The sequence below is a fragment of the Paraburkholderia aspalathi genome, from assembly GCF_905220735.1.
In the GTDB taxonomy this organism is placed as follows: domain Bacteria; phylum Pseudomonadota; class Gammaproteobacteria; order Burkholderiales; family Burkholderiaceae; genus Paraburkholderia; species Paraburkholderia aspalathi.
The window spans coordinates 568,399-625,057 of record NZ_CAJNBA010000003.1 but is presented as its reverse complement, the minus strand read 5'-3'; the positions used below and the strand labels follow the sequence as shown (position 1 = coordinate 625,057).

The 56,659-nt window shown below is 62.7% G+C and carries 55 protein-coding genes, 2 tRNA genes and 1 pseudogene (2 of these 58 running past the window's edge); 24 read left to right on the top strand and 34 right to left on the bottom strand.

Features of this window, described 5'->3' with window-relative positions; genetic code table 11:
- A protein-coding gene (gene uvrC, locus KHO30_RS21750) for an excinuclease ABC subunit UvrC (protein WP_093640433.1) crosses the window boundary here: on the bottom strand, positions 1–513 show its beginning. The gene continues 1,680 nt to the left of window position 1, outside the view; only the first 513 of its 2,193 coding nucleotides appear in the window; the start codon lies at positions 511–513; the stop codon falls past the left edge of the window.
- Between the two features lie 257 nt (positions 514–770).
- Between uvrC and earP the strand changes: the two genes are divergently transcribed.
- The 4 genes from earP (at position 771) to KHO30_RS21730 (ending at position 4,990) form a co-directional block, all read left to right on the top strand.
- On the top strand, positions 771–1,973 hold the full coding sequence (earP, locus tag KHO30_RS21745) for an elongation factor P maturation arginine rhamnosyltransferase EarP (RefSeq protein ID WP_211702251.1): 1,203 nt from the start codon (positions 771–773) through the stop codon (positions 1,971–1,973).
- Between the two features lie 278 nt (positions 1,974–2,251).
- Entirely contained in the window at positions 2,252–2,809 is a 558-nt protein-coding gene (gene efp / locus KHO30_RS21740) for an elongation factor P (protein WP_093640439.1), read from the top strand.
- A 284-nt stretch (positions 2,810–3,093) separates the two neighbouring features.
- Positions 3,094–3,300: a CsbD family protein gene (locus KHO30_RS21735; RefSeq protein ID WP_200618380.1), complete on the top strand. Its 207-nt coding sequence runs from the start codon at positions 3,094–3,096 to the stop codon at positions 3,298–3,300.
- A 307-nt stretch (positions 3,301–3,607) separates the two neighbouring features.
- Positions 3,608–4,990, top strand: a complete 1,383-nt coding sequence (locus KHO30_RS21730; protein ID WP_093640444.1) for a sigma-54-dependent transcriptional regulator — start codon at positions 3,608–3,610, stop codon at positions 4,988–4,990.
- 118 nt (positions 4,991–5,108) lie between these two features.
- Here KHO30_RS21730 and nagZ read toward each other — a convergent pair whose 3' ends face one another.
- The 22 genes from nagZ to KHO30_RS21620 all read right to left on the bottom strand — a co-directional run bounded on the left by nagZ (position 5,109) and on the right by KHO30_RS21620 (position 25,369).
- Entirely contained in the window at positions 5,109–6,137 is a 1,029-nt protein-coding gene (nagZ, locus tag KHO30_RS21725; protein ID WP_093640447.1) for a beta-N-acetylhexosaminidase, read from the bottom strand.
- 68 nt (positions 6,138–6,205) lie between these two features.
- On the bottom strand, positions 6,206–6,649 hold the full coding sequence (gene acpS / locus KHO30_RS21720; RefSeq protein ID WP_200618379.1) for a holo-ACP synthase: 444 nt from the start codon (positions 6,647–6,649) through the stop codon (positions 6,206–6,208).
- A gap of 16 nt (positions 6,650–6,665) precedes the next feature.
- Complete coding sequence (gene pdxJ / locus KHO30_RS21715) at positions 6,666–7,430, bottom strand: pyridoxine 5'-phosphate synthase (RefSeq protein ID WP_200652973.1); 765 nt, start codon at positions 7,428–7,430, stop codon at positions 6,666–6,668.
- A complete protein-coding gene (gene recO, locus KHO30_RS21710) occupies positions 7,427–8,359 on the bottom strand; it encodes a DNA repair protein RecO (RefSeq protein ID WP_200564617.1) in 933 nt (310 codons plus the stop codon). The genes pdxJ and recO overlap by 4 nt, the downstream gene beginning before the upstream one ends.
- Positions 8,346–9,245, bottom strand: coding sequence for a GTPase Era (gene era / locus KHO30_RS21705; protein ID WP_200652972.1), 900 nt, complete (start codon positions 9,243–9,245; stop codon positions 8,346–8,348). Before era ends, recO begins: the two co-directional genes overlap by 14 nt.
- A 55-nt stretch (positions 9,246–9,300) precedes the next feature.
- A complete protein-coding gene (gene rnc, locus KHO30_RS21700) occupies positions 9,301–10,518 on the bottom strand; it encodes a ribonuclease III (RefSeq protein WP_211702249.1) in 1,218 nt (405 codons plus the stop codon).
- 175 nt (positions 10,519–10,693) lie between these two features.
- Positions 10,694–11,587 (bottom strand): signal peptidase I, encoded by an 894-nt coding sequence (gene lepB, locus KHO30_RS21695; protein WP_054036224.1) that lies wholly within the window; start codon positions 11,585–11,587, stop codon positions 10,694–10,696.
- Positions 11,588–11,605: 18 nt separating this feature from the next.
- Positions 11,606–13,399, bottom strand: coding sequence for a translation elongation factor 4 (gene lepA, locus KHO30_RS21690; RefSeq protein WP_093640463.1), 1,794 nt, complete (start codon positions 13,397–13,399; stop codon positions 11,606–11,608).
- A gap of 193 nt (positions 13,400–13,592) precedes the next feature.
- Positions 13,593–13,868, bottom strand: a complete 276-nt coding sequence (locus KHO30_RS21685) for a glutaredoxin family protein (RefSeq protein ID WP_211702247.1) — start codon at positions 13,866–13,868, stop codon at positions 13,593–13,595.
- Positions 13,865–15,376, bottom strand: a complete 1,512-nt coding sequence (locus tag KHO30_RS21680; RefSeq protein WP_211702245.1) for a DegQ family serine endoprotease — start codon at positions 15,374–15,376, stop codon at positions 13,865–13,867. The genes KHO30_RS21685 and KHO30_RS21680 overlap by 4 nt, the downstream gene beginning before the upstream one ends.
- 37 nt (positions 15,377–15,413) lie before the next feature.
- Positions 15,414–16,457 (bottom strand): MucB/RseB C-terminal domain-containing protein, encoded by a 1,044-nt coding sequence (locus KHO30_RS21675; protein ID WP_093640668.1) that lies wholly within the window; start codon positions 16,455–16,457, stop codon positions 15,414–15,416.
- Between the two features lie 4 nt (positions 16,458–16,461).
- Positions 16,462–17,088, bottom strand: a complete 627-nt coding sequence (locus tag KHO30_RS21670) for a sigma-E factor negative regulatory protein (protein WP_054036216.1) — start codon at positions 17,086–17,088, stop codon at positions 16,462–16,464.
- A gap of 82 nt (positions 17,089–17,170) precedes the next feature.
- Entirely contained in the window at positions 17,171–17,770 is a 600-nt protein-coding gene (gene rpoE, locus KHO30_RS21665) for an RNA polymerase sigma factor RpoE (RefSeq protein WP_006051939.1), read from the bottom strand.
- A 101-nt stretch (positions 17,771–17,871) separates the two neighbouring features.
- Positions 17,872–18,357 (bottom strand): protein YgfX, encoded by a 486-nt coding sequence (locus KHO30_RS21660; RefSeq protein WP_342345970.1) that lies wholly within the window; start codon positions 18,355–18,357, stop codon positions 17,872–17,874.
- A gap of 4 nt (positions 18,358–18,361) precedes the next feature.
- Positions 18,362–19,600: a beta-ketoacyl-ACP synthase II gene (gene fabF / locus KHO30_RS21655; protein ID WP_211702243.1), complete on the bottom strand. Its 1,239-nt coding sequence runs from the start codon at positions 19,598–19,600 to the stop codon at positions 18,362–18,364.
- Positions 19,601–19,903: 303 nt separating this feature from the next.
- A complete protein-coding gene (gene acpP / locus KHO30_RS21650) occupies positions 19,904–20,143 on the bottom strand; it encodes an acyl carrier protein (protein WP_004197638.1) in 240 nt (79 codons plus the stop codon).
- Positions 20,144–20,294: 151 nt separating this feature from the next.
- The gene (gene fabG, locus KHO30_RS21645; RefSeq protein WP_093640475.1) at positions 20,295–21,044 is read right to left on the bottom strand and encodes a 3-oxoacyl-ACP reductase FabG; all 750 of its coding nucleotides are present in this window, start codon (positions 21,042–21,044) and stop codon (positions 20,295–20,297) included.
- An 84-nt stretch (positions 21,045–21,128) separates the two neighbouring features.
- Positions 21,129–22,064, bottom strand: a complete 936-nt coding sequence (fabD, locus tag KHO30_RS21640) for an ACP S-malonyltransferase (protein WP_093640479.1) — start codon at positions 22,062–22,064, stop codon at positions 21,129–21,131.
- A gap of 111 nt (positions 22,065–22,175) precedes the next feature.
- Positions 22,176–23,165, bottom strand: a complete 990-nt coding sequence (locus KHO30_RS21635; protein ID WP_093640482.1) for a beta-ketoacyl-ACP synthase III — start codon at positions 23,163–23,165, stop codon at positions 22,176–22,178.
- Positions 23,165–24,271 carry a phosphate acyltransferase PlsX gene (plsX, locus tag KHO30_RS21630; protein WP_200618371.1) on the bottom strand — a complete coding sequence of 369 codons (1,107 nt, stop codon included), beginning with the start codon at positions 24,269–24,271 and terminating at the stop codon, positions 23,165–23,167. The genes KHO30_RS21635 and plsX overlap by 1 nt, the downstream gene beginning before the upstream one ends.
- Before the next feature lie 172 nt (positions 24,272–24,443).
- Positions 24,444–24,623, bottom strand: coding sequence for a 50S ribosomal protein L32 (rpmF, locus tag KHO30_RS21625; RefSeq protein ID WP_006051932.1), 180 nt, complete (start codon positions 24,621–24,623; stop codon positions 24,444–24,446).
- Between the two features lie 101 nt (positions 24,624–24,724).
- Positions 24,725–25,369: a DUF177 domain-containing protein gene (locus tag KHO30_RS21620; RefSeq protein ID WP_154560644.1), complete on the bottom strand. Its 645-nt coding sequence runs from the start codon at positions 25,367–25,369 to the stop codon at positions 24,725–24,727.
- A gap of 269 nt (positions 25,370–25,638) precedes the next feature.
- On the opposite strand from KHO30_RS21620, the gene KHO30_RS21615 reads away from it, so the two are divergent.
- Together KHO30_RS21615 and KHO30_RS21610 are read left to right on the top strand one after the other, a co-directional pair.
- Entirely contained in the window at positions 25,639–26,256 is a 618-nt protein-coding gene (locus KHO30_RS21615) for a Maf-like protein (RefSeq protein WP_211702241.1), read from the top strand.
- On the top strand, positions 26,253–26,972 hold the full coding sequence (locus tag KHO30_RS21610) for an SAM-dependent methyltransferase (protein ID WP_200618368.1): 720 nt from the start codon (positions 26,253–26,255) through the stop codon (positions 26,970–26,972). The genes KHO30_RS21615 and KHO30_RS21610 overlap by 4 nt, the downstream gene beginning before the upstream one ends.
- A gap of 117 nt (positions 26,973–27,089) precedes the next feature.
- On the opposite strand, the gene KHO30_RS21605 is transcribed toward KHO30_RS21610, so the two are convergent.
- The 4 genes from KHO30_RS21605 to KHO30_RS21590 are packed head-to-tail and all read right to left on the bottom strand — an operon-like array spanning position 27,090 to position 30,215.
- Positions 27,090–28,094: a S49 family peptidase gene (locus tag KHO30_RS21605; protein WP_200652966.1), complete on the bottom strand. Its 1,005-nt coding sequence runs from the start codon at positions 28,092–28,094 to the stop codon at positions 27,090–27,092.
- A gap of 33 nt (positions 28,095–28,127) precedes the next feature.
- Positions 28,128–28,520, bottom strand: a complete 393-nt coding sequence (locus KHO30_RS21600; protein ID WP_211702415.1) for a Rieske (2Fe-2S) protein — start codon at positions 28,518–28,520, stop codon at positions 28,128–28,130.
- An 8-nt stretch (positions 28,521–28,528) separates the two neighbouring features.
- The gene (locus KHO30_RS21595) at positions 28,529–29,188 is read right to left on the bottom strand and encodes an HAD-IIIA family hydrolase (protein WP_093640503.1); all 660 of its coding nucleotides are present in this window, start codon (positions 29,186–29,188) and stop codon (positions 28,529–28,531) included.
- Entirely contained in the window at positions 29,181–30,215 is a 1,035-nt protein-coding gene (locus KHO30_RS21590) for an RluA family pseudouridine synthase (protein WP_093640506.1), read from the bottom strand. The genes KHO30_RS21595 and KHO30_RS21590 overlap by 8 nt, the downstream gene beginning before the upstream one ends.
- A 732-nt stretch (positions 30,216–30,947) precedes the next feature.
- Between KHO30_RS21590 and KHO30_RS21585 the strand changes: the two genes are divergently transcribed.
- From KHO30_RS21585 to KHO30_RS21560, 6 genes are all read left to right on the top strand, one after another.
- The gene (locus KHO30_RS21585; RefSeq protein ID WP_211702239.1) at positions 30,948–34,244 is read left to right on the top strand and encodes an Rne/Rng family ribonuclease; all 3,297 of its coding nucleotides are present in this window, start codon (positions 30,948–30,950) and stop codon (positions 34,242–34,244) included.
- Positions 34,245–34,474: 230 nt separating this feature from the next.
- On the top strand, positions 34,475–35,584 hold the full coding sequence (moaA, locus tag KHO30_RS21580) for a GTP 3',8-cyclase MoaA (RefSeq protein ID WP_211702236.1): 1,110 nt from the start codon (positions 34,475–34,477) through the stop codon (positions 35,582–35,584).
- A gap of 13 nt (positions 35,585–35,597) precedes the next feature.
- Positions 35,598–36,212 carry a molybdenum cofactor guanylyltransferase MobA gene (gene mobA / locus KHO30_RS21575; RefSeq protein WP_211702233.1) on the top strand — a complete coding sequence of 205 codons (615 nt, stop codon included), beginning with the start codon at positions 35,598–35,600 and terminating at the stop codon, positions 36,210–36,212.
- 74 nt (positions 36,213–36,286) lie between these two features.
- Complete coding sequence (gene moeA / locus KHO30_RS21570; protein ID WP_211702230.1) at positions 36,287–37,588, top strand: molybdopterin molybdotransferase MoeA; 1,302 nt, start codon at positions 36,287–36,289, stop codon at positions 37,586–37,588.
- 100 nt (positions 37,589–37,688) lie between these two features.
- Positions 37,689–37,964, top strand: a complete 276-nt coding sequence (locus KHO30_RS21565; protein WP_054036190.1) for a hypothetical protein — start codon at positions 37,689–37,691, stop codon at positions 37,962–37,964.
- Positions 37,964–38,452, top strand: a complete 489-nt coding sequence (locus tag KHO30_RS21560; protein ID WP_175051062.1) for a GNAT family N-acetyltransferase — start codon at positions 37,964–37,966, stop codon at positions 38,450–38,452. Before KHO30_RS21565 ends, KHO30_RS21560 begins: the two co-directional genes overlap by 1 nt.
- A 27-nt stretch (positions 38,453–38,479) precedes the next feature.
- On the opposite strand, the gene KHO30_RS21555 is transcribed toward KHO30_RS21560, so the two are convergent.
- The 5 genes from KHO30_RS21555 to pncB all read right to left on the bottom strand — a co-directional run bounded on the left by KHO30_RS21555 (position 38,480) and on the right by pncB (position 44,512).
- Entirely contained in the window at positions 38,480–39,925 is a 1,446-nt protein-coding gene (locus KHO30_RS21555; RefSeq protein ID WP_093640521.1) for a DNA recombination protein RmuC, read from the bottom strand.
- Positions 39,922–40,911: a 2-hydroxyacid dehydrogenase gene (locus KHO30_RS21550; RefSeq protein ID WP_093640524.1), complete on the bottom strand. Its 990-nt coding sequence runs from the start codon at positions 40,909–40,911 to the stop codon at positions 39,922–39,924. The genes KHO30_RS21555 and KHO30_RS21550 overlap by 4 nt, the downstream gene beginning before the upstream one ends.
- A gap of 66 nt (positions 40,912–40,977) precedes the next feature.
- A complete protein-coding gene (locus KHO30_RS21545; protein ID WP_211702228.1) occupies positions 40,978–42,405 on the bottom strand; it encodes a sodium:proton antiporter in 1,428 nt (475 codons plus the stop codon).
- 64 nt (positions 42,406–42,469) lie between these two features.
- Complete coding sequence (locus KHO30_RS21540) at positions 42,470–43,132, bottom strand: LutC/YkgG family protein (RefSeq protein ID WP_093640530.1); 663 nt, start codon at positions 43,130–43,132, stop codon at positions 42,470–42,472.
- A 183-nt stretch (positions 43,133–43,315) separates the two neighbouring features.
- Complete coding sequence (gene pncB / locus KHO30_RS21535; protein ID WP_093640533.1) at positions 43,316–44,512, bottom strand: nicotinate phosphoribosyltransferase; 1,197 nt, start codon at positions 44,510–44,512, stop codon at positions 43,316–43,318.
- Positions 44,513–44,792: 280 nt separating this feature from the next.
- Here pncB and fdxA point away from each other — a divergent pair, with 280 nt between their 5' ends.
- The 8 genes and pseudogenes from fdxA (at position 44,793) to KHO30_RS21495 (ending at position 49,476) form a co-directional block, all read left to right on the top strand.
- Positions 44,793–45,116, top strand: a complete 324-nt coding sequence (gene fdxA / locus KHO30_RS21530; protein WP_054036179.1) for a ferredoxin FdxA — start codon at positions 44,793–44,795, stop codon at positions 45,114–45,116.
- Positions 45,117–45,232: 116 nt separating this feature from the next.
- Positions 45,233–45,308, top strand: a tRNA-Asn gene (locus KHO30_RS21525).
- A gap of 62 nt (positions 45,309–45,370) precedes the next feature.
- Positions 45,371–45,446: transfer RNA gene (locus KHO30_RS21520), tRNA-Asn, on the top strand.
- 242 nt (positions 45,447–45,688) lie between these two features.
- Complete coding sequence (locus tag KHO30_RS21515) at positions 45,689–46,165, top strand: CreA family protein (RefSeq protein ID WP_093640536.1); 477 nt, start codon at positions 45,689–45,691, stop codon at positions 46,163–46,165.
- A 117-nt stretch (positions 46,166–46,282) separates the two neighbouring features.
- A complete protein-coding gene (locus KHO30_RS21510; protein ID WP_093640538.1) occupies positions 46,283–47,110 on the top strand; it encodes an AraC family transcriptional regulator in 828 nt (275 codons plus the stop codon).
- A 96-nt stretch (positions 47,111–47,206) separates the two neighbouring features.
- Positions 47,207–47,962: pseudogene (locus KHO30_RS21505) on the top strand (AzlC family ABC transporter permease); the annotation flags it as partial.
- An 80-nt stretch (positions 47,963–48,042) separates the two neighbouring features.
- Entirely contained in the window at positions 48,043–48,366 is a 324-nt protein-coding gene (locus KHO30_RS21500; protein WP_200618359.1) for an AzlD domain-containing protein, read from the top strand.
- A 342-nt stretch (positions 48,367–48,708) separates the two neighbouring features.
- The gene (locus KHO30_RS21495; protein ID WP_093640544.1) at positions 48,709–49,476 is read left to right on the top strand and encodes a DUF4088 family protein; all 768 of its coding nucleotides are present in this window, start codon (positions 48,709–48,711) and stop codon (positions 49,474–49,476) included.
- 8 nt (positions 49,477–49,484) lie between these two features.
- Here KHO30_RS21495 and KHO30_RS21490 read toward each other — a convergent pair whose 3' ends face one another.
- Positions 49,485–51,695 (bottom strand): ATP-dependent helicase, encoded by a 2,211-nt coding sequence (locus KHO30_RS21490; RefSeq protein WP_211702226.1) that lies wholly within the window; start codon positions 51,693–51,695, stop codon positions 49,485–49,487.
- A gap of 190 nt (positions 51,696–51,885) precedes the next feature.
- Complete coding sequence (locus tag KHO30_RS21485) at positions 51,886–52,341, bottom strand: hypothetical protein (protein WP_175051051.1); 456 nt, start codon at positions 52,339–52,341, stop codon at positions 51,886–51,888.
- A 323-nt stretch (positions 52,342–52,664) separates the two neighbouring features.
- Here KHO30_RS21485 and KHO30_RS21480 point away from each other — a divergent pair, with 323 nt between their 5' ends.
- The 4 genes from KHO30_RS21480 to KHO30_RS21465 all read left to right on the top strand — a co-directional run.
- Positions 52,665–52,883, top strand: coding sequence for an RNA-binding S4 domain-containing protein (locus tag KHO30_RS21480; RefSeq protein WP_011489423.1), 219 nt, complete (start codon positions 52,665–52,667; stop codon positions 52,881–52,883).
- 245 nt (positions 52,884–53,128) lie between these two features.
- Positions 53,129–54,541, top strand: a complete 1,413-nt coding sequence (locus tag KHO30_RS21475) for an MATE family efflux transporter (protein WP_200653482.1) — start codon at positions 53,129–53,131, stop codon at positions 54,539–54,541.
- A gap of 324 nt (positions 54,542–54,865) precedes the next feature.
- Entirely contained in the window at positions 54,866–55,825 is a 960-nt protein-coding gene (gene panS, locus KHO30_RS21470; RefSeq protein WP_211702223.1) for a ketopantoate/pantoate/pantothenate transporter PanS, read from the top strand.
- 143 nt (positions 55,826–55,968) lie between these two features.
- A protein-coding gene (locus KHO30_RS21465; RefSeq protein ID WP_211702222.1) for a phospholipase D family protein crosses the window boundary here: on the top strand, positions 55,969–56,659 show its start. The gene runs 986 nt beyond the window's last position; the window shows 691 of its 1,677 coding nt (coding positions 1–691); its start codon is at positions 55,969–55,971; the stop codon falls past the right edge of the window.

The following is a 56,659-nucleotide window of genomic DNA, read 5'->3' as shown; positions in this document are numbered from 1 at the left end:
ACACGGCCGCGTGCGGTTGTTGAACACGGAGTCCTCGCACGTGCGCAACTGAAAAACGCGCTGCAGGATCTGGATGCTTTCGCGCACCGCCCACGCACTCGGGAACGGCCCGAAGTACTGGTTCTTGCGATCCACCGAGCCGCGGTAGTACGCCATGCGCGGAAACTTGTGACCGGTCAGCTTGAGATAGGGATACGACTTGTCGTCGCGAAACAGGATGTTGTAACGCGGCGCCAGCGCCTTGATCAGGTTGTTTTCGAGCAGCAGCGCTTCGGCCTCGGAGCGCGTGACGGTCGTCTCGATGCGCGCAATGCGCGTCACCATCATCGCGATGCGCGGCGACAGTTGCGTCTTCGTGAAGTAGCTCGAGACGCGCTTCTTGAGATCGCGCGCCTTGCCCACGTAAAGGACCGTGCCCTGCGTATCGTAATAGCGATAGACGCCGGGCAGATGCGGCAATTGGGCGAGCACTTTTTTCGGCTCGAAAACGTCAGTTGCTTCGGGTTCGGTCATGCAGGATCGGTTGGCTGGGACAGTGTCGCAAAGCCTCTGCTCACGCGCTGCGCGCTGAGTGGTCACTGAGGCGCGGAACCGCGGGCGAGTGCTTTAGAATCGCCAGTTTAGAGCATTCCGCGCGCGTTCGAACCCTGCTGCATCGAATGGTGTGATGCTCCCGTAGAAGCCGGCGGCTGAAGCCGCTTGCGTCGCCCGCCGGCAAGACCCTGCAGAACCCGACCGCGCCACCTGTTCCACTCTGCGACCACGCCACCATGTCCTCCGCTTCCTCCGTTAGGCCCGTTTCCGAACAACCCGCGGCCGCGCCCACAGGGATTGCCTGCGATATCTTCTGCGCGGTCATCGACAATTTCGGCGACATCGGCGTGTGCTGGCGTCTCGCGCGCCAGTTGGCGAGTGAGCACGGCTGGCAGGTGCGTGTGTTTGTCGACGATCTGCATGCGTTCCAGAAACTGTGCCCGTCGCTGGCGCTTGATCGCGCGCGCCAGGCAGTCGGCGGCATCATCGTCGAGCATTGGCACGAGCCGGCCCACGCGGGCGATACGCTCGAAGTGGCTGACGTCGTGATCGAGGCATTCGGCTGCGAGTTGCCGCCGATCTACGTCGCCGCAATGGCGCGGCGCGAGCGAGCGCCGGTCTGGTTCAACCTCGAATACCTGAGCGCCGAAGACTGGGTCGCGGATTTCCATCTGCGGCCGTCGCCGCATCCACGCTACCCGCTGACCAAGACCTTCTTTTTCCCGGGACTCGGCCTTGGCACCGGCGGCGTACTCAAGGAGCGGCATCTAGACGCCGCACGCGCGGCCTTCGAGGCCTCGCAACCGGAGCGCGAAGCGTGGTGGCTGAAGACCACCGGCCGTGCGCCGCCCCCGCCCGCGGCCACAGTCGTCTCGCTGTTCGCCTACGAAAACCCCGCCATCGACAGCCTGCTCGAACAATGGCGCGACAGCGCCGAACCGGTCGTTCTGCTGGTGCCGGAAGGGCGCATTTCGGGCGCAGTCGCGCGCTTTTTCGGGTTGCCGACATTCGCTGCCGGTTCGCACGCCGAGCGCGGCAGCCTCAGCGTTCACGCGCTCGCTTTCACCGAGCAACCGGGTTACGACACGCTCCTGTGGGCCAGCGACGTCAATTTCGTGCGCGGCGAAGATTCGTTCGTGCGCGCCCAATGGGCCGCCAAACCCTTTGTCTGGCACATCTACCCCCAGGCCGACGACGCCCATTTGCCGAAGCTCGATGCCGCGCTCGCCCACTACGCCCGCACCCTGCCCACCGAGGCGCGGGACGCCCTCGCGCGCTTCTGGCACGCATGGAACGGCGCGGGCCAGCCGGACTGGGCGGAATTCCAGCGCCACCGCGCGGCGCTGAAGCAGCGCGCGGCCGAATGGGCCGGCGAACTGGCCCAGGTGGGCGACCTCGCCGGAAATCTGGCCTTGTTCGCAAAAACTCAGTTAAAATAAGCGGTTATCCAACGGCCGACGACGCAAGCGCGGCCCGACCGTGGCGAGGTTTGGCAAACTCGTTTGACCAATTCATCCGGCAGACTCGTCTTGCAAATTCGTCTGGCAAATTCGCCCGGATAATGGAGCAAGACTCATGGGCCAGACTCAGGGACCAAACTCAGGGGCTAGACCCACGGGCCAGACCAATTCGCAAGGCAAACCCGGCAGGCCGATCCGCTTGCGCCGTATGCCGTTGAGCAAAAGTTGAAGCTACTTATTTCGTACAGGACAGTTTTATGAAGACCGCACAGGAACTCCGCACCGGCAACGTAGTCATGATCGGCGCAGACGCGATGGTCGTGCAAAAGGCCGAATACAACAAATCGGGCCGCAACTCCGCCGTCGTCAAGATGAAGTTCAAGAACCTGCTGAGTGGCGCAGGCATGGAAAGCGTGTACAAGGCTGACGACAAGTTCGACGTCGTCGTGCTGGAACGCAAGGAAGTCACGTACTCGTACTTCGCTGACCCGATGTACGTGTTCATGGACGCCGACTACAACCAGTTCGAAGTCGAAGGTGAAATGATGGGCGACGCCCTCCATTACCTCGAAGACGGCATGGCTTGCGAAGTCGTGTTCTACAACGAGAAAGCCATTTCCGTCGAACTGCCGACCACGCTGGTCCGTGAAATCATCTACACGGAACCGGCTGTCAAGGGCGATACGTCGTCGGGCAAGGTGTTGAAGAACGCCAAGCTGACCACCGGTTTCGAACTGCAAGTGCCGCTCTTCTGCAACATCGGCGACAAGATCGAAATCGACACGCGTACGCACGAGTACCGCAGCCGCGCCTAAGCGCCTGCAGCCTGAATCCCGCGGCGGAGCAAGTCCGGCGCGGCGAAAAATAATTGGCAAGAAAAAAGCGCCCACTTTGGGCGCTTTTTCTTTTTTGCGCCGCCGTGTATGGTTGTGGAAATCTTTACCGGCCCTTTCTCAAAAATGCCTGTCCGTTGTGCTTTCCTTCCTATCTTGCGTCAAATAAACCATTGATAAGCTTAAGTAATTGTCTGTGGCACAGTCCATGCTTCTCTCCGATAGAGGCCAGTAAGGCTTGATTCCCTCAACTCCGGAGATGCGACATGAATCACGACATCGCTGAAGGCAAGTGGAAGCAAATGGTCGGCAAGGCCAAGACAGCATGGGGTGAATTGACGGACGATGAATTGACCAAGGCAGAAGGCCGGGTCGACAAATTGGCCGGCCTGATCCAGGAACGCTACGGTAAGACTCGCCAGCAAGCGGAACTCGAGGTACGGCGTTTCTTCGACAGCCATCGGGATTTCTGACCGGTCGAATGAAGAAAATACAGGTGCCCCTCCACGCGTCACAACGCGTCAGGGCGGGCATCCACTGAAAAGCAAAGGACCAGAACTACGTGAGTCGAATCGCCCCAGATCCGCTTGCAGGCCGTGTTCCGCGGCTTGCGCTGCGCCCATGCCAATCGGGCCGCGGCTATCCCGCCGTCCCGGCAGGCGCTGCCCATGCGGTCCGGCATTCGACCGACAGTACCGGCCAGCCATCGCGCCCGTGTCGCGCGCCAGAGCACCGGCGCGGCGTATCGGGTATTCCGTCCATCCAAAAATAGCGCTCGCCATGCCACACGCCCTGATTGTTGAAGACGATCCCAATAGCCTGTCAGGCCTGTCCGCCATCCTCGCCGCCGACGGCTTCTCTGTCGACACCGCGACCACCATCGCCGAGGCCCGGGCCGCATTGACGCGCTTCATCCCCGACGTCGTGCTGGTCGACCTGAATCTGCCGGACGGCAGCGGGCTCGACGTGTTGCAGCACCTGCCCGCGCATCCACCCGGCGGCGCCCTGCCCGTGATCGTGATGACCGGCAACGCGACGGTCGAGAGCGCGATCGAGGGTCTGCGGCACGGCATCTGGGACTATCTGCTTAAACCGGTCAATATCCCGCGCCTGCGCAGCCTGCTCGCCCGGATTCCGCGTCCGTACGAGCTGACCGAAGAAGTCCAGACGCTACGCGCGTCGCTGCGCCGACTCGGTCGTTTCGGCTCGCTGCTCGGCCGCAGCGGTGCGATCCAGCATGTCTACGACACGATCGAACATATCGCGCCGACCGAAGCCGCTGTGCTGATTTCCGGCGAAGCCGGCACGGGCAAGCAGCTTGCCGCGCGCACGCTGCACGACATGAGCCGGCGCCGCAAAGGACCGTTCATCACGTTCGACTGCCGGACGGCGGCCAGCGTCGCGGCGCACCGCTCGCTCGACAGCGTGCTGTTCGGCCACGAACGCGGCGCGTTCAGCGGTGCCGAACAGCGCGAGCCGGGCCTGTTCGAGCAGGCCAGTGGCGGTACGCTGTTCATCGACGAAATCGCCGAACTGCCGCGCGCCCAGCAGGAAGCGCTGCTGCGTGCACTCGATTCGCAGACCTTCATGCGAGTCGGCGGCACGAATCAGGTGGCGACCGACTTCCGGCTGATCGCCTCGACGCGCAAAAACCCGCGCGCGGCGGTCGCCGACGGCAGCCTGCACGAAGACTTGGCGTTACGTCTCGAAGCGGCCGCGATATCGCTGCCGCCGTTGCGCGAGCGCGGCGACGATCCGACGCTGATCGCGCAAGCCGTTGTCGACGAGTTGAATCACGAAGCGATCACGCGCGGCACCTCGGAAACGGCCAAGCAGGTCGGACCCAACTTCCTGCGCGAGTGCCTCTCGTACGAGTGGCCGGGCAATGTGCGCGAGTTGCAGGATCGCGTGCGCCGCGCGTATCACGCATCGGGCGACGTCCTGGAATCGTTGCGCGCCGATGAAGCGGGCTCGGTAAACGGGCGCGATCTGAACGGCAGCCGCGTGCAGGTTACCGTCGGCACGCCTCTCGCGGACGTCGAGGAAATGCTGATTCGCGCAACACTCGATGCGGTTGGCGGCACACGCCATCGCGCGGCATCGCTGCTGGGGATCAGTCCGAAGACGCTGTACAACAAGCTGCAACGGATGCGTCTGAACTGACGGGATGAGGCCGGCTTCGCGGCAGGCTTGGCTTGAATTGAAAACGGCGCCTGAAAGAGGCGCCGTTTTTTTGTTCGATGCAAACGCTTGAGTTGTGGATTCGCTCTTTACCGGTTGCTCAAGCAAACGCACTGCGCAACAAAGTTTGCGCTTGCAGATACTGCGGCTCGGCGACCAGCTTGCTCCACTTGAGCGCCTTGCCGCGCGGCCGCATGCGCTTGAGCCGCTGCTGCGACTCCTTCGACGGCGTGAAGCGCAGCGCGTCCAGCACCTTCTCCGCTTCGTCCGGCTGATTGCAGATCAGCACCATGTCGCAGCCGGCCTGCAGTGCGGCGGTCGCGCCTTCCGTCAGCGTGCCGCCCTGGCGCGCGGCTTCCATCGAAAGGTCGTCGCTGAAGACCGCGCCTTCGAAACGCAATTTCTTGCGCAGGATGTCCTGCAGCCATACACGCGAAAAACCCGCCGGCTTCGAGTCGACCTGCGGATAAACAACATGGGCGGGCAGCACCGCCCCGAGCGACACATCGAGCCAGTCGTACGGCGCCGCGTCCTCGCGCAGGATTTCATCGAGCGAACGGTCGTCGACCGGCATCGCGACGTGGGAGTCCGCGTGCGCGAAGCCGTGTCCTGGGAAATGTTTGCCGCAATTGCTCATGCCGGCCAACGCAAGGCCGTGACTGAGGCTCTTCGCCAGCAAGGTCACGACGCGCGGGTCGCGATGAAACGAGCGATCGCCGATCACCTGCGACTGGCCGTAATTCAGATCGAGCACCGGCGTGAAACTCATATCGATGCCGCATGCGCGCAACTCAGACGCGAGAATGTAGCCCACTGCAGTCGTCACCTTCGTGGCGTGCAGCACGTCGCTGTCCCACAGCGTGCCAAGCTTGCCCATGGCCGGCAACACCGTGAAGCCGTCGGTGCGAAAGCGCTGCACGCGGCCACCTTCGTGGTCGACGGCAATCAGCAGATCGTCGCGAATCGCGCGAATCGAATCGGTCAGCGCGATCAATTGTGCGCGGCTCTCGTAATGCCGGGTGAACAGGATCACGCCACCGGTCATAGGATGGGCAAGGCGGCGTTTGTCGTCGTGGTTCAGCCTTGTGCCGACCACGTCGAGCATTACCGGTCCGGGAGTGAGTTTCATCGAATTCCGCTAGAAAAAGCTTGAAGCTAAGAGAGACACGGCCGACGTGCGCCGCGTTCAGAATATTTTTATTCGTCGCTGGCGGGTGCGTGGGGGGCCTCCGGCCCTCGCGCCGCATCCCCGGTTTCCGCAATCACAAACGACACCGCGTAATCGCGTTCGTCGCTGATCGTCACGCGCGCCGTGATGCCGCGCGCGTCGAGCCATTCGGCCAGTTCGCCCGATGCCACCACCATCGGCTCGCCGCTCGGTTTGTTGAGCGTTTGCAGCGCGCGCCAGGTCATCGGCCAACGCATGCCGAGGCCGATCGCTTTTGAGAAGGCTTCTTTGGCCGAGAACCGCGTGGCGAGAAATGCGAGTCCGCGCGCCGCCGACCGCGCGTGACGCGCGTGATACACGCGCAGTTCCTCCGGGCCGAGCACCTTTTCGGCGAAGCGGCCGTTGGTGCGTGTCATCACCGCGGCCACGCGGCTGACTTGAACGATATCCGTACCGATGCCGTAGATCGTCATGTTCGGCGCCGCGGCGTTACGCGCTTGCGCCGAGACGGGCGGCGACCATGATCGCCTTCATCTCGCGCACGGCGTTGTCCCACCCGGCGAAGATCGCATGCGCGACGATCGCGTGACCGATATTCAATTCGACGATGCCTTCGATCGCGGCGATCTGCTGAACGTTGGTGTAGTGCAGGCCATGACCCGCATTGACCTTGATGCCGAGCGTCGCGCCGAATTCGACGGCACGCACCACGCGCTCATATTCGCGCTGCTGTTCGGCGGGATCGTGCGCTTCGGCATAGCGGCCCGTGTGCAGCTCGATCACCGGCGCGCCCGCTTCGTGCGCGGCGCGGATTTGCGTTTCGTCCGGATCGATGAAGAGCGACACGCGCGAGCTCGCTTCGGCGAGTTGCCTGCATGCGGCGCGCACGGCTTCGAACTGGCCGACGACGTCGAGGCCGCCTTCAGTCGTCAGTTCCTGGCGCTTTTCCGGCACGAGGCAAGTGTCGTGCGGCTGCACTTCGCACGCGATGTCGAGCATTTCCTGCGTGACCGCGCATTCCAGATTCATGCGCGTTTTCAACAGCGGCCGCAGCTTGCGCACGTCGGCGTCGACGATATGGCGGCGGTCTTCACGCAGATGCAGCGTGATCACATCAGCGCCGGCCTCTTCGGCCATCAACGCGGCGCGGATCGGATCGGGGTAAGACGTGCCGCGCGCGTTGCGCAGCGTGGCGACGTGATCGATGTTCACGCCCAGGTCAATCACGTTCGGCGACGTAAGAAAGAAGCTCATAAGTTCTGCAAGTCGATCAGTATCTGGCGCGTCGCGAGCGGCGTGCCGCCAAGGTAAGTGTTGAGCAGAAAGCGCATCAGCGTTTTGCTTTGCGCCACAGTCTGCGCTCGATGGTAATCGTCCTTTTCCATATCGAGCAAGGTCTGTCCGGCGATCACCGGCCATTGCGCGGGCAGATCGTCCGATGCTTCACGCACGCCGCGTTCCGGATCGAACACGTAGCGGCCTTCGGCCTGCACCGCTTTGCGCGCAACGGTGCGATCGAGCGCCATCGCATAACCGGTTTCCCGCAGCAGCACGCGTTCGAACGAACGCAGCACCTGCACGGGCGGTTCGTCATGCGCGAGGCGCGTCATCGTGACGACGTAATGATGGAACAGTTGCGGATGCGGGTCTTCGCGTGCGCAGAATTTGACCAGCAGTTCGTTGACATAGAAACCGCAGAGCAGCGCGTCGCCCGCCAAAGGCAACATGCCGCCGACCCACTCTGCGCCGGTCAATGTGCGCACTTCGGATTTGCCGGTCCACGACAAGGCGAGCGGCTGGAACGTCTGCAGCACGCCGCGCAAAGCGGAGTGCGGACGCTTCGCGCCCTTTGCGACGAGCGCAAGACGGCCGTGATCGCGCGACAGCACGTCAATGATCAGGCTGGTCTCACGATACGGATAACTGTGCAGGACAAAAGCGGGTTGCTCAGCGATCCGGTAATCGGACGCGGAGGTGCGAGGCGCGCGGCGCGGCGGCGCTTTGCGCGGCTCGCCTTCGGCGCCTTGAGCGCCGCTTTGAGCACCCTGAGCGCTTTTGGCGCTCGATGAGGATTTTTTGGTACTGCGAGCCGGTTTGGACGGCTCGCGTGCCGGCGCTGCCGGCGCCGAGTCGTCCGGGTCAGCGTCGGAATTCAGCGTCATCCACGCGTCATTCGTACCCATACGCACGGAGTCCGGCTTCGTTGTCAGCCCAGCCGCTCTTCACCTTGATGAAGGTTTCCAGATACACCGGGCCGTCGAACAGCTTTTCCATATCAAGGCGCGCTTCGGTGCTGATCTGCTTCAGCTTGGCGCCCTTCTGGCCGATGATCATCGCTTTTTGCGTGTCGCGCTCCACCAGGATGGTCGCGAAAATGCGGCGCAGACGCCCCTCGGTTTCGAACTTGTCGATCAGCACGGTGCTCGTGTACGGCAGTTCGTCGCCGGTCCAGCGGAACACTTTTTCGCGCAGGATTTCGGCGGCAAGAAAGCGCTCGCTACGATCGGTCAGATCGTCTTCGCCGTAAATCGGTGCGCCTTCCGGCAGGAACGGCTTGATCGTCTCCAGCAAACGCTTGATGTCGTCCGCATTCTTCGCCGACAGCGGCACGATCTCGTTGAACTGACGCAGCGCACTCACCTGCTGCATGAACGGATACAGCGAGTCCTTATCCGACACGCGATCGAGCTTGTTCGCGATCAGCAGCGTGGGTACCGACGGCGGAATCAGGTCGAGCACCTTCTGATCGTCCGGGCCGAAGCGGCCGGCTTCAATCACAAACAGAATCGCGTCGACCGAACTCAGCGTGGACGTGACCGCGCGGTTGAGCGAACGGTTCAGCGCGCCGCTGTGCTTGGTCTGGAAACCCGGCGTGTCGACGAAGATGTACTGCGCGTCTTCAAATGTGTGAATGCCGGTGATGCGGTGGCGCGTGGTCTGCGCCTTGCGCGACGTGATACTGACTTTCTGGCCGACCAGCGCATTCATCAGCGTGGACTTGCCAACGTTCGGGCGGCCAACGATCGCGACCATGCCGCAGCGAAAACCAGTGGGAGTGGGAGCGTTCATATTCGGGCTACGGCAGGTTCAGATCGACGCGCGGGGAATGGCGCGCCGATGGAAATCAATGGCCCGCATCGGCGACGCGGGTTTGCACCGCGTCGGCTACGCCGGGTTCGTGTTCGATAGGTGCCGGCACGCCAGGCGTGGGCACGGCTGCGCCGGGTGTGGTTTCACGGCTGCGGTGTTTGTCGGCGCTGCGGGAGACGGCTTCTGGCTTGGCTTCTGCGCCCTTTGCGTCTGCGGGCTTCCCGGCTTCAGATCTGATTTCAGCAGATTTGGCGTCCGGCTTGTCGGCTGCCGCTTTGTCAGCAGACCTGTCAGCTCTCTCAGCGCGCTCCGACTTGTCCTGCCCGCTGTATTCCACGTGCGCGGCGCGAATCACCGCCAGCGGCGCGGACGTCGCGGTCAAGGTCTGCCGTTCGGCTACGGACTCCGCCGCCGGCGCCGAGCGTGTTTCACCCCGCCCGGCCCCGCGTTCGCTCTTGCGATCCGGGCTGCGCAAGTCGAGCGCGGCCTGTACGCCGGTCACGCCGGGCACGACCTCCTGCTCGGCATTCTTCGCCGCGCGGGCGCCCTTTGAACGCTTAGGCTTGGCGACCACGGCGGGCGCGGCGGCCATGACTTCGTCGAGCGCCTTCTTGGCCGCGGCCTGCTCGGCCGCGCGGCGGCTCGCACCGGAGCCGGACACCTTAACGTCCAGTTTCGGTACCGTGCACTCAACTTCAAATTGCTGATTGTGCGCCGCACCATGCGTCGCGACGACCGTGTAGGTTGGCAACGCGATCTTGTGGCCCTGCAGATACTCCTGCAGCAGCGTCTTGGCGTCCTTGCCGAGCGTGCGCGGGTCGATGTGATCGAGAATCGGCACGTAAAGGCGCTTGATGACCGTCTGGGCGGCATCGAACCCGCCGTCGAGGAACACCGCGCCCAGCACGGCTTCGAGCGTGTCAGCGAGGATCGACGGACGGCGGAAGCCGCCGCTGCGCAGTTCACCCTCACCGAGACGCAGGCCTTCGGAGATATTAAGGGCCTGAGCGATTTCGTAAAGCGACTGCTGTTTGACCAGATTGGCGCGGACGCGCGACAGGTCGCCTTCGTCCAGTTTGCCGAAACGTTGGAACAAAAGCGCAGCCACCGCGCAATTTAGAACGGAGTCGCCGAGAAACTCGAGCCGTTCGTTGTGCGTGGAGCTATGACTGCGGTGCGTTAAAGCCTGGCGCAACAATTCCGCATTGCGAAATTCGTAGCGCAGACGGCTTTCCAACGGAGATAGGGGCATGGGCAGAGTATAACGCGGGCGCCTGCCCCGGCGAAAACGCGGGACGGCCAGCGGAAAAAGCGTGGTGAAGCGACGTTACCGCAGATTCTTAAAGTAGCGTGATAACACGCCGCGACTGATGTGACCTAAGTGTGGGCCACCCGCGCGGCGTGCTGTGCGATCAAGACATGCGTGCTCAGTGGAATGAGCCGATGCGTTTCAGATCGCTGAAGTTCATCCAGATGAAAAACGCGCGACCGACGATATTTTTATCCGGCGCAAAACCCCAATAACGGCTGTCCGCGCTGTTATCGCGGTTGTCGCCCATCATGAAGTAATTGCCAGGCGGCACTTTGCAGATCACGCCGCGTGCGTTGTACGTGCAGTTATCGCGATACGGATAATCTTCCGCGCCGACGATGAACGGCGGCACGGCCGGGTTGTTCAGAATCGCGTTCTTGCGGCCGTCGAGATTTTCTTCGAATTGCTTTGCGTAGCCGAGACGCTCTTCGTCGAGGTAGTCAGGCAGCGGCGTTTCCGGCACCGGCTTGCCGTTGATCGTCAGTTGCTTGTCCTGATAAGCGACAGTGTCGCCCGGCAGACCGATCACGCGCTTGATGTAGTCGACCGATTCGTCTTTCGGGTAGCGAAACACCACCACGTCGCCACGCTCGAGCGGACGGCCTTCGGTGATCTTCGTGTTGGTGATCGGCAGACGGATGCCGTAGTCGAATTTATTGACGAGGATGAAGTCGCCCACCAGCAGCGTCGGCACCATCGAACCCGACGGAATCTTGAACGGCTCGACCACGAACGAGCGCACCACGAACACCACCAGAATCACCGGGAAAAAGCTCGCCGAATACTCGAGCCACCACGGTTGACGCAGCTTGTCGTCACGCAGACGGGCACGCGTTTGCGCCGCGTTTTCGTCGGCGAAACGCTCGCCGACGCGCGCCTGCTGGCGGTCGAACTCGGCGACCACGGCTTCCGCCGCGCGCCGCCGTTGCGGCATGAAAACCAGTTTGTCTGCGACCCATGCGACGCCCGTCAAAATGACGAGCACAAAAAGAATCAGCGCAAAATTCATAGGGTTCCGTTGTTCGTCTTATTTGTCTTCGACACGCAGAATCGCGAGGAAAGCTTCTTGCGGAATCTCGACGGACCCGACCTGCTTCATTCGCTTCTTGCCTGCCTTTTGTTTCTCGAGCAGTTTCTTCTTACGGGAAATGTCGCCGCCGTAGCATTTTGCCAGCACGTTCTTACGCAAGGCTTTAATGTTCTCGCGGGCAATAATGTTCGAACCGATGGTGGCCTGAATCGCCACGTCGTACATCTGGCGCGGAATCAGTTCACGCATTTTCGCCGCGACTTCACGGCCGCGATACTGGCTTTGCGAACGGTGCACGATCACGGACAAGGCGTCCACCTTGTCGCCGTTGATCAGCATGTCGACCTTCACGACGTCGGCCGCGCGATATTCCTTGAACTCGTAATCCATCGACGCGTAGCCGCGCGAGATGGACTTCAGACGATCGAAGAAATCGAGCACGACTTCGCCCATCGGGATTTCGTAGGTCAACTGCACCTGACGGCCGTGGTACTGCATGTTGATCTGGTTGCCGCGCTTTTGCGTACACAGCGTGATCACCGAGCCGACGTAGTCTTGCGGCATGTACAGATTCACGGTGACGATCGGCTCGCGCACTTCTTCGATCTTCGAGGGCTCCGGCATCTTGGCCGGGTTTTCGACCATGAGGATCGTGCCATCGCGCTGCAGAACTTCGTACACCACGGTCGGCGCCGTGGTGATCAGGTCCATGTCGAACTCGCGCTCGAGACGCTCCTGCACGATCTCCATGTGCAGCAAGCCGAGGAAGCCGCAACGGAAACCGAAGCCGAGCGCCTGCGACACTTCCGGCTCGTACATCAGCGAGGCGTCGTTCAGCTTCAGCTTTTCCAGCGAGTCGCGCAGCGCATCATACTGGTTCGCTTCGACCGGATAGAGACCGGCGAACACCTGCGGCTTCACTTCCTTGAAGCCCGGCAGCGGTTCGGCAGCAGGACGGTTCAACAGCGTGACGGTGTCCCCCACCTTCGCAGCGGCCAATTCCTTGATGCCGGCGATGATGAAACCCACCTGCCCCGCCGACAGCGATTCGAGGTTCTTCGACTTCGGCGTAAACACGCCGATATGCTCGACCGGATACTGCGCGCCGGTCGCCATCATGCGGATCTTGTCTTTCGGGCGCAGCGTGCCGTTGACGATACGCACCAGCATCACGACGCCCACGTAGTTATCGAACCACGAGTCGATGATCAGCGCCTGCAGCGGTGCTTCCGGATCGCCCTTGGGCGGCGGCACTTTAGCGACCAGTGCTTCGAGTACGTCTTCCACGCCGAGGCCGGTCTTCGCGCTGCAACGCGTCGCATCGGTTGCGTCGATACCGATCACGTCTTCGATTTCTTCGATCGCGTTCTCGGGATTCGCGGCCGGCAGGTCGATCTTGTTGAGCACCGGAATAACGTCCACGCCAAGTTCGATCGCCGTGTAGCAGTTGGCGACGGTTTGCGCTTCCACGCCCTGACTTGCGTCGACGACCAGCAACGCGCCTTCACACGCGGACAGCGAGCGGCTGACTTCATACGAGAAGTCGACGTGGCCCGGCGTGTCGATCATGTTCAGGTTGTAGATCTGCCCGTCACGGGCTTTGTACGTCAGTGCAGCGGTTTGTGCCTTGATGGTGATACCGCGCTCGCGCTCGAGATCCATCGAGTCGAGCACTTGAGATTCCATCTCGCGGTCGGACAAGCCACCGCAGATCTGGATGATGCGATCAGCGAGCGTCGACTTGCCATGGTCGATGTGCGCAATGATCGAGAAGTTACGAATATGATCCATTCAGTGCCGATCAAGCAAAAAAGGCGCGCTCGGACAATAGCGGAGCACGCCTTGTAAGTAGGTGAAAAACCTATCTATTTTAGCCGAAAAGGCTATCGCCCGGCGCATCTTGCAAGGCTCGGGCGGAAAAGACGGCTCAGGAGAGGCGTGAAACGGGGTGTGAACAGCGCACGTTCGCGCCTGTTTCGGACCCTTAACTGGATCCCGGATGGGTTACTACAACGCGCGCAGCAAGCGCGGCACGAACCCGCGCCACGTCAAGGTGATAGTGACACAGTTCGACGCCGTCACAGACCAGAACCGGAACCAGCTCGTTATAACGCGCTTCCAGCAAAGGATCCGTGTCGACGTCGATCACGACGACTTGCGCAGCGAATTCGGCCAGCAACGGCTCGAGCGCGGCGCGCATGTCGTCGCATAAGTGGCACCACGCGCGCCCGTAGAGCGTGAGTGGCGCCATTGACGTCATTTCTGGGCGCGCGGGCGAATCGGCACGAACTGCGTGTTCTCGCCGCGACGGACCAGCAACGCAACCATCTTCTGCGAGTCGAGATGTGCGGTCAGCTCGTCGAACTGCTTCGCGCTCGTGATATCCGTATCGCCCACACGCAGGACGATGTCGCCCTTTTGCAGTCCAACGCGCACGGCCGGGCCGTCTACCGCGTCGATCTGCACACCGTTGTGCAGTTTCAGCGCCTTCATCTGGTCGGCAGGGATATCGCTAACGGCAAGACCCAACACGTTCGTGGCGCGCTGCTTCGGCACCGGCGGCTTCTTATCATCCGCCTTGGTGGTCTTGTCCGGCTGCATCTCGGCAATCGTGACCGGCAGATCGCGCGTCTGACCCTTGCGCCAGATCGTAATGGTCGACTTGGTGCCCGGCTTCGTATCGCCGACCATACGCGGCAAGTCCGTTGCCGTGTCGACCGAATGACCATTGAACTTCAGGATGATGTCGCCCGGCTGCACGCCGGCTTTATCTGCCGGGCCACCCGGTTCGACGCTGCTGACCAGCGCGCCCTGCGCCTTCGGCAGACCCAACGAATCGGCAACATCTTTCGTGACTTCACCGATCGCCACCGCGATCCGGCCACGCACGACTTTGCCCGATGCCTTCAGCTGATCGGCCACGCGCATCGCCTCATCGATCGGAATCGCGAACGAGATGCCCATGAAGCCGCCAGTACGGCTGTAAATCTGCGAATTGATGCCGATCACTTCGCCCTGCATATTGATCAGCGGACCGCCCGAATTACCCGGATTGACGGCCACGTCAGTCTGAATGAACGGCAGATAATCGCCCGTATCGCGCCCCTTGGCGCTGACGATACCGGCTGTCACCGTGTTCTCAAGACCAAACGGCGAACCGATTGCCACCACCCACTCGCCCACCCGCACCTTGTTCGAATCACCGATCGTGATGGTCGGCAAGTTGGCCGCGCTGATCTTCACGACGGCAACATCGGTCCGATCGTCCACGCCGATCAGTTTGGCTTTGAACTCGCGCTTGTCGGTGAGAGTGACGTAAATGGTGTCCGCGTCGTCCACGACGTGCGCGTTGGTCATCACGTAGCCGTCCGCCGACAGAATGAAGCCTGAGCCGACGCCGCTGTTCTGTTCGGGATCGCTGTTATCCGGCGAGTCCTGGTTGCCGCCACTGCCGCTGCCACCGTTATCGCCACCGCGCGGCGAACCCGGCGATTGTGGCGACTGCGGCAACGGGATGCCGAAGAAGCGCCGGAAAAACTCCGACATGTCGCCGTCGTCCATGCCTGGCGGCAACCCGCCGCGGGCACCGCTGGTCGACACGCGCGTGGTCGTGCGAATGTTGACGACTGCCGGGCCGACCTTGTCGACGAGGTCAGTAAAGTCGGGCAGATTGGCTGCGGGAGCGGCCGATGCCGTGTGCGGCACGAGCGGCAAACACGCCGCTACCACCGCGGCCGCGAGGAATTTGCGCACCGAGAAAGTCGTCATATCGTAGCAAGCCGAGGGATTCGTGTGATTCGGAGGATTACTTCGGAGCTTTATATTCTATGGCAGACGCAAATTGCTGCAATGTGGTCTGGGGCACTTCACCAAGCAGAGTAATCCAGAAGTCGCCGCGCCGCTTGACCAGCACGTGCGTGGCGCCGCTACTGCCCGCGCCTTCCTTGCGAGTATTGTTCTCGACCGGCTCGACGAATACCGAAATGGCCGCAAGGCCGTCGGAGAATACAGCCTGATCAACCGGAATGGTGGGCTGGCCGGGGTCACGCGCGGCCATGGGACGGCGAAGCTCGCGAATCTTGCGGAAGCCCGGCACCGTCGGCGTGATTTGCCAGCCTTGCGCAGCCATATCGACCGGCTCGACCGGCGGACGCACTACCGTCCAACCCGTTGTATTACGAATGCCGTTGACGATGGCGGTCTTGTCGACCGGCACGCCAATACGAATCTGCGAAAACGACAACTGTTCGAGCACCTGGCCGTTCGGATCGAGCGTTTGCGCACGCAACAGCAGGCCGGTCTTCTTGTCGGCCCACAGCTTGTAAGCAAAGCGATATGCGTCTTTCGGATCGAGCTCGATTACCTGGCTATCGATACCCGCGACGCGGTCGTCGCCGAGCAGCTTCGGCTCGTACACGGACAGCACCTGCTCGCCGCTTACAGCGAGCAGAGCAGGAAACGAATCTTTGTTCTGGCGCTTCTCGACCACGCACAGATGCCGCTCGGGCACGAACGTGTAGAGATCTTCGTTGTGACGAAGCATTTTGCGCGGCTTGCCGTCGAGGCTTTCGAGTTGCTCGAATTCGCCGTCAGTACGGGTCGCGTAGTGCGCGATCCGCGACGTCTGAACGAAATTGCCGCGCTGATAGACAAACGCGCCCTCGTAGTTCTGCTGCTGGGCGGCCTGATGAATGCGATCGAGCAGCTCTGCGGCCGTGCGACGGGCGACGAGCGGATCGTCGGTTTGTGCAAAGACCCGCGGCGTGGCGGACAACAATACGGCTGCGCAGAACAGAAATGCCGGCAGCCGCCCCCAGATAGTCGTTTTATTCAACCGCGGAGTCTGCATCAAACTATTGGCCTTGCGTAGAAACGGCGGCAGCGCGAATCAGCGGCATCGAGCCCGGCATGACCGGCTGTTGCGCGAATTGCTGGTGAGCTTCCAGATACTGATCGAGACTGGCGTCACGAATGATGTTGGCGTCTTGCGCAACCGGCTGAAGCGTAGCAGCCGGCACCGACGCCATAGCCACACGTTGCAGCGAATCACCATGCGACTGGGTCGACGCAACTTGCGCCACACCCGGGCCGCCCGGCACGCCTTGCAGTTGCGGCACAACGATCCACGTCAGCGTGGCAGCGGCGGCGGCAACAGCAAACGCCGGCACAACGCGGCGGCGCAGCGCCAGCAAACGCCGCGCGACCGGCATTGCAGCAGGCGCGAGCACGTGCGGCTCATTGTCGAAACGTGCGGCAAAACCGCTCAGAAACGCGCTGCTCGCCGCCGGGCTGACCGCCAGATCGTCGGAACGCAGAGCGTCGCCGATCAGGTGATAGCACGACCAGGCGGCACGATCTTCGCCGTCCAGTTCGGAAACAAACGTGTTCAGATGCTCTTCGCCGAACAGCTCACCGTCGACAAAAGCGGACAGACGCTCGCCGCGCGAGCTGGCTTGCGATTGCATCGAGACCGACCCCATGATGCTCCCCATCTTACAAATACCCCGTAGTGACACCACTAATCCAGATATTGCACCCGCGCCCCGTCCGGCGGGCTGGTGTTTACCAGCGCTTGCCTTCAGGTGTGTCAAGCAACGGACGCAATTTTGCCGCAATGGCTTCGCGAGCGCGGAAAATTCGTGATCTGACTGTGCCAATTGGGCAACCCATCATCTCAGCGATTTCCTCGTAACTCAAACCTTCAATTTCACGAAGAGTAATGGCGGTGCGCAACTCTTCCGGTAAAACCGCCATCGCAGCATTGACCGTCTCAGCGATCTGCTTGCTCATCAACATCGACTCAGGCGTGTTGATATCCCTTAGTTGGTCGGCGTCCGAGAAAGTTTCAGCTTCTTCAGCATCTGCTTCGGTCGAAGTCGGTGCGCGCCGCCCTTGGGTCGCAAGGTAGTTCTTTGCCGTATTGACCGCAATCCGGTACAACCACGTATAAAAGGCCGATTCGCCGCGAAATTGCGGCAACGCCCGGTACGCCTTGATAAAGGCGTCCTGAGCGACGTCTTCCACTTCGGCCGGGTCCCGCACGAGGCGGGAGATCAGCCGGAGAATCTTGCGGTGGTATTTGGAGACCAGAAGCTCGAACGCGGCCTTGTCGCCCTTCTGGACGCGCTCGACCAGCACCTGATCAATTTCTTTTTCGCTCACCTGATAAATCCGTTAACTATAGGGCGCATGGCGGGGGACCATTGTAGCGTCCCCATCATCGCGGCACGTTACTCCGGTAACAGCGGTTACAGTCGTTACAGTCAGGCGCCGGCGCCACGCCGGCCCAGCACGGCCAGCTCCCGGAAAACGGCCGCAGGAAGCGCGTCGGCGGCAAGAAGCAGCGTGCGGGAGCGCCCATGATCCGGCGCCAGCGCCAGAACGAGCAGGCGATCGCTCCATTGCGAACAGCCGGCAATGCGACCCTGTGTCAACAAACTGCCGGCCTGGTTCCAGGTGGACACTCCGTCTGGGCCGATTTTCAGCGCGACCGGCTGCGCATGCTCATGCTTTACCGCACAGAGCGTCAGCAGCGCCCACACGGCAAGCGTCAACGGAACCGCCTGCCAGGCGCCCAGATGCGACGCGAAGCATGTATAGGCAGCGCCAGTCGCCATCAGGACGAACATACCCAAAGCGGCGCGCATGGCGATGGAGCGCCGCAACGTGATCCGCTGCGGCGCTCCGTCGGTTGCCGATTCGAGGGAAACCGCCGGGCAAGCCGGCGTTTTCGACTGGCGTGTCAGCAAGCGATCAGGCGCGCTTGAAGACCAGCGTGCCGTTCGTGCCGCCGAACCCGAACGAGTTCTTCAGCGCGACGTCGATCTTCATCTCCCGCGCGGTGTTGGCGCAGTAATCGAGATCGCAGGAGGGATCCTGATTGAAGATGTTGATCGTCGGCGGCGACACCTGATGATGCACGGCGAGCACGGTGAACACGGACTCCAGACCGCCGGCGCCGCCCAACAGGTGACCTGTCATCGACTTGGTCGAATTCACGACCATGTCTTTGGCGTGGTCGCCGAAAGCGCGCTTGATGCCGGTGGTTTCAGCCAGGTCGCCCAGCGGCGTGGACGTGCCGTGCGCGTTCAGGTAATTCACCTGATCCGAATTGATGCCCGCATTCTTCAACGCGGCCAGCATGCAGCGGCGCGCGCCGTCGCCATCTTCCAGCGGAGCGGTCATGTGATAGGCGTCGCCGCTCATCCCGTAGCCGCTGATTTCGGCGTAAATCTTCGCGCCGCGCGCCTTCGCGTGTTCGTACTCTTCGAGCACCATCACGCCGGCGCCCTCGCCCAGCACGAAACCGTCGCGATCCTTGTCCCACGGACGGCTTGCCGTTGCCGGATCGTCATTGCGTTGCGACAGCGCACGCGCCGCCGCAAAGCCGCCGACGCCGAGCGGCGACACGGTCGATTCGGCACCGCCTGCGATCATCACGTCGGCGTCGCCGTATTCGATCAGGCGCGAAGCCTCGCCGATACAGTGCAGACCCGTGGTACACGCGGTAACGATGGCGAGATTCGGACCCTTGATGCCGAACTTGATCGACAGGTGGCCGGAGATCATGTTGATGATCGATGCCGGCACGAAGAACGGCGAAATACGGCGCGGGCCGCGATTGAGCAGCTCGGTTTGCGTCGCTTCGATCATCGGCAGACCGCCGATGCCCGAACCGACCACCACGCCGATGCGCTCCGAATTCTCGTCGGTGACTTCGAGGCCGCTGTCCTGCATCGCCTGGATGCCGGCCGCGACGCCGTAATGGATGAACGTATCCATGTGGCGCGCTTCCTTACCGGGGATGTAGTCCTCGATATTGAAGCCCTTCACCTCACCGGCGAAACGAGTCGAGAAGTTCGATGCATCGAACTTCGTGATATTGGCAATACCCGACTTGCCGGCGACCAGATTGGCCCAGCCGTCGGCAACATTATTGCCAACAGGCGAAATCAGCCCCAGGCCTGTAACAACAACACGACGGCGGCTCACGGTAACCCCTTTTTCATAGATGACAAAAGCACAAAAGCCACAGCGGCCACAGGAACCTGCCCTGTGTGCCCTGTGGCTGTTAGCCGCCCCCTACTCCCGGCGCTTCGCACCAGGTCCCCCCGAGAGGGGCAAGAAAACTTGGGGCGGCCCGGCGTTTTCTTGAAAGTCGGCAATCGCGCGAAAAGTTGCGCTGTCAACATCGCTGGCTCCTGCACGGCAAAAAGCGCCAGCCCTGCTGGCGTCGGAAACCGACACGGCAGGGCGTCATACGCCGCCAACGCAGAAACGCAGGCGCGAATGACTTTAGGCCTTGACGTTCGCGCGAGCGTAGTCGATCGCTTGCTGAACGGTAGTGATCTTCTCGGCTTCTTCATCCGGAATTTCCATGCCGAATTCGTCTTCGAGGGCCATCACGAGTTCAACGGTGTCGAGCGAGTCGGCGCCGAGGTCGTTCACGAACGAAGCTTCGTTCTTGATCTCAGCTTCTGCAACGCCCAGTTGTTCTGCGACGATCTTCTTGACGCGCTGTTCGATATTGTCCATTACCCCTCCAAGGGAAAAGAAGTTCAAAAATACAGGTGCGCGCATTTTATCAGGTTTGACCCGGCAAAAAAGCGGCGCATCGGGTTCCTGTCAAGGCATGCGCCTTACGCTTTTGCAAACGCGTCAAGGCGCGGATAGTAACCGAATTTGGTTACGACATGTACATTCCGCCGTTCACATGCAATGTCGTGCCGGTGATATAGCCCGCTTGCGGCGACGCGAGGAACGCCACAGCGTGTGCGATGTCGTCCGGGCTGCCGAGGCGGCCGAGCGGAATCTGCGTCTTCAGTGCGGCTTGCTGCTCTTCCGGCAGGGTCTTGGTCATGTCGGTATCGATGAAGCCTGGCGCCACGCAATTCACCGTGATGCCGCGGCTGCCGATCTCGCGTGCCAGCGCACGCGTCATGCCTGCTACGCCCGCTTTCGCGGCTGCATAGTTGACCTGCCCGGGGTTGCCGGCCGAGCCGACCACCGACGTGATATTGATGATCCGGCCACCCTTGGCCTTCATCATGGGACGCAGCACAGCGCGCGACAGGCGGAAGACCGACTTGAGATTGGTGTCGATCACCGCGTCCCAGTCGTCGTCCTTCATGCGCATGGCGAGCTGGTCCTGCGTGATGCCGGCGTTGTTCACCAGCACGTGCAGCGCGCCAAATTCCTTCACGGTGCCGTCGATCAGCGCTTCGGCTGCGGCGGCGTCGTTGACGTTGAGCACCGCGCCGCGGCCGCTTACGCCAGCCGCGTTAAAGGCTTCGCTGATCGCTGCCGCGCCGCTTTCGCTGGTTGCCGTGCCGATCACCGTCGCGCCCTGGCGCGCCAGTTCCAGCGCGATCGCACGGCCGATGCCGCGCGATGCGCCCGTCACGATTGCGATTTGCTTGTCGAGAGTCTTTTCCATCTGTCAGTCCGAATGCCCTTTCGGAGGGCTGATTGATTCTTGATGTCAGGCCTGGTGCCCTGCTGGCGCCCCAGGAGGCTGCGTTTAGCCCGCCGTCACCAGCTTGAGCGTTTCTTCGAGCGAAGCCGGGTCGAACACCGAAGCGCCGACCAGATTGCCGTCGATACGCTTCGTCAAGCCCGCGAGGACCTTGCCCGGGCCGCATTCGATCACATGCGTGACGCCTTGCGCAGCCATTGCCTGCACGCTTTCGACCCAGCGCACCGGACCGGCTGCCTGACGCACCAGCGCGTCCTTGATTTTTGCCGGCTCGTTGACCACCGCGACGTCGACGTTGTTGATCACCGGAATCGACGGCACCTGCACGTCGACGCTGGCCAGATACTCGCGCAATTGATCCGACGCGGGCTTCAACAGCGACGAGTGGAACGGCGCCGACACCGGCAGCGGCAACGCGCGCTTGGCGCCCTTCGCCTTCGCAACTTCGCAGGCCTTTTCGACGGCGGCTTTGTGACCCGCGATCACGACTTGCGCCGGCGCGTTGAAATTCACCGCTTCGACGACACCCGCGACCGACGCTTCGGCGCAAACCGCGCGGACCGTATCGTCATCGAGGCCGAGAATCGCGGCCATGCCGCCAACGCCGACCGGCACGGCCGTTTGCATAGCTTGCGCGCGAAAACGCACGAGCGGCACGGCATCGCGAAACGCGATCGCGCCCGCCGCGACCAGCGCGGTGTATTCGCCGAGGCTATGACCGGCGACGATAGCCGGCTTCGGGCCGCCGGCCTGCTGCCACGCGCGGTAAATCGCGTACGCGGCGGTCAGCATGACCGGTTGGGTATTGGTGGTGAGGTTCAGATCTTCGGCGGGGCCTTCGGCGATCAGCTTGCCGAGGTCCTGATTGAGCGCGTCGGACGCTTCCTGAACCGTCTCACGCACGACCGCGTGATCAGCGAATGCGTTAAGCATGCCGACCGACTGCGAACCTTGCCCAGGAAAAACGAACGCAAATTTCATATCGTCCCCAAAATCGATGTTGTCAGATGTGGGTGGCGCGCCCGATTGATGGCAAGCGCGCTCAAGCGTAGCCGAGCGCCGCAAAGAGCGCTCGCCATAACGTCGCCGCTATCAGTAGCGGATAACCGACGCGCCCCAGGTGAAGCCGCCGCCGACGCCTTCGATCAGCACGTTCTGGCCGCGCTTGATGCGGCCGTCGCGCACCGCGACGTCGAATGCGAGCGGAATGGACGCAGCCGACGTATTGCCGTGCTCGCCCACCGTGACGACCATGCGTTCCTGCGGCAAGCCGAGCTTGCGGCAGGTGCTTTGCATGATGCGGATATTGGCCTGATGCGGAATCAACCAGTCGATCTGCTCGGCCGACAGATTCGCTTTTGCAAGTGCCTCGACCGCGACCTTTTCGAGCACATTGACCGCGAGCTTGAACACAGCTTGCCCGTCCATATGCAGGAACGCGCTGCCTTCGATCACACCGCCGTTCACATTGCCCGGCGTGCAGAGAATGTTCGAATGGCTGCCGTCGGCGTGCAGAGCGCTCGCCAGCACGCCCGGTTCTTCGGACGCCTGCAGGATCACCGCGCCGGCGCCGTCGCCGAACAGCACGCAGGTGGTGCGGTCCTTGAAATCGAGAATGCGCGAGAAGGTTTCCGCGCCGATCACGAGCGCCGTGCGATGCTGGCCGCTACGAATGAAGCTGTCCGCCGTTGCCACCGCATAAGCGAAGCCCGAACAGACGGCCTGCACGTCGAATGCCGCGCCGTGATTCTTGATGCCGAGCTTGTTCTGCAACAGGCACGCCGTGCTCGGAAACACAAAGTCAGGCGTGGAGGTTGCAACGATGATCAGATCGATGGATTGCGGATCGATATCCGCCGCTTCGATCGCGCGTTGCGAGGCGATGAGCGCCAGATCGCTGGTAGTGACATCGGGTTCGGCGAAGTGGCGTGCATGGATGCCCGTGCGGGCAACGATCCATTCGTCGCTCGTCTCGACACCCTGCTTGGCGAGACGTTCGGCCAGATCCTGATTGGTGACGCGCCCGGGCGGCAGGTAGCTGCCGGTGCCCAGCACGCGGGAATAAATTGTCGATTGAGCCATTATGCCTTCGAGGATTGCGCAGCGTAGGGCTCGGCTGGCTGGCCTGCGATCGGGCTTGCGTGGCCCGCACCGCTTGCATCGCGCGCTGCCTGTTCGAGAGAACCTGCATTCTCTTCCATTGCTCGCGCAAGGCGTTCCAGCACGCCGTTTTTGACGGCATCATACCCGCGTTTGATAGCCCACTCAAACGCGTAGGCATCCGCCGAACCGTGGCTTTTGATCACCAGCCCACGCAGGCCCAGCAACGCGGCGCCATTGTATTGCCGATGATCGACGCGCTTCTTGAAGCGCATCAATACCGGCAAGGCGAGCACCGCCATCACCTTGGTGAGCCACGAGCGGCCGAACTCTTCCCTGATGATGTTGGAGAGCATCTGCGCGAGGCCTTCCGACGTCTTCAGCGCGACATTGCCGACAAAACCGTCGCAGACGATCACGTCGACCGTGCCCTTGAAGATGTCGTTGCCTTCAACGTTACCGTGAAAGTTAAGTGTACTCGCGCGCAGCAGTTCGCCGGCGCGTTTGATGGTGTCGTTGCCCTTGATGGCTTCTTCGCCAATGTTGAGCAGGCCGATGGTGGGCCGCTCCTTGCCCTCGAGCGCGGACACGAGCGCGTGCCCCATCTCCGCGAACTGCAGCAGATGCTGCGGCTCGCAATCGACGTTGGCGCCCAGGTCGAGCATCATCGTGTAGCCATTGGGATTGGGCAGTGCCGACGCAATGGCCGGGCGTTCGATGCCCGACAGCGTTTTCAGCACATAACGCGAGACCGCCATCAGCGCGCCGGTATTGCCGGCGGAAATGCAGGCTTGCGCCTCGCCTTCCTTGACGCGATTGAGCGCCACGCGCATGGATGAGTCTTTTTTCTTGCGCAGCGCGACTTCGACCGGATCGTCCATGGCGACGATCTCGGAAGCAGGTACGACGGTCAGCGCCGGCAGGTCTTGAGCCTTCAACTTCTTCAGCTGCGCACGAATCGCACTTTCAATGCCGACGAGCAGCAACTCAGCATCGGGATGCGAACGAACGAAGTTGACGGCTGCGGGAACGGTCACGGACGGGCCGTGGTCGCCTCCCATGCAATCTATCGTGAGCTTTACTGTCATGGAGTGCGACGAATTTCAGGCGCCCTGCATGGAACCACAGTAAGCGCTAAAGCGCCAACTGCGATCGACACAAAAAAGCGGCAGATGAATGCCGCCTTTTTGCCGAGCCGGGAAAATGTCAAGCGAGCCGATCGCCACGCGAAACGCCAAGGGGCGCAACGCAGTGAAACGATTAGTCGTTCTTCGTCTTGACGACTTTCTTGCCGCGATAGTAGCCGTTCGGGCTAACGTGGTGACGCAGATGCACTTCGCCCGTGCTCGGTTCCACGGCCAGCGGCGCTGCCGTCAGGAAATCGTGCGAACGGTGCATGCCGCGCTTCGACGGCGACTTCTTATTTTGTTGAACTGCCATGACTAACTCCTAAAAATTTTCCGAATTCTAACACAGCCCGACCCGGTGTCCGCCATTGACCGAATGGCCAATGCGCCCGCTTCGCGCTCCCATGCAACTGTTCAGTGCTTCTTGTCGCCCGGCTCACCGCGCTTGAGACTTTCGAGCGCCGCAAACGGATTGGGCCGCTCAGGCTCACCGCCCTCACCAGCTTCATCCGGCGCAGCCTCGTCGCCCTCGCCTTCTGCTCCAGCCACACCAGAGACAAGGCTCTCGTGCACTTCGGGACACACCTCGTGCTTGGGCACGAGCGGCAAGGAAAGCAGCAACTCTTCTTCGATCAAGTCGATGAGATCGAACTGGCGCGAGCCCACGATCACTTCGACTTCATCCTCGTCGAGCGGAAACTCTTCGGCTTCCGCCTCAGTGCTGACGATCCGGTAAGTTGCATCGACATTGAACGCCTGCAGATACGGTGTCATGCACCGCTGACATTCGAGCCATGCAGCACCGTGAATCGCCAGCCTCAGATAAGGCTGTGGACCCTCGGTGCCGTCGTCCTGCAATTCCGGCTGCGTCGCCCCTTCGGCTTGCCAGGTGAACGCGGTATCGCGGTCTGGCGCTTCAACCGGGACTTCGTTTAACATGCGCGGCAGTTGCGAGACGCGCACGACACCCGCGGCCTGACGCCCACTCCGCGCAAATTCGAACAGATCGATATCGTGCGGGTCGGACAGACCAGCAGGGTTGCCAGGATGTTGAGTCATGTGCGCTCCTGCGTCGGCAAGGATTTCGCCGGGGGTAAATCGGTTTGCAAAGCAGTCCGCGGAACTCATGCGCTGCCCCGCGTTGCTCAGTCGGTATTGCTCACTGACCCAAGCGCGCTACCTAAGCAGCGGCCCGCCTGTGCAATAGCATACCGATGAAAAGCCCGAAATCATATCCGTTTTGTCTTTTCGAGTCAAACACTTAAGCCCGTACACGTGCGCCACCCGCACGCCCTCGTACGACCCGCCTCTCTAGCCGTTGGTTGCACATGCCAGATTCCCTCAATCGCCCGCCACGCCTGATCCTGGCGTCGAGTTCACCTTATCGTCGAGAGCTGCTCGAGCGCCTGCGGATTCCGTTCGAAGTCGTCGTCCCGGCAATCGACGAAACGCCGCTCGCCGGCGAAACGCCCGAAGTGACGGCCCTGCGCCTCGCCGAGGCAAAAGCCCGCGCGGTGGCAGCCAAGTTCGGCGCCGGTGAAGCCGCACTTCTCATCGGCTCGGATCAAGTCGCCACTTACGACGGCCTGCAGATCGGCAAGCCCGGCACGCATGACAAGGCGCTCGCCCAGTTGCAGGCAATGCGCGGCCGCGAAGTGCTGTTTCATAGTGCGCTGTGCCTATTCGACAGCCGTTCGGGGGCGGCGCAAACCGCCGACATCATCACTCGCGTGCAATTCCGCGAGCTGCCGGACGCCGCGCTGGAGGCCTATCTGCTTGCCGAAACGCCCTACGACGTCGCTGGCAGCGCCAAATCCGAAGGCCTCGGCATCGCGCTGCTCGAAGCCATTCACTCGGACGACCCGACCGCGCTGGTCGGACTGCCGCTGATTGCACTGTCGCGCATGCTGCTCGCAGTAGGCTATCCACTCCTGGGGGCGCAATGAGCGGCACCTTATATCTGATCCCGAACACACTCGGCGAAGGCGATGCCGACGCCCTCGACGCCGTCCTGCCCGCGCCGGTGCGCGCCCGCGCGGCCTCGCTCAGCTATTACATCGGCGAAAATGCGAAAACCACCCGCGCTTTCCTGAAGAAGGTCGGCACCGAAAAACCGATCCAGGAAATCGAGATTCGCGAACTGAACGTCAACACGCCGGCCGGTGAGATCGACAAACTGCTCGCGCCTTTGCTGGCGGGGACGGATGCCGGCCTAGTTTCCGAAGCCGGTTGCCCGGCGGTCGCCGATCCGGGCGCCCTGCTGGTGCGCCGCGCGCATGAGCGCGGCGTGAAGGTCGTGCCGTTTGTCGGGCCGAGCTCGATTCTGCTGGCGTTGATGGCTTCCGGCCTGAATGGCCAGAGTTTTGCGTTCCACGGCTATCTGCCGGTCGACGCCACTGAACGGGCCAAGCGCCTGCGCGACCTAGAACAGCAGTCGCGCAAAGCCAAACAAACGCAGATCTTTATCGAGACGCCCTATCGGAATAAGCCGCTGCTCGACACGTTGCTGGCGACGTGCGCGCCCTCCACATTGGTCTGCGTCGCCGTCGATCTGACGCTGGAAACGGAAACCATCGCCAGCCGTACTGTGGCCGACTGGAAAAAGAAACCGGCTATCGATCTCCACAAACGGCCGGCAATTTTCCTGATCCTCGCCGTCTGACCGCTGCCGCGGCTCGAACCGATCAGCTTGCCGATCGGTCGCTGTTTACTAACGGCAAAAAGCAAAAAAGCCCCGCGCGATCAGCACTCGATCGCACGGGGCTTTTTCCATATTGAATTACCGCAAGCTCATCTTCCCGCCAAGCGCCATCGCGTGAACGGCGCCACTGCCGACTGCCGCACCGAACTTGCGCGCCACGCGGTCCGTAATGCTCTCCTTGACCGTGTAGTCAACGATATCCGGCGCCTTGAAAAGGTCGCGCGCAACGTAATCCGCGTCGCCGAGACCATCTGCAAGCCCCAGCTCGACGCTCTTCTGCCCCGTCCAGAAGAGGCCCGAGAACATGTCCGGCGTTTCGTGCAGGCGTTTGCCGCGACCTTGACGCACGGCGTCGATGAACTGTGCGTGAATCTGGTCGAGCATATCCTGCGCATGTTCGTCCATCTTCGGCGTTTCCGGTGAGAACGGGTCGAAAAAGCCCTTGTTCTCACCCGAAGTGTGCAGGCGGCGCTGGATCCCCAGCTTGTCCATCAAGCCGGTAAAGCCGAAGCTATCCATCAGCACGCCAATCGAACCGACGATGCTCGCCTTGTCCACGTAAATCTTGTCGGCCGCCGCGGCCGCGTAATAGCCGCCCGACGCGCACATATCGCCAACCACCACATACAACGGGATCGACGGATACTTGGCGCGCAGCCGGCGAATCTCGTTGTAGATAATGCCCGCCTGCACCGGGCTGCCGCCCGGGCTGTTGCAACGCAGGATCACGCCTGCCGTACCCGCATCGTCGAACGCACTTTCCAGCGCGGTGTTGATATCTTCCGCGTTCGCGTTCGTATCAGCGGAGATTTCGCCGTCAAGCGTGATCATGGCCGTATGCCGGCCAGTGGTCGTTACCTTGTCGCCCGAGAAATCGAACGCGCCCCATACCGCCAGCAGCAGGACGATCAGGAACACAAACCGGAAGAAGATCTTCCAGCGCCGTGCCGCGCGTTGCTCGGTGATGGCCGCAAGCGCGATGCGCTCGAGCGCGGCGCGCTCCCAGCCCGGCTCATCGGCAGGCGTGCGGGGGCGGCCTGTCAGGGACGGTTCCTTCGGTTCGGGAGTCAAATTGTCGGACATGCGGTGCAGTGGAAAGATCGAAGAGGAGAAAAATCAGGGGATGGCCGGGCGCAGTTCGCCGTCCGGCAGCCAGAACACGGCACGGCCTTCAGGTGTATCCCGCTCATCAACCTGGACGGGGCGCAAGCGGCCGCCACGGCACGGGCCGCCGACGCATTTGCCCGTATCTGGCGCGTAAATCGCGCCATGTGTGGCGCACATCAAGTATAAACCGGACGATTCGAAGAACTGCCCTTCGGCCCAGTCGAGCTCCATGGGCACGTGGGCGCAGCGATTCAAATAGCCGTATGCACGGCCATCATAGCGAACAAAAAATACCACGACGTCGCCACCACCGAGCCTGGCCGCGCGCCGTACACCAGCGCCGCCATCGACCAGTTCTTCGGACGCGCAAATGCGAACCGCTTCCGTCGCCGTTTCGGTCATACCCGTACTCACGCGTTCTCTCGCAACCAGCCGGACAGGTCGGTCACGCTGGAGGCGACGAATTTCGGCGACAAAGCCGTCAACGAGCCGGCAGGATGCGCGCCGTATGTGACACCAATGCCCGCGACGCCCGCATTGATCGCCATTTGCAGATCGTGCGTCGTATCCCCCACCATCACCGTGCGCGCCGGATCCTGCCCCAGTTCACGCGTAAGCTCGTGCAGCATCGCGGGATGCGGCTTCGAGAAGGTTTCGTCCGCACAGCGAGTGCCGTCGAACAGGCTCGTCAGACGCGACTGGTCGAGCGCGCGATTCAGCCCGACGCGGCTCTTGCCGGTCGCGACCGCCAGCAGATAACCCTGATCGCGCAATTCCTGCAGCATCTCGCGCACGCCGACGAACAGCTCGGTGGTCTGGTCCTTCACTAAATAGTGGAAGCGATAGCGCTCCGCCAGACGCGGGTAGTCGGACGGATCGAGCGTAGGCGCGGCGATTTGCAGCGCGTCGCGCAGGCCGAGGCCGATCACATAGCTGGCGGCCTCATCGGCGGGAACCGGCAGACCGAGATCGCGACACGCCGACTGGATGCTGCGCGTGATGTGCGCGGTCGAATCCATTAGCGTTCCGTCCCAGTCGAAGACGATCAGATCAAATTGCTCTCTAGCCATGCGGTGTCGTCTCCGGGTTTGACCCATTTTGTGATTCACGTAATTCATTGAGCTGCGCCACAAAACTGCGGCATTCGGCCGGCAGCGGCGCCTCGAACTGCACGGGCGCGCCGGTCGCCGGATGCGTCAGCTTAAGGCGGTATGCGTGCAGGAACATGCGTTTCAGGCCAGGCTTGGCGTTGGCGCGCGCCAGCGCCTTGTTCAGCGCAAAGTCGCCGTATTTGGCATCGCCGACGATCGGCAGTTCCAGATGCTGCAAATGGACGCGGATCTGATGCGTGCGGCCGGTCTTCAGTTCCGCCTCGAGCAGCGCGTACTCCGGCCAGCGGTCGATCAGATTGAAAACCGTGTGCGACGCGAGGCCGTCGGCCTGGACACGCACGCGTCGCTCGCCGTCCGCAGTCAAATACTTATGCAGCGGCTCCTTGACCGCGCGGCGGCGGCCCCAGTCGCTCGCCCATTCGCCGTGGACGCACGCATAGTAGCGCTTATCCATCTTGTTCTCGCGAATCTGCTCGTGCAGATTGACCAGCGCGGAGCGCTTCTTGGCGAGCATCAGGATACCGGAGGTCTCGCGGTCCAGCCGATGCACCAATTCGAGGAATTTCGCCTGGGGCCGCGCTTCGCGCATCTGTTCGATCACGCCGAACGCCACGCCGCTGCCCCCGTGGACCGCCACGCCGGCCGGTTTATCGATCACGAGCATGTGCTCGTCTTCAAAAATAATTTTGAAATCGGCGCTCGGCACCGGCGCCTGGGCGATCGTCTCGTTCGGTTGAGCGACGCGAATGGGCGGCACGCGCACCAGATCGCCCAGCTCGAGGCGGTACTGCGCGTCTATCCGGCCCTTATTCACACGCACCTCGCCGCTACGCAGGATGCGGTAAATATGGCTTTTTGGCACGCCCTTACAGACGCGCAACAGGAAGTTATCAATGCGCTGTCCGGCCGCACTGTCATCGATCTCGATCATCGAGACCTGGTCGCTTGCGACCGATTTCTGGGATATTTTGCCTAACTCTTTCATTATGAATATAATTTGCCCAGCAGTCTGCGGCGGCCGGCGCAGTGTCCGGAATTCGGGCGGATTGCGCAGGTGCAAGCGATAAACCGTTATTTTACTTGCGCCGGGGTCTGGTTGCTCACCCTGAAAATGAGATGCAACATGTTGCACGCACGAAGTCAGTGCCCGGCAGGGACGGCGCCCACAGGCGCGTTCGGTCAAGGTCGGCTTCGACGGTAACGGAATTTTGGTAAAAAAGAATTTAACTTTCAGCTTCGGTATCGGGCGGTCTGACGCCCTGCTGTAGGAAGCTGCGAGTTGCGAAAATACGGCGTGCGCCCGAGGCGTCTTGTAGAAAATACAAGACATGGCGACGTCAAAATGAGGCGAGACACCCCCAGCGAGAAAAGACGCGCCGACTGCGCGAACTTCCCGCTGCGGCATGACCGCAGCCTCCGGCCCTCCGGTCACGCGCCCAGTTGGCGCACCGGCGCGAGTGGACGAAAGGCTTATGAAGGTCTGCTGGCAGAACCCGCGGCGTGTCGGGTCGTTATTTGAAGCCGTGTTCGCATGTGCCCTGCGGCACCGCGCCCATTTTTCAATGGGGCCGGGCCCTCTCAGGCAATTCTCCCGCCATTTTTCCCGCTCCAGCGTGCTTGTGAAAACACAATAAGGCGCGGCATGCCGCTGCCCTCGTGGCTCTCGCGACTGACAACCGCGCAGCTGAGGGCTAGCTAAGCCGCCTGGAGCCGTTCAATGAAACGAATGTTGTTCAACGCGACGCAGCAGGAAGAACTGCGCGTCGCCATCGTCGATGGGCAAAAACTCATCGATATCGACATCGAAACCGCCGGCCGCGAACAGCGCAAAGGCAATATTTACAAGGGCATCATCACCCGCATCGAGCCGTCGCTCGAAGCCTGCTTCGTCAACTACGGCGAAGACCGCCACGGCTTTTTGCCGTTCAAGGAAGTCGCCCGCCAGTATTTCCGTGACGGCGTCGACATGCGCTCCGCGCGCATCCAGGACGCCCTTCGTGAAGGCCAGGAACTGATCGTTCAGGTCGAAAAGGAAGAACGTGGCAACAAGGGCGCGGCCCTCACCACCTTCATCTCGCTCGCCGGCCGGTATCTGGTTCTGATGCCGAACAACCCGCGCGGCGGTGGCGTATCGCGCCGGATCGAAGGCGACGACCGCCAGGAACTGCGCGAAACCATGGCGCAACTGCAATTGCCGGAAGGCATGAGCATCATCGCGCGCACGGCCGGTATTGGCCGCTCCGCCGAAGAGCTGCAGTGGGACCTGAACTACCTGATGCAACTGTGGCGCGCCATCGAGGCCGCATCGCAAAGCGGTTCGAGCGGCCAGCCGATGCTGATTTATCTCGAATCGAGCCTCGTTATTCGCGCGATTCGTGACTATTTCCAGCCGGATATCGGCGAAATTCTGATCGACACCACCGAAATCCATGACCAGGCTCGCGCCTTCATGGATATCGTGATGCCGGATAATGTCAGCAAGGTGAAGCGGTATCACGACGACGTGCCGCTCTTCTCGCGCTTCCAGATCGAACACCAGATCGAAACCGCGTATTCGCGCACGGTCCCGCTGCCTTCGGGCGGCGCCATCGTGATCGACCACACGGAAGCGCTGGTCGCAATCGACGTGAACTCGGCACGCGCCACCAAGGGCGCCGACATCGAGGAAACGGCGGCACGCACCAACCTCGAAGCCGCCGACGAAGTGGCCCGCCAGTTGCGCCTGCGCGACCTGGGCGGCCTGATCGTGATCGACTTCATCGACATGGAATCGGCCAAGAGCCAGCGCGAAGTCGAGCAACGCCTGAAAGACGCGCTGAAGCACGACCGTGCACGCGTCCAGATGGGCAAGATCTCGCGTTTCGGCCTGATGGAACTGTCGCGTCAACGTCTGCGCCCGGCTCTGTCGGAAGGCAGCCATGTGACGTGCCCGCGCTGTAATGGCACGGGCCACATCCGCGATACCGAATCGTCCGCGCTGCAAGTGCTGCGGATCATTCAGGAAGAAGCGATGAAGGAAAACACCGCGGCGATCCATTGCCAGGTGCCGGTCGAAGTGACCGCCTTCCTGTTGAACGAAAAGCGCGCCGAAATCAATAAGATCGAATCGCGTTTCAAGGTCAACGTCGTTCTGATCCCGAACAAGCATCTCGACACGCCGCATTACAAGCTCGAGCGCCTGCGTCACGACGATGCGCGCCTCGACGAGCCGCGCGCTTCGTGGAAGATGGCCGAAGAAGCGGCCCGTGAACTGGAATCGGAAACCGGTTACAGCAAGCGCGCCGAGGAAGTGAAGCCGAAGCAGGAAGCCGCGGTCAAGGGCATCACGCCTGAGAAGCCGGCCCCGAGCGCGCCGGTCCGTCCGGCAGTAACCCCGGCACCGGTGGCTGTCACTCCGGCCGGCGGCGGCTTTATTGGCTGGTTGAAGAATCTGTTCGGCATGCAGCCGGCCGCGCCGGCGCCTGTCGCACCGGCTACGACCGAAAAGCAGACGCGTCCGCAACGCGGCGAACGCACGGAGCGCGGTGAGCGCACCGGCGAACGCGGCGGCGATCGCAACCGCAACCGCCGTAGCGGCGCAGGCGGCCGCGATGCAACGGGCCGTGGCGAAGGCGCGACCGGCGGCCGTCAGGCTCAGGGTCAGCAACCGTCGCAGCGTCGCGAGGAACGCGAACCGCGTGAAGCACGCGAAGGTCGTGAGCCGCGTGAAGCACGTGAATCGCGCGAGCCGCGCGCTAACCGTGAGCAGCGTGAACCGCGTGAGGCCCGTGAAGGCCGCGAACCGCGCGAGGCTCGTGAGCCGCGTGAAGGTCGCGAGGGCCGTGACCGCGACAATCGCGGCAGCGATCGTGCGGAAACCGTCGAGGGCGCACCGCGCGCCGAACGTGGTGAACGCCAGGAACGCGGCGAACGCCGTGAGCGTGGCGAGCGCGCTGAACGTGGTGAACGCCGCAAGCAGCAGCCGGAAGCCGCAGATGCACTGACGCAGAGCGACGCGCAAACGGCGGAAGAGCTGGCGCAAAACCAGACCGCCCTGGGCGAAAACGGTATGCCGGTCGATCAGGAAGCGGTGGCGCGTGAAGGTGAAGAGCGCCGTCGTCGCCGTCGCGGCCGTCGTGGTGGTCGTCGTGAGCGTGAAGAAGACGTGAACGGCAACCTGGCTGCGGACGTTGCGGAAGGTGAAGGCGACAACATCAATGTGACCGATGACGCACCGGTGCGCACCGCGCACCAAGCGGTCGAGCACAAGGCTGAAGTCAACGAAGCGGCTGCAGTCAAGCCGGTGGAAGTGGTTGTTGCTGCTGTCGCGACGGAAACCGTTGTGGTCAGCGAACTGCACGCTGTAACCGAAACACCGGCGCTGGCCGCCGAGCAGGCTGCGAAGACGGAAACGGTTGTGCCGGTCGCAGAAGCGCCGGTTGCACCGGTTGCGGTCGAGCAGGCCGTGGAAGCGCCGGTGGCGCAAGCAGTTGCCGCACCGGTCGAAGCCGCGCAAGCTGCGCCGGCCGCCAGCGAGACGGTTTCGCTCGCCGAACCGGTCGCCCGCTTTGAAGCCCCGGTTGAAACTCGGGTCGAAGCGCCGGCAGTTGCTCCGGTAGTTGAAGCGCAAGTCGCACCGGCTCCGTTGGAAACGGCGGCTCCGGCAGCAGTGGTCGAAGCGCCGGCCGCCCAGCCGGCACGGCAAGCCCATATCTTCGAAGCGCAACCGGTCGCGGCAGTGGTCGCACCGGCAGTTGAAGCAGTCGTTGAACCGGCAGCAATTGAGCCGACGCCCGTTGCAGTTGCTGCGCCGCAAGCGCCACGTAATGCCGGTGTGTCGGCTGAAGCCCTGAAGCCGGTGCTGGAACAAGCCGGTCTCGTCTGGGTGAACACCGACGCCGACAAGCTGCGGGCCGCGCAGGAAGCGGCTGCGCAAGCGGCCAAGCCGGTTCGCGTGGGTCGCGAGCGTAAGGCGTTGCCGCCGGTCGAAACCGCGCCGATGCAAATGGTGGAAACCGGTAAGCATCCGCAATAAGCGAACCGCCGCCAGGCAAAAAGCCCGCCCTCACCGGCGGGCTTTTTGTTTTATGGGCGCCGCGGCCCCGTCCGATTACGGGCTTTATGCCCCTCCCCGTATACCCGGACGGCGTCCTGGCGCCGGCAGCCGCCGGATGCATTTCCGCTAGAATGAATATCTAGGTTCCAATCGCAGCACCAGGCCCGGCACTTAAGCAGCCCGAAACGAAGCATCAAGCGAAGCAATTCATGTCCCGACGCATCATCCCTGTTGCCGATCTCAGCGCGGTGCCGGTCATTACCGGCCCCGTGCAGGCGCCCAGCGGCGCGCTGCACGACACGCTGGCGCGCCCGCTGCGCGATCTGCGCATCTCGGTGACGGATCGCTGCAATTTCCGCTGTGTCTACTGCATGCCGCGCGCGGTGTTCGACAAGGATTACGCCTTCCTGCCGCATAGCGCACTGCTCAGCTTCGAAGAAATCGAACGGCTGGCGCGGCTCTTCGTCGCGCACGGCGTCGAGAAAATCCGTCTTACGGGTGGCGAGCCGCTGCTGCGCAAAAATCTGGAATTCCTGATCGAACGGCTCGCGCAACTCACCACGCCGGAAGGCCGCCCGCTCGATCTGACGTTGACCACCAACGGCTCGCTGTTGGAGCGCAAGGCGCGCAGCCTGAAAGACGCCGGCCTGACCCGCGTGACGGTGAGTCTCGACGCGCTCGACGACACTCTGTTTCGCCGCATGAACGACGCCGACTTCGCGGTCGCCGACGTGCTGGACGGGATCGCCGCGGCGCAAGCGGTGGGACTCGCGCCGGTGAAAGTCAACATGGTCGTCAAACGTGGCACCAACGACGGCGAAATCGTGCCGATGGCGCGGCATTTCAAAGGCTCAGGCGCGGTGCTGCGCTTTATCGAATACATGGACGTGGGCACGTCGAACGGCTGGAACATGACCGAGGTGCTGCCTTCCGCCGACGTCGTGACGCGCATCGCCGAGCATTTCCCGCTCATGCCGCTCGAAGCGCACAGCGCAGCCGAAACCGCCCAGCGCTGGGGTTACGTGGATGGCGGTGGCGAAATCGGCGTGATTTCGAGCGTGACGCGCGCGTTTTGCGGCAGTTGTACGCGAGCGCGTCTGTCGACCGAGGGCAAGCTGTACCTATGCCTGTTCGCCTCGTCCGGTCACGATCTGCGTGGGTTGCTCCGCAGCGGCGCGAGCGACGCCGCCATCGCCACGGCCGTCGCCGAAATCTGGCAAGGCCGCAGCGACCGTTATTCGCAACTGCGTGGCAGCAATGCAGCCTCACTGCGCGCGCAGGACGCCCGCCGCGTGGAAATGTCGTACATCGGCGGCTAAACCGGCCGCGCCCATGAACCCGGCTCGCGAACACATCACCGGTCTGGTCCTCGCGGGCGGACGCGGCATGCGTATGGGCGGCGTCGATAAGGGTCTGCAAACGCTGCACGGCGAGCCGCTCGCCGCTCACGTGCTGAAGCGGCTCGCACCGCAAACCGGCGCCCTCCTGATCAGCGCCAATCGTCACCCTGAGGTCTATACGGCGCTGGGCGCGCCGTTCGGCGCCAAGGTGCTTGCGGATACCCTACCCGGCTTCCCCGGACCGCTGGCGGGCCTGCTCGCCGGTCTGCGCGCGGCCGGCACTGCCTACGTGCTAAGCGCGCCCTGCGACACGCCCGGGCTGCCCGCCGATCTCGCCGCCCATCTCACGCAGGCACTGAGCTCGCATCAGGCCGACATCGCTACCGTCACGACCACGAACGCCGAAGGCCACGTCTCGCTTCATCCCGTGTTCGCGTTGCTGCGCACGAGTCTCGCCGACGACCTGGCGGCCTTTCTCGACGCCGGCGAGCGTAAGGTTCGCGCGTGGTACGCGCGCCACAAGACGGTCGAAGTCGCCTTTACCGACGAGCGCGCGTTTTACAATATCAATTCGTTACAAGAACTCGCCGACCTCGAGCGTTGCTGAGGCCCCGGTTGAAATCCCGCTCCGGCCGCACGGCAACAGCCGCTTCCGCCGCCGATCGCGACGTCCAGCCCTTCATGACCACGCTTAACGAATTTTCCAGCTGCGTCGCGCAGTACGATCCTCATGCGCTACCTGTTTCGGCCGCCCAGGCGATCGTCCGTCAGTGGGCCACGCCCGTCACGGCGGTCGAACGCGTGCCCTTGCGCGATGCGCTCGGCCGCGTGCTCGCAGCCGATATCGTTTCGCCGATCGACGTCCCGTCGCACGACAATTCGGCCATGGACGGCTACGCGTTCAACAGCGCGGCATTGGCAACGAGTGAATCCACCGTCGATTTGACGATCGCCGGCAAAGCGCTGGCGGGTCACCCGTTCCCGGGCCACGTCGACACGACGCAATGCGTACGCGTCATGACGGGCGCCTGCATGCCGGCCGACTGCGACACCGTCGTGCCGCAGGAGCTTGTCGAGCGCAGCGCCGATTCCACCTCGATCCGTTTTGCGGCCAACGCCTTGCGAGCCGGCGCCAACCGGCGCCTCGCCGGCGAAGACCTCGCCCGCGGCCATGCCGCGCTACGCGCCGGCCGCATCATGCGCGCGTCGGACCTCGGCTTGCTGGCTTCGCTTGGCATCGGCGAAGTCAACGTGCGGCGGCGCCTGCGCGTCGCGTTTTTCTCAACCGGCGACGAATTGCGCTCGCTGGGCGAGCCGCTCGACCCGGGTTCGGTGTACGACAGCAACCGCTACACGCTGTTTGCGATGCTTCGGCGCCTGAACATGGATACGCTCGATCTCGGCGTGGTGCGCGATGAACCCGCGGCGCTCGAGGCTGCATTGCGCAGCGCCGCAGCCAGCGCCGACGTGGTGTTGACTTCGGGCGGCGTCTCGGTGGGCGAAGCGGATTTCACCAAGCAATTGCTGCAGACGTTCGGCGACGTCGCCTTCTGGAGCCTCGCAATGCGTCCAGGCCGGCCGCTCGCTTTTGGCCGCGTCTGGTCCGGCGCGCATCCGGGTCTCGGGCTACCCGCGTTATTCTTCGGCTTGCCGGGCAATCCCGTGGCCGTGATGGTGACGTTCTACCAGATCGTGCGCGAAGCGCTGCTGCTGATGTCCGGCGCTACGCCGCAGCCGCTGCCGGTCTTGCGCGCCGCCAGCCGCCAGGCCATCCGCAAGCGCGCCGGCCGCACCGAATACCAACGCGGTGTCGCCGGGCAAGATGCGCACGGCCAATGGCATGTCACGCCGACCGGCTCTCAAAGCTCCGGCGTGCTGAGTTCGATGAGCGAAGCAAATTGTTTCATCGTTCTCGGGCACGATGAAGCCGATATTGGCGAGGGCGAGCACGTCGATATCATGTTGTTCGACGGCCTGATCTGACGCCTGACTGAACGCTTTCGCGGCGGCGTTTTGCGGCCGCGCTTTCAGCCTCATTTGCACGCTTTACCCATTACCACTACGACACACGGGTTTGACTTACATGAAAAAACAGATCTCGTTCATTGCACCGGGACAGACGGCCAAAGCGCTTATCCTCGTGTACCTGACATTCTCGGTGCCGATCGTGCTGCTCGGCGTGCTGGTGGCGTTCATCCGCTATGGCTCGGTCGAACTGAGCACCGTGTTCAGTGCGCTGCTGCTGAACGCGATTCTCGGCTTCATCCTGCTGTGGATTGCGTGCCACGCCTACAACTGGGTGGCGTCGCGCTTTGGCGGTATCGAAATCCAACTGACCGACGCGCCGGAAGAAGCGTAATGCCCGCCACGATCCGCGCCGCGACGCCTGCGGATACGGGCGCTATCTTCGCGCTGACGTACGAACTGGCCGAATTCGAGAGCCTCACGCACGTATTCGTCGCGACCGAAGACGGATTGCGCGACGCCCTGTTCGGCGCGCGGCCCTCGATCGAAGCACTGGTGGCGGAAAACGAAGGACGCATCGTCGGCTATGCGCTGTTCTTCCACAATTACTCGAGCTTCGCCGGCAAGCGCGGACTATATCTCGAAGATGTCTACGTGCAACCGGGTCAGCGCGGTAGCGGGCTAGGCGCCGCGATGCTCGCGAGGCTGGCGGCACTGGCAGTCGAGCGGCAATGCGGACGCTTTGAATGGACCGTACTCGACTGGAACAAGCAGGCCATTAGCTTCTACGAAAAATTGGGCGCGACAGTGATGCCGGATTGGCGCGTCGTGCGTCTGACGGGCGACGCGCTGGAACAGTTGGCCGCCGCAGCCGCTTCCTGAGTTTAGGTTCGAGCCAACCGTCAGACTCTACTGCTCGTCGGGATCCACACCCGTTAGCGCATCGCCGAGCAACCCGCTCGCCTCTTCACCCGGCAACGCCTCGACGTCACGCAGCTTGCGGTTCATGACGCGGGTGCGCGTTTCCGCGGCTTCGATCGAACGCGTGACGGTTTCAAGCTGCGCCTTGGTCTTGGCCAGCACGTCACCGAATTTCCCGAACTCCGTTTTCACCGCGCCGAGCACTTGCCACACTTCGCTCGACCGCTTCTCGATCGCCAGCGTGCGGAACCCCATTTGCAGGCTATTGAGCAAGGCGGTCAGCGTGGTCGGGCCGGCAATCGTCACGCGATAGTCGCGCTGCAGCAGGTCCGTCAGGCCCGGCCGACGCAGGACTTCTGCGTACAGACCTTCGGTCGGCAGAAATAGCAGCGCGAAATCAGTGGTGTGCGGCGGCGACACGTACTTCTCTGCAATCGTGCGTGCCTCGGCGCGAATCCGCGCTTCGAGCGCGCGCGACGCCTCCTCCACCGCAACCGGATCGGCACGCTCCTGGGCCTCGATCAGCCGCTCGTAGTCTTCGCGCGGGAACTTGGCGTCGATCGGCAGCCAGACCGGCGTAGCTGGACCACCCACCTCCGCACGGCCCGGCAGTTTGATCGCGAATTCGACGCGATCGGCGCTCTTCGGTATCGTCGCGACGTTCTTTGCGTATTGATCCGCCGTGAGCAGTTGTTCGAGCAATGCTTCGAGCTGCACTTCGCCCCACGTGCCGCGCGTTTTGACGTTAGTGAGCACTTTCTTCAGATCGCCGACACCCGCAGCCAGCGTCTGCATTTCACCCAAACCGCGATGCACCTGCTCCAGCCGGTCGGACACCAGCTTGAACGATTCGCCCAGGCGTTGTTCGAGCGTGGCGTGCAATTTTTCGTCGACGGTGCGACGCATCTCGTCGAGCTTGGTCGAGTTGTTCGCCTCGATGTCTTTCAGGCGCTGCTCGATGGTCGCACGCACTTCGGCGAAGCGGCGATCGTTCGACTCGGTGAGCTGGCCCAGTTGCAGGGTCAGCGTGTCGCCGAACTGCTTGAGCGTGCGCCCCTGCTCATCGCGTGCCTGCTGCGCCTGCTGCTGCAAGCTGTGACGCACGGCGTCGAGTTGCTGCGCGAAGCCATCGATCTTGCCGCCCTGCACCGTCGTCATACTGCTGAATTGCGATGCCAGCGTTTGCTGGAAGTGCGCGAACCCACTGCTCTGCTCGGTGCGCGAGACGCGCGCCGTTTCCGTGATGTCGTTGCGCAGTTGCCGCTCAAGCCGCTCATAAGCATGCGACTGCGCATCCGCCGCCGTATCGATACGTTCGCTGAGAATCTCGAACTGCTCGCTTCCGTCAGTGCGACTACCGCGCATCAGCAACGCCAACGCGATGACCAAGGCGACCGCCAGCACGGCAACGGCCGCCACCAGAATCATTGTCATGAACGCGCCTTGCCGATGACCTCGGGGTTGATCGGATTCGGCGGCCGGCCTGCACGTGGACCTTCGCCCAGTGCCGCGATTAGATTGTCCGCGGCGAGGTTCGCCATGGCGCGGCGCGTTGCTTCGGTCGCGCTGGCGATATGCGGTGTCAGTACGACATTCGGCACCGTCAGCAGATCCGGATTCAGACGCGGCTCGCCTTCGTAAACATCCAGGCCCGCTGCGGCAATCTGTTTCGTGCGGAGCGCTTCGACCAGCGCGGCATCGTCGACGATGCCGCCGCGTGCGATGTTGGTGAGCGTTGCGGTCGGCTTCATCTGCGCGAATTCGGCTGCGCCGATCGTATGGTGGTTTTCCTTCGTGTACGGCAAGACGAGCACCACGTGATCGGCGCGCTGCAGCAGGTCCTGTTTGGACGCGTATTGCGCGTTCAACTCCGCCTCGATCTCCGGCGCGACACGCGAACGGTTGTGATAAATCACCTGCATGTTGAAACCCTTGGCGCGACGCGCCAGCGCCTGTCCGATCCGGCCCATGCCGATCACGCCGAGTGTCGAACCGTACAGGTCGGTGCCGAGAAAACCGTCATAGGTCCACTTCTGCCATTTGCCCGCGCGCAGCCAGTGCTCCGATTCGGCGATGCGGCGCGCCGCGGCCATCATCAGCGCCCAGCCGAAATCGGCGGTCGATTCGTTCAGCACGTCCGGCGTGTTGGTGCCGAGCACGTTCGCCGCGTTGAACGCAGCCATGTCGAAGTTGTTGTAGCCCACCGCCATGTTCGACACCACACGCAGACGCGGCGCCGCGGCGAGCGTCGCCGCGCCGACCGGATCGCCCGCGGTCAGCGCGCCGTCTTTATCCGCGAGACGGCGCGTCAACTCATCTGCGGGCAAGACTTCACCCTGGTGCCAGTCGACATCGAAATACTGTTTGAGCCGTTCGATCACATCGGGAAAGATCGGACGGGCGACGAGGATCTTCTGCATTGCAATTCTCCGGATAGCGCGTCGAGTCCAACTACCTCGGCGTCAGAATAGGCGTGAAATCATGCGTCAAAAAAACAGCCAGCCGGTGACGAGAAACAGCGGTACCAGCACCACAACCGACCAGCCGAGATACGCGAAAAAGCTCGGCATGCGAACGCCGCGCGACTCCGCGATCGCTTTCACCATGAAGTTCGGTGCATTGCCGATATACGTGTTGGCGCCCATGAACACCGCGCCGGCCGAGATCGCCGCGAGCGTCGTGGCGCCAGTGGTCATCAGTGTCTGCGCGTCGCCGCCAGCCAGGTTGAAGAACACCAGATAGGTCGGCGCATTGTCGAGAAACGACGATAGCAGGCCAGTCGCCCAAAAATACATCAGGTCGTGGGGCTGGCCGGACGGGTTGACCAGATGGACGATGCCGGCGAACGCGCCCGCCTCGCCGGCGCGCAGGATTGTGATGACCGGCGCGATCGTCACGAAGATGCCCGCAAACAGTTTGGCGACCTCTTCGATCGGTGCCCAGTTGAAGTCATTGCCGGCGCGTGCCGCGCGCGGCGTCAACGCCAGCGAGAGCAAGGTGACGCCGATCAGCGCGACGTCGCGCACGGCATTTTGCAACGCGACGTGCGTACCGAAAACGTCGAACACGATGTCTGACTTCCAGAGTCCGCTCATCAGCACCAGCGCAATCACGGCAGCGAGCAGCACGAAGTTGATCTTGCCGTCGACGCCTAGCGGCGGCGAATCCGGCGTCGGATCGAGAAAGCGCGAACGCTCTTCTTCACGCCGATGAAAATAGTACGAATCCAACGCATAGAACGCGGCCAGCAGCACGACGCAGACAAACAGCATCGGCACCGCCAGATGCGTGGTGGTCCAGAAGAAACTGACGCCTTGCAGGAAGCCGAGGAAGAGCGGGGGATCGCCGAGCGGCGACAACGAGCCGCCCGCATTCGCGACCAGAAAGATGAAGAACACCACCACATGAACGACGTGCTTGCGATTGTCGTTAGCGCGCAGCAATGGGCGGATCAGCAGCATCGCCGCACCCGTCGTGCCCATGATGCTGGCCAATAGCGTGCCGAGCGCGAGAATTGCAGTATTCAGGCGCGGCGTGCCATGCAGATTGCCGCGCACGCAGATGCCGCCCGCGACCGTATAAAGCGCCGTCAGCAACACGATGAACGGAATGTATTCTTCGAGCACCGCGTGCACCAAGGTTCCGAATGCGACGCCCGTGCCGAAGGTAAGCGCAAACGGCACCAGGAAGAGCAGTGCCCACGCTGCCGCGATCTTGCCGAAATGGTGATGCCAGAATGCCGGTGCGACCAACGGAAACACCGCGATCGACAACAGCACGCCCGCAAACGGCAGGCCCCACATCGCCGACAGCGTCGCGCCGTCAAGCGTAGCCGCCGATGCTAGTTGAGGCCACCCGGCCAACGTCAGAGCAGCAGCGAGCGTCATGCTCGCCCACACGGCATGTCGTTTCATATTCTTGAAGTCCTTATTTGCGCGAGTGACGGTGCGCGGCCGAAGGCCTGGCCGCTCGCCACGCTCAAGCGCCACGCACGACGATCACATGCACCCGATACGGCCCATGTGCGCCAAGCACGATAGTCTGTTCGATATCGCCGGTGCGCGACGGCCCGGAGACAAAATTGACCGCGCGCGGAAGTTCACCGCGTTCGCTGCGGATCAGCCCAAACGCCTCTTCATGTCCTGAGACGATGCGCGAAGCCGGCACGATTGCAATATGCGTTTCCGGCAGCAAGCCTGCCGATGCGTAGGTTTCCGGTCCGGACAACAGAACAAGCGTGCCCGTCTCCGCAGTCGCGCAGAAGCAGCCAGTGAGACCGACCACGTCGCCGTCTTCAGGTTTGCGGAATTCGACGTGAAGGCCGGCTTCGGCCCATTGAAGATCTTGCAGGGTTTGCCATGCGATCGCTTGCAGCGGCAAAGCGTGTTCAGTGAGGTAGCGATGCGCGGCGGAAGGCACGTCTCCCAGCGAGTCGACCGTGTCGACCGTGGTGGCCATTCTCTGCGCTTCTTCGATGAAGCGCGTAGTCAGATCGGCCGGCATCTCCGGACGCGGCCCCTCGGGATGGCGCGCCAGATAATCCGCAGCCGCCTCGCGCTCGGCAGCGGAGGGCTCAGGCTCGCGCCCTTGTGCCGCGCGGATGCGCGCCAGGATGTTGCGGCGGGCAATCGATGTGTCCATATGCGAAATCCTCGTGTCGACAGCCGTGCGATATGGCGGGAATTATACCGGCCACCCTGCGCGGGAACACCCTGGCCGAACGGCCTAAGGCAGCGTATCGGCCACGCGGCGAGCACGATCTCTGCGAGATCCCAACAAAATATCGGCACAAGACATCGACACACGCGCCGCGCAGACGCCACCTTACTTCGCCGCGTCTTCCTCGGGTTGCGCAATGCCGAACACCTGACGCAGATACGCGAGATAGGCCTTGTCGTCGCACATGTTCTTGCCCGGCGAATCCGACAGTTTCGCCACCGGCTGACCGTTGCAGCGAACCATCTTGATGACGATCTGCAAGGGGTTGTAGCCCAGGTCGTTTGTCAGATTCGTTCCTACGCCGAATGCCAGCTTGCAGCGGCCGCGGAAACGCTCGTACAGTTGCAGCACCTTCGGAATGTCGAGTGCGTCGGAGAACACGAGGATCTTCGTGCGCGGGTCGCAGCGGTTCGCCTCGTAGTGCTTGAGCAAGCGCTCGCCCCAGTCGAACGGGTCGCCGGAATCGTGGCGCGCGCCGTCGAACAGCTTGCAGAAGTACATGTCGAAGTCGCGCAGGAAGGCTTCCATGCCGTACACGTCCGACAGTGCGATACCCAGGTCGCCGCGATACTCCTTCGCCCACATCTCGAAGCCGAAGATCTGCGAATCGCGCAGCCGCGGACCGAGCGCCTGACACGCCTGCAGGTATTCATGCGCCATCGTGCCGAGCGGCGTGAGGCTGTGCTTCATCGCGTAAAAGACATTGCTAGTGCCGGCGAATTGTTCGCCGAGGCCGTCTTTCAGCGTGAGAATCACTTCTTCGTGCCATTGCTTCGAGAAGCGGCGGCGCGTGCCGTAGTCGGCAATCTTGCAGTCGGCGAATTCCGGGCGCGCGCCGAGCAGCTTGATCTTCTCGACGAGACGGCCGCGCCCTTCACTGTAGTCAGGCTTCTGCTGGGTGTTACGGAAGTAGACTTCGTTGACGATCGCGAGCATCGGGATCTCGAACAGGATCGTGTGCAGCCACGGCCCCTTGATCTCGATGTCGATTTCACCATTGCCCTTCGGCGAGGGGGAAATCGAAATGTATTTCTCGTTCAAATGGAACAGGGCGAGAAACTCGATGAAGTCGCCCTTGATGAAGCGCATGCGCCGCAGGTAGTCGAGCTCGTCGTCGGTGAAGCGCAGATCGCAGAGTTTGCGCACTTCGTCGCGAATCTCGCTGATATACGGCACGAGGTCGACATTCGGCGTGCGGCAGCGAAACCGGTACTCGACATTCGCCGCGGGAAAGTGATGCAACACCACTTGCATCATCGTGAACTTGTACAGATCGGTGTCGAGCAGCGAAGTAATAATCATGATGGTGCGAACTGGACTGCAGGAAAAACGGAAGGCTTGGCTCGACCAACCGCGTCAACCCATGCGCGTGCGGCGCGCCCCGTGCGCGCCAACCTGACGCATGTTACCCGAATGCATCCGGATTCAGCGCGTCGGCGGGCGGCGCTCGCCGGACGCCATAAACTAATCACAAAAACGTATAAAAGCCGTTGCCCGATGCTGCATGCGGCTCTTGACGTTACGTTACAATAGCGCTTTTGGCGTTTCGCCTCCCCTGATTCCGCATGCAGGAGCTGCCTGAATGACTCACGTTGTGACCGAAAGCTGCATCAAGTGCCGCTATACCGACTGCGTCGATGTGTGCCCGGTGGACTGCTTTCGCGAAGGTCCCAACTTCCTCGCGATCGACCCCGATGAATGCATCGACTGCGCCGTGTGCGTGGCCGAATGCCCGGTGAACGCCATTTATGCCGAAGAAGACGTGCCGGGCGACCAGCAGCACTTCACCGAGCTGAATGCCGATCTCGCGAAGAACTGGCCGAGCATCACCAAGACCAAAGCGCCGCTGCCGGAAGCCGACGAATTCAAGGACGTGAAGGAAAAGCTGGCCCTGCTCGTACGCTGAGCGGCGCCGCGCCCGCCCCTGCCGTTGCATTCGGACCAAATCGAGATGAATGCAGGGTATTGACAGGCGCCTAGTCACCTCCTACAATTTCGCTTCTCTGCTGTTTGTTGTTCTGTTCCTCGATAGCTCAGTCGGTAGAGCGCCGGACTGTTAATCCGTAGGTCCCTGGTTCGAGCCCAGGTCGAGGAGCCAAGAATTGCAAAAGCCCGTTAACCAATACGGGCTTTTTTATGTAGATCAAGTTGTACTGCTGTTCCTCGATAGCTCAGTCGGTAGAGCGCCGGACTGTTAATCCGTAGGTCCCTGGTTCGAGCCCAGGTCGAGGAGCCAAAAATTTGAAAGGCCCGCATTCGTGCGGGCCTTTTTGTTTTGGTCTGGCCTTTTGGTCTGCCCTATTTCAATGCCGGATCCGGTGGCTTGAATCGAGGGGCGACGTGGTCGGCTCCGGCCGGAAGATAGCGCATGACCTGGCGCATTTGCACTGACCCTCTGGCGGCCACACCGTTATACGATGGTGCTTTATCGGCGCGGATCTCTCGCGCCCAACCCAAGCACTCATTCCCGGCCCTCCCATGAAACCCACCGTGATGCGCCTTGCGCTTGCAGCCGCCACAGCCCTTTCCATCCCACTCGTTCACAGCGAAGAAGTCGCCAGCGTCAATACCAACTTCCGCATTACCGGCTCCGACCGCGTGGTCGTCGAGGCTTATGACGATCCGCTCGTCCAGGGCGTGACCTGCTATGTCTCGCGGGCACGCACGGGCGGCGTCAAGGGCACGCTCGGCATCGCCGAAGATCCGACCGAAGCATCGATCGCTTGCCGGCAAGTGGGAGCGATTCATTTCACCGGCCCCGTGAAGCAGCAATCCGATGTGTTCTCGGTCAGCATGTCGCTGATTTTCAAATCGCTGCATGTGGTGCGAGTGGTCGACGCGAAGCGCAACACGCTGGTGTACATGACGTACAGCGATCGTGTAGTCAGCGGCAGCGCGAAAAACAGCGTGAGCGCCGTGCCGATGCCGGCCGGCACGACGATTCCTGTCAAGTAATCGCCGCCCCGCGGCCACGCTCACTACGCAAGAACGTACACGCATGCGTGACCGCAACGGCCGCGGCGCGCTACACTGACCGGTCATGCCGGACCGAAGGATCGCCAGACTTTCACCATGACCGCCCATCGTTTCCAGGATTCCGCCCGCTACTGGCGCACGCCGCTTTTGCCCGGCGCGGATCTGCTCACGGCGGAATATCACGATCACGAGTTCTCGCCGCATTGGCACGATGCGTACACGATTCCCGTGATCGTCGCCGGCGCCGAGGGCTATCGGTATCTCGGCTCGGACTATGTCGCCGAAGCAGGCAGCGTGCCGATCATCAATCCCGGCGAATTGCACACGGGCTCCAAGGCTGTCGAGGCGGGCTGGCGCTATCGCGTGATGTATGCGCCGGTGGATTTCATTCACGAGCTTGCCAACGACGTTGCCGGCAAGCCGCAAGCATTGCCGTGGTTCGCGCCGGGCGTCATCCGCGATCCCGATCTGGCGCAGCGTCTGGCACGCGCTCACTGCCTGCTGGAGGCCGGCGACGATCCGCTCGCCGCCGAGGCCGCGATGCTCGACGCGCTATCCACCTTGCTGGTCCGCTACGCGCAAACGCAGCCGGAAGCGTGGCGCCTCGCCGCCGACGACGCCCGCGTCGCGACAATGCAGGAGCGCCTGACCGGCGACCTCGCCGAAGCTGTCACGTTAGCCGAGGTCGCACGGGCAGCAGGACTCTCGCCCTTCCACGCCGCGCGCCTTTTCACGCAGACCACCGGATTGCCGCCCCACGCATGGCGCAACCAGGTGCGCTTGCAGCGCGCGCTCGCGCCATTGCGAGCGGGCGTTTCCGTAACGGATGTCGCCGCGGCGAGCGGTTTCACGGATCAAAGCCATTTCACGCGCCATTTCCGCCGCATGTTCGGCGTGCCGCCGGGGCGCTGGCAAGGCAACTGACGCACGCTTCGCCCCCATCTACCGCAAGACCACCGCAAGAACGTACAAGCCCCGTCTGCCACCAGTCGCTATGCTTCCCGAATCAAGGAGGCAAGATTGACCCATTCCAACCTAGGCCAGCCCTCAAGCGCAGGCCACTTAAAAGAATTCACCGCCGGCGCGCGCGACATCATCCCGATGATGGTCGGCGCAGCGCCCTTCGGCGTGATCTTCGGCACCCTGGTCGCATCCGGCCCGTTGCATCTATGGCACGGACAGTTGATGTCGCTCGTCGTGTTCGCCGGTTCGGCGCAATTCATCGCGCTGGGCCTGATCGCCGGCCACGCGAGTTTTGCGGTGATCTGGGCGACCACGCTCGTCGTCAACCTGCGTCACGTGCTGTATAGCGCGACGCTCGCGCCACACGTAGCGCACCTGCCCTCTCGCTGGCGCTGGGCGCTCGGCGCGCTGCTCACCGACGAAGTCTTCGCGGTCGCGTGGGAGCATTACCGGCATCGGGAGCCCGGCACGGTCGGCCCGCACTACTTCTTTGGCGCGGGTCTGGCCATGTACCTGAACTGGCAGCTCTGGACCGTCGCCGGCCTGCTGTTCGGCGCGGCCTTTCCGGGCCTGCAGTCGCTCGGGCTCGATTTCGCGATGGTCGCCACGTTCATCGCGATCGTCGTGCCGCAGCTCGTTGCAGTGCGCTATATCGCGGCGGCCGCGACCGCGGGCACGCTGGCTTTCTTCTGGCAGGCGTGGCCGTACAAGCTCGGCCTGCTCGGCGCCGTGTTCGCGGGCGTCGCCATCGGTGTCCTGCTGTCGGCGCCGCGCTTTGGGCGAGGCGCGCGGGGCAATCCCGAATCCTCGCGAGCAGCGTCGCGTGAAAGCCCACAGGGCCCCCGCCGGGACACCCCGAGGAAAACCTCGAAGGAAACCATGGAGGCATCGCGATGAACTACGTCGTTCTGATCCTCGGCATGGCCGCCATTACGTGGGTGATCCGCGCCGCGGTCTTCGTGCTCGGCGACCGGCTGGTGTTTCCGCCGCTCGTGCGCACCGCGCTCGGCTTCGTGCCCGTTACCGTACTGACGGCGATCATCGTCCCGATGGCGGTCTCGCCGCACGGTGCCGACGCCGAACTGACCTGGCGCAATCCGCAACTGGTCGGGGCGCTGGCCGCCATCGTCGTCAGCGCGCTGACGCGGCGACCGCTCCTAACTATCGCGGTCGGCCTGGCAGTCTTTTTTGTCTGGCAAGGCGTTGTGCTTAAATAGGCGCAGCTCATAGCACTGCTCGAGGCCGACATCCCGTGCAAACGGCGCCCACGTTGCCCATAGACGCCAAGCGCGGCGGCCTCGCCACAGGGCGCTGCCCGCCGCGCGCCACCCTCGCAGGCGACGCATCCCTCTAAAGCCGTCGCCAACGCCCCCCACACCCTTAAGTTTTCCCTGAATCCGCCGATATGAAGTCGAGGTCCGCTCATCGGGATACGTCCCGCTGGTTACGCGGCAACAGGCAGGATTCAACCGCGCCAGCACGGGCGTCGCGTCTCACGGGGTTAGTGCGCGAACCGCCGACATGACAATGCAGCGCGGCAGGACCAAACGGGATAACACATGGGTCAAATCACCCTCACGCTCAAAGACGAGACCATTGCGACGCTGCGCAAGGACTTCGACGCTTTTCTGCGGGTTTCGCTGAAGCTCGATCCGCAGTTCGCGACGCCGTCGTTTGAGGATTTTTTGCGCGCTAAGCTGCTCGACAACATGGTGCCGCTAACCGAACACGCGGTTCAGCGGATGTTGCAGGGTGGCCAGTACGCATGGGCAAAACGCACACTGGACAAGGAATTCCCGGACGTCGTCGCGATTCTGATGAGGCAGGCGGGAGAATTCGGTTTCGGCTTTGCGGCCCGCTCGGAATGGACGCCGGAAGAGCTCACCAAGCAGTGCCGCGACTGGGCGGCGGCCATCGTCAAGGAAGCGGAAGGCGACGCAGTGCTGATCGATCCGCTCGCGGCGCAGATCAAGAGCGCCGCGCAGGACATTCAGGCGCTCGAGGAAGTCATGCAGACGCCGGCCTGGCGTCTGGTGGAATCGCTGCGTCAGCGCGTCTACGAAGCGAAAGTGGCGTGCGAAACGAGCGTGGGTAGCACGGCGCGCGAAAAGCTCGGCGAACTGCGCGGACTCCTGCGCCTCGGCATTTCGCACGGCTCGTTCCAGAAACAGGAAGCGCAGCAGATCATGGAATATCTGCGTCTGCTGAAGCCGGAAATCTTCGTCGAAGAACCGTATGACGTGTTCTCACGCCTCGCCGCCTGGCTACGCAATTTCTTTGTGCCGCCGCGTCCGGCGCCGCAACAGCAACAACGGCAGTCGCGGTAAAAGCAGGTTCAGTCCCACATCTTTCTGAGCTTCGCGCCGATCTCGATCTTCGCCTGCGCCGCCGCGGCCAGTCCCGCCGCTGTCGGCGCGCTCGGCACGGGCACGCGCGGCCAGGCGTAGGCGTCGAACAAAGGCATCAGATGCGCCGGAATGAAGCGCGTGCGCGACGCCCACACATGACGGTCACCCATATGCGTCTGGTTGTGCACGTAAAAGCGCTGCGGCACGACGATATGCAGGTCTTCCTTCGCGCGCGTCATCGCTACGTATAACAGGCGGCGTTCCTCGTCGATTTCCTCTTCGCTGCCCGTGCCGAGATCGGACGGAATGCAACCGTCGACGCCATTCAGCACGAACACGTTGCGCCACTCCTGACCTTTCGCCGAATGGATCGTGGAGAGAATCAGGTAGTCCTCGTCGATCAAAGGCACGCCCGATTCGTCACTGGTGGCGTCGGGCGGATCGAGCGTCAGCTCGGTCAGGAAGCGTTCGCGCGACGCATAGGTGCCCGCGATGCTTTCCATCTGCAGCACGTCCGCATGACGGATCGCTGCGTCCTCATGGTTGCGCTCGAGATGCGGCTCGTACCAGCGCCGCACCATTTCGAACTCGCCCGGCCACGGCGTCTGCCTCCCGTACACGCTCGACATCAGCTTGACGAACGGATGCCAGTCCTCCTGCGCGCGAGCGGGCGGAGCAAAGGCGGCCAGCGCGCCACCGGCGCTGTGGGTGAAATCGGCCGGATCGCCGTCACGCGCCCGCGCCACAACCTCGTCCAACACCTTCGCAGCGGTGGCAGGACCAATGCCCGGCAGCAATTGCACGACGCGAAAACCCGCAACACGGTCGCGCGGATTCTCCGCCCAGCGCAGCACAGCGAGCACATCCTTGACGTGCACCGAATCGAGAAACTTCAGGCCGCCGAACTTCACGAACGGAATGTTGCGCCGGGTCAGTTCGATTTCGAGCGCGGCGCTGTGATGCGCGGCGCGAAACAGCACCGCCTGTGACTTGAGCTTCATGCCCTGCTCGCGCGCTTCGAGCACCTGTTCGACGATATAGCGCGCCTGATCCGCTTCGTCGGCAACCGTCACCAGACGCGGGCGCTGCGCCGACGCTTTGTCGGTCCACAGATTCTTCGTATAGCGCTCGCTGGCGAGCTCGATCACCGCGTTCGACGCCGCCAGAATCGGCCCGGTTGAGCGGTAATTGCGCTCAAGCGTGATCTGCCTCGCGGGCGGATTGAAGTGCGCCGGGAAGTCGAGAATATTGCGCACGGTCGCGCCGCGAAACGAATAGATCGACTGGGCGTCGTCGCCGACCACGGTCAGGCCGCGGCCGTCGGGTTTCAGCGCGAGCAGGATCGACGCCTGCAGGCGGTTGGTGTCCTGATACTCGTCGACCAGCACGTGATCGAAGCGCGCCGACAGACCGGCCGCGATCGCCGGCTCCGCGGCCATATGCGACCAGTAGAGCAGCAAATCGTCGTAATCGAGCACGCTCTGCTTCTGCTTGGCTTCGACGTACGCGGCGAACAGCATACGCAGATCGGCTTCCCACTCGCGGCACCAGGGAAAGGCGCTGTTGAGCACGTCGGCAAGCGACGCGCCGGTGTTCACCACGCGCGAGTAAATCGCAAAGCAGGTGCCTTTAGCCGGAAAGCGCCGCTCTTTCGCCGACAAACCGAGCTCGTGGCGCACGAGATTCATCAGGTCGGCGGAATCCTCGCGGTCGTTGATCGTAAAGGCGGGCGCGAGGCCGATCAGGTCGGCGTATTCGCGCAAAAGCCGCGCGCCGACGCTGTGGAAGGTCCCGGACCAGGTCAGCCCTTGCGCCAGCGCAGCCCGCGTACCGAGCGCCGCTCCGGCGATGCGCGTGACACGGCGGGTCATTTCGAGCGCGGCGCGGCGTGAGAAGGTCAACAGCAGAATACGGCGCGGATCGGCGCCCTTCACCACCAGATTGGCGACCCGGTGCGCCAGTGTGTTGGTCTTGCCGGAGCCGGCCCCCGCGATCACCAGCAGCGCGCCCGGCGGCGCGTTAGGGCTGTCTGCGCCATATTCGACGGCTTCGCGTTGCGCGTCGTTGAGCTTTGCCAGCCAGGCGGCGGTATCGTTATCTGTACCGGAAGCAGACGGAGGCGAAGATTCAGCGACGGAGAGCACAGTGGATTCGGGCCTGAGGTGGAATTGACGCGGCGACGCATACTGTATATCCATACAAGTATCGGAGACAAGCGACCCTTTTTTCCGTACCGCATCCCAAAAGAAATGGCCCGGACGCATACGCGCTCCGGGCCATTTCATTGCCAAGACACAGCAAGACGTTGACGACGCCCCGCGGCAAGGCTGATTGAGGCAGCGGCTAAGCTTGTCGCCGCGCCTTGTGGTTCATCAGAACAACTCTGGCTTAGTGCTTCACGTCGGCGCCGTTGTCCTGATCGGACGCCTGGCCTTGCATGTTCATCTTCATTTCGTTGTTGGCTGTTTGCTTGTCAGCCTTCTGGTTGATTTTGGCGTCGCGCACCTGCTGCTTGTACTGCGACTTGGCAGCCTTTTGCTGTTGCGCCAACTCCGCCTTGGACGCCTTCTTCGACGCCTTGTATTCGGCGTTAGCCTGCGCGTTGGCGTCGCGCTTCTGGACCAGCGGATCGGTCGAGCCCGATGCCGTCAGACGCGTCGGCGCCGGCGTCACCGGCTGCACACCCTGCGCGGCCGGCGCTGCGGGCGCGACGTCGGCGCCTTGGGTTTGGACCTGTGCCTGGCCGTTCATACCGGCGGCCGGTTGCGCGGTCTGCGCGAACGCCGCGGTGGCAGCAAAAGCAGTCAGGGCGGTACCGATCAGGAGCGTACGAATCTGAGTCATGGCTAAATCCTCTCTAAGGTTGTTGTGACGCGGGCGCCGTATCCGGTGCGGCACATTGACGTGTGCTTCATGCCATGCGCACCTCGCCCGGTCTATTCGTTGCCGGGAAAAATCCAGCAAGCTTTCCTACAGACCCGCACTTTACGAGTGAAGTTCGTAATAGACGACCGGTGTTACGGAACGTTTCATTTTCTGACAACTACATAACATCTGCTTGCAATCGCCCGAAAACGCTCCGGCAGTACACGGACTACACGCCGACTATTCATTAGGGCAAGCTTGTGGCTTATGATGCGAACCCTTTGCTTGAAGGCGCAAACGCCATGCCCAACCTTGATTTCACACTGACCGGCGACTACGTCGAACTGCACAATCTCCTGAAGATAACGGGGCTTGCGGACAGCGGCGGGTCGGCAAAAATGATGGTCGCGGACGGCGCGGTGACCGTCGACGGCCGGGTCGAAACGCGTAAAACCTGCAAAATCCGCGCGGGCCAGGTCGTGCTGCTGGGCGATACGCGCATCGCGGTGCACGAGGCCTGACGCGCCGAGTCCGAAAACTCGGGGGACCGCGCGCACCAAAATCGTGCCCATTCCATCGACATCCCCGCGCCTAAGCAATAAGCTGTCAGTTTCGACAGACAAACAATCGGCTGACAGCCGCCCTACGCTCCGGTGAGCCCGCGCATTTCGCCGCATCGCTGCCTCACCGGCAGCACGCACGCCCCGCGAATCGGCCGGGCTGCGCCCTCCGCCACGCTGTCGCCCCTTCCGCTTCCAAGCGCTCCATGACTCAATCCGGCTTCACCCGGGTGGCCGCCCGGCCGCCGACCCTGACCCGCCACGCCGCCGACACCGCCCGGCTCGCCGCGCCGCTCGCCATCGCGCAACTTTCGCAAATGGCGATGGGCGTCACCGACACGATCCTGCTCGGCTCGCTCGGCCCCGACGCGCTCGCCGCCGGCGGCCTCGGCGCCAATCTGTTCTTCGTTGTGGTGACGCTGCTGCAGGGCGTGCTTACCTCCGTCAGCGTCAGCGTGTCGCATGCGCGCGGCGCGCAGGACGAAGGCCGCGTGCCGCATATCTACTGGACCGGCTTTGTGCTGTCGGTGCTGCTGTCGGTGCCCGCGTTCTTCCTGCTGTCGTTCGCCACGCCGATCCTGCTGGCCTTCGGCGAACCCGCGCTGCTCGCGCACAACGTCGGCGAATACGCAGCGGTGCTGCGCTGGGGTTCGCTCGGCAGTCTGATCGGCGTCGGCCTGATGCGCTCGTTCCTGCCGGCCATTGGCGCGGCCAAGCGGCTCCTGTGGGTGTCGCTCATCAGTGTGTTCGTCAACGGCTTTCTCAACTACGGGCTGATTCACGGCGTCTACGGACTGCCTCGCCTGGGCTTTCTCGGTTCTGCGGCGGCCACCTCGATCACCGTCTGGCTGAGCGCGCTCGTGCTGATGGCCCTGTTGCATCTGCGGCCACGCTATAAGCATTTCGTCGTCGCGACGCGGCCGAACGTGCCGTTGATGGGCGAGCTGTTCGGCATCGGCTGGCCGGTCGCGATCACCTATGGCGTCGAATCGACGCTGTTCCTCGCCACCGGCCTGATGGTCGGCCTGCTCGGTGAATCGCAACTGGCCGCGCATCAGATCGCGTTGAACGTCGCCTCGGTGGCCTTCATGGTGCCGCTCGCGATCGGTCAGGCAGCCAATGTGCGGGTCGGCTACTGGTCCGGCGCAGGGCAGCCGCTCGCCGCTCGCCACGCGGGTTTCGTCGCGCTCGCGCTCGGCGTCGGCTTCATGACGCTGTCGGGCATCGTGCTGATCGCCGCGCCGCACTGGATCGTCGGCTTGTACCTGCATCTCGACGACCCGGCCAACGCCGCCACCGTCACGCTGGCGAGTTCGCTGCTCGGCGTGGCGGCGATCTTTCAGATCGTCGACGGCATGCAGACGGTCGGTTCAGGTTGCCTGCGCGGTCTGAAGGACACGCGCGTGCCGATGATCGCCGCGACGTTCGGCTACTGGGTCATCGGCTTTCCGACCGGTTACGTGATGGCATTTCACTTCGGGCTGGGTGCGCGCGGTTTGTGGTGGGGACTCGCAGCCGGCCTCGCGAGCGTCGCGCTACTCATGACGCTGCGCTTTCACAAACTGAGCTTGCGGCGCGTGCCGGTTATACCCGGCACGCCGCCTGCCCCTTCGGCCTGAAGTCACCTGAAGTCACCTGAAGTCACCTGAGGTGAGCCTGCGGTCGGCCTTAACCCGGCATGTCGCGGATGGTTGCGCCCGCAACCATCGTTTCCCGGCAAACACGCCGCGAACGGTAAAATGCGCCCTCTGGCAAAACCGCGCGCACCCGCGCGATGCCACGCGCGCGCCTCACGAAGGCCCGCGCCGCCTGGCGGCCCGACACCCGCCGCCAGCATCCGCCGCTCCTCGCGAGCGGCGCCCCGAGCATGCACCGCGCCTCGCGCCATGCCACCCGACCGACCGCCGAATCTCGCTACAAAACATAACCAAGGACCACCCGTCATGCTTGCCCGCGTCACCCGTTTATTTCCGCTCTGGGCCGTGCTCGTTTCGATTGCCGCGTACTTCTCGCCCGCCTCGTTCACCGGTGTTGCGCCGCACGTCACCACACTCCTGACGATCATCATGCTGGCCATGGGCGTCACGCTCTCGGTGGCCGATTTCCAGCGCGTCTTCACGCGACCCGCACCGGTCGTTGCCGGCATCGTGCTGCATTACCTCGTGATGCCGCTCGCCGCATGGGTCATCGCCAAGGCACTGCGCATGCCGCCAGATCTGACCGCCGGCATGGTACTGGTAGGCAGCGTGGCAAGCGGCACGGCGTCGAACGTGATGATCTATCTGGCGCGCGGCGACGTGGCGCTATCGGTGACGATCAGCGCGTTGTCTACGCTGGTCGGCGTATTCGCGACGCCGCTGCTCACGCGTCTTTATGTGGATGCATCGATTGCCGTCGACGTGCACGGCATGTTGATGAGCATTCTGCAGATCGTCGCGCTGCCGATCGTGGTCGGCCTCATCGTCAACCAGTTGTTCAACAAGGCGGTGCGCAAGATCGAACCGATCTTGCCGCTGATCTCGATGGTCGCGATCGTGCTGATCATCGGCGCGGTGGTGGGCGGCACGCAGAAGAGCATCGCGTCGGTAGGCCTCGTGGTCATGCTGGGCGTGGTGCTGCACAACGGTATCGGTTTGCTCGGCGGCTACTGGGGCGGCCGTCTGCTCGGCTTCGACGAAGCCGTCTGCCGCACGCTCGCTATCGAAGTGGGTATGCAGAACTCGGGACTCGCGGCAACACTCGGCAAGCTGTATTTCACACCGATCGCGGCATTGCCGGGCGCGTTGTTTTCGGTGTGGCATAACCTGTCCGGTTCGCTGCTCGCGGGGTATTGGGCGGGACGTCCCGCGAAAGGATCGACGCATCCGGATGGCGAGCGCGCCTTGAACGTCGAACGCGGATAACCACGAACCTGCGACGCGCCCCGTAGCTACACGGAAGATCGAAAGCCCGCACGCCTGATTCCCCTTAGAATGCATTTCTCGACAGCGTAAGCGCGCTATCCGCGCTGCCGCGATGAGAAGCGTGCAACCCAGGGAGAGCCGGCGTGTCGTGGCATCAAAATCAAAATCAGACCGCATCGCACCGCAAGTGCGCGTTCAGCACGCCCAGCAGGAAGACCTGCTGGGAGACGACGAGACATTTCTTCCTGCTGTGTTGCGCAACGGCATTTCTGACCGCTTGCGCGACCAAGCCGCCCGCCACCGCATTCGACCGTCCGGTCACCCACGCACTGCCCGCCACTGAAACAACGCCGCTTCACACGGCCCTTGCGCCACTCGAAGCCGCGCACCCGGGTCAGACCGGTTTCCGGGTGCTCGCTAGCGGCACCGACGCCTTGCAGATGCGCATTGCGCTCGCACGCGCGGCGACGAAAACCCTCGACATGCAGTACTACATCGCCAACGAGGACACCACCGGCAAGCTGCTGCTCGGCGCAGCGCTCTATGCGGCCGATCACGGCGTGAGAGTGCGCATGCTGGTCGACGATCTGAACTTCAAGGACATCGACCAGACCATGGCGGGTCTGAACTCGCACGACAACATCGAGGTCCGTGTTTTCAATCCGTTCGGCAGCGCGCAGGAAGGCGTATTCGAACGCACGACGAACGTGTTCACGCAGATCGGCCATTTCACGCGCCGCATGCACAACAAGTCGATGATCGCCGACAACCAGTTGGCTATCGTCGGCGGCCGCAATCTCGGCGACGAATATTTCAGCGCGAGCGAAACGCTGC

Coding starts and splice junctions, on each gene's coding strand:
- KHO30_RS21600 (WP_211702415.1), bottom strand. CDS start 28,520: ATGACCGAAACGGCGACGGAAGCGGTTCGCATTTGCGCGTCCGAAGAA.
- KHO30_RS21485 (WP_175051051.1), bottom strand. CDS start 52,341: ATGACTCAGATTCGTACGCTCCTGATCGGTACCGCCCTGACTGCTTTT.
- KHO30_RS21510 (WP_093640538.1), top strand. CDS start 46,283: ATGACCGCCCATCGTTTCCAGGATTCCGCCCGCTACTGGCGCACGCCG.
- KHO30_RS21560 (WP_175051062.1), top strand. CDS start 37,964: ATGCCCGCCACGATCCGCGCCGCGACGCCTGCGGATACGGGCGCTATC.
- KHO30_RS21730 (WP_093640444.1), top strand. CDS start 3,608: ATGCCACACGCCCTGATTGTTGAAGACGATCCCAATAGCCTGTCAGGC.
- panS (WP_211702223.1), top strand. CDS start 54,866: ATGCTTGCCCGCGTCACCCGTTTATTTCCGCTCTGGGCCGTGCTCGTT.
- KHO30_RS21500 (WP_200618359.1), top strand. CDS start 48,043: ATGAACTACGTCGTTCTGATCCTCGGCATGGCCGCCATTACGTGGGTG.
- pncB (WP_093640533.1), bottom strand. CDS start 44,512: ATGATTATTACTTCGCTGCTCGACACCGATCTGTACAAGTTCACGATG.
- lepB (WP_054036224.1), bottom strand. CDS start 11,587: ATGAATTTTGCGCTGATTCTTTTTGTGCTCGTCATTTTGACGGGCGTC.
- KHO30_RS21565 (WP_054036190.1), top strand. CDS start 37,689: ATGAAAAAACAGATCTCGTTCATTGCACCGGGACAGACGGCCAAAGCG.
- KHO30_RS21540 (WP_093640530.1), bottom strand. CDS start 43,132: ATGGACACATCGATTGCCCGCCGCAACATCCTGGCGCGCATCCGCGCG.
- nagZ (WP_093640447.1), bottom strand. CDS start 6,137: ATGAAACTCACTCCCGGACCGGTAATGCTCGACGTGGTCGGCACAAGG.
- rnc (WP_211702249.1), bottom strand. CDS start 10,518: ATGCCCCTATCTCCGTTGGAAAGCCGTCTGCGCTACGAATTTCGCAAT.
- KHO30_RS21680 (WP_211702245.1), bottom strand. CDS start 15,376: ATGACGACTTTCTCGGTGCGCAAATTCCTCGCGGCCGCGGTGGTAGCG.
- fabG (WP_093640475.1), bottom strand. CDS start 21,044: ATGGAAAAGACTCTCGACAAGCAAATCGCAATCGTGACGGGCGCATCG.
- acpS (WP_200618379.1), bottom strand. CDS start 6,649: ATGACGATCTACGGCATCGGTACGGATATCGTTCAAGTCAGCCGCGTG.
- KHO30_RS21495 (WP_093640544.1), top strand. CDS start 48,709: ATGGGTCAAATCACCCTCACGCTCAAAGACGAGACCATTGCGACGCTG.
- KHO30_RS21480 (WP_011489423.1), top strand. CDS start 52,665: ATGCCCAACCTTGATTTCACACTGACCGGCGACTACGTCGAACTGCAC.
- fabD (WP_093640479.1), bottom strand. CDS start 22,064: ATGAAATTTGCGTTCGTTTTTCCTGGGCAAGGTTCGCAGTCGGTCGGC.
- moeA (WP_211702230.1), top strand. CDS start 36,287: ATGACCACGCTTAACGAATTTTCCAGCTGCGTCGCGCAGTACGATCCT.
- KHO30_RS21605 (WP_200652966.1), bottom strand. CDS start 28,094: ATGTCCGACAATTTGACTCCCGAACCGAAGGAACCGTCCCTGACAGGC.
- KHO30_RS21515 (WP_093640536.1), top strand. CDS start 45,689: ATGAAACCCACCGTGATGCGCCTTGCGCTTGCAGCCGCCACAGCCCTT.
- KHO30_RS21735 (WP_200618380.1), top strand. CDS start 3,094: ATGAATCACGACATCGCTGAAGGCAAGTGGAAGCAAATGGTCGGCAAG.
- lepA (WP_093640463.1), bottom strand. CDS start 13,399: ATGGATCATATTCGTAACTTCTCGATCATTGCGCACATCGACCATGGC.
- era (WP_200652972.1), bottom strand. CDS start 9,245: ATGAACGCTCCCACTCCCACTGGTTTTCGCTGCGGCATGGTCGCGATC.
- KHO30_RS21475 (WP_200653482.1), top strand. CDS start 53,129: ATGACTCAATCCGGCTTCACCCGGGTGGCCGCCCGGCCGCCGACCCTG.
- KHO30_RS21555 (WP_093640521.1), bottom strand. CDS start 39,925: ATGACAATGATTCTGGTGGCGGCCGTTGCCGTGCTGGCGGTCGCCTTG.
- fdxA (WP_054036179.1), top strand. CDS start 44,793: ATGACTCACGTTGTGACCGAAAGCTGCATCAAGTGCCGCTATACCGAC.
- pdxJ (WP_200652973.1), bottom strand. CDS start 7,430: ATGAGCTTCTTTCTTACGTCGCCGAACGTGATTGACCTGGGCGTGAAC.
- KHO30_RS21620 (WP_154560644.1), bottom strand. CDS start 25,369: ATGACTCAACATCCTGGCAACCCTGCTGGTCTGTCCGACCCGCACGAT.
- KHO30_RS21635 (WP_093640482.1), bottom strand. CDS start 23,165: ATGGCTCAATCGACAATTTATTCCCGCGTGCTGGGCACCGGCAGCTAC.
- moaA (WP_211702236.1), top strand. CDS start 34,475: ATGTCCCGACGCATCATCCCTGTTGCCGATCTCAGCGCGGTGCCGGTC.
- efp (WP_093640439.1), top strand. CDS start 2,252: ATGAAGACCGCACAGGAACTCCGCACCGGCAACGTAGTCATGATCGGC.
- KHO30_RS21545 (WP_211702228.1), bottom strand. CDS start 42,405: ATGAAACGACATGCCGTGTGGGCGAGCATGACGCTCGCTGCTGCTCTG.
- KHO30_RS21595 (WP_093640503.1), bottom strand. CDS start 29,188: ATGGCTAGAGAGCAATTTGATCTGATCGTCTTCGACTGGGACGGAACG.
- KHO30_RS21590 (WP_093640506.1), bottom strand. CDS start 30,215: ATGAAAGAGTTAGGCAAAATATCCCAGAAATCGGTCGCAAGCGACCAG.
- KHO30_RS21675 (WP_093640668.1), bottom strand. CDS start 16,457: ATGCAGACTCCGCGGTTGAATAAAACGACTATCTGGGGGCGGCTGCCG.
- earP (WP_211702251.1), top strand. CDS start 771: ATGTCCTCCGCTTCCTCCGTTAGGCCCGTTTCCGAACAACCCGCGGCC.
- recO (WP_200564617.1), bottom strand. CDS start 8,359: ATGGGTACGAATGACGCGTGGATGACGCTGAATTCCGACGCTGACCCG.
- mobA (WP_211702233.1), top strand. CDS start 35,598: ATGAACCCGGCTCGCGAACACATCACCGGTCTGGTCCTCGCGGGCGGA.
- rpmF (WP_006051932.1), bottom strand. CDS start 24,623: ATGGCAGTTCAACAAAATAAGAAGTCGCCGTCGAAGCGCGGCATGCAC.
- KHO30_RS21670 (WP_054036216.1), bottom strand. CDS start 17,088: ATGGGGTCGGTCTCGATGCAATCGCAAGCCAGCTCGCGCGGCGAGCGT.
- KHO30_RS21490 (WP_211702226.1), bottom strand. CDS start 51,695: ATGGATATACAGTATGCGTCGCCGCGTCAATTCCACCTCAGGCCCGAA.
- KHO30_RS21610 (WP_200618368.1), top strand. CDS start 26,253: ATGAGCGGCACCTTATATCTGATCCCGAACACACTCGGCGAAGGCGAT.
- plsX (WP_200618371.1), bottom strand. CDS start 24,271: ATGACAGTAAAGCTCACGATAGATTGCATGGGAGGCGACCACGGCCCG.
- KHO30_RS21585 (WP_211702239.1), top strand. CDS start 30,948: ATGAAACGAATGTTGTTCAACGCGACGCAGCAGGAAGAACTGCGCGTC.
- acpP (WP_004197638.1), bottom strand. CDS start 20,143: ATGGACAATATCGAACAGCGCGTCAAGAAGATCGTCGCAGAACAACTG.
- KHO30_RS21550 (WP_093640524.1), bottom strand. CDS start 40,911: ATGCAGAAGATCCTCGTCGCCCGTCCGATCTTTCCCGATGTGATCGAA.
- KHO30_RS21615 (WP_211702241.1), top strand. CDS start 25,639: ATGCCAGATTCCCTCAATCGCCCGCCACGCCTGATCCTGGCGTCGAGT.
- KHO30_RS21685 (WP_211702247.1), bottom strand. CDS start 13,868: ATGACGTCAATGGCGCCACTCACGCTCTACGGGCGCGCGTGGTGCCAC.